This is a genomic window from Catellatospora chokoriensis (assembly GCF_011297315.1).
GTDB classification, from domain to species: Bacteria; Actinomycetota; Actinomycetes; order Mycobacteriales; family Micromonosporaceae; genus Catellatospora; species Catellatospora citrea.
Genome location: NZ_JAAOTI010000016.1, coordinates 173014 through 225178, shown reverse-complemented (window position 1 = coordinate 225178; position 52165 = coordinate 173014). Strand labels below are relative to the sequence as shown.

Sequence of the window (52165 nt, the reverse complement as noted above, 5' to 3'; positions counted from 1 at the left end):
GCTGTCCCCGGACGAGTACGAAGCCGCCTGGTACGCAAAGAACATCGATACACCCGACCCCGTGAACACCACCCTTGAGCAGGCCGTAGCCTGCTAGCCACCTCTCCGGATTATCGGGGGAACCTCACCCAGTGATTCCCCATCCCCGGACGGCCACACGTGACATACGCCTGGTCGACGTCGGCGCATACCGCGTCGCCTGCGACGTCACGGCAGGCATCGACCCGACGATCGTGCTGCTGTCTGGCTGGGGCGATACCCGTGACGTATGGCGGCAGCTTGTAGAGCGCCTGGCGCCGCGGCAGCGGGTCGTGGCATACGACCGGGCAGGAGTCGGCGACAGCCGCCCACGCCCCGACTACCAGCGAAGGCGCACCTATCGAGAGCTTGCCGACGAGCTCATGACGCTCCTAGAGGGCCTGGAGATCACAGCACCTGTGATCTTGGTGGCGCACTCGTTCGGGGCGTTGGTTGCACGCATGTTCACCGCGGCCTATCCGACCAACGTGGCTGGTCTGGTACTGATCGACGGGTCGATCGACGAACTGTGCCTGCACCCCGGCGACTTCCCGCCGACCGACGGCCCGGGTGAGCACGCGACACGACTCGACTACGCCGCGAGCGCCGCGACGCTGGCAGCAGCCGCGCTTCCGAATGTGGCGGCGATGGTGCTCAGCCGCACGCCCGGCCGTTGGACGGGGCGCTACGCCAATCCCATATGGGGCGTCGATGCCCGCTGGACCCGCCATCAGGCCAGCACGGCCGAGGCGTTGGACACGCTGTGGATCCGGGCCCACGACGCAGGCCACTATGTGCACCACGACGCACCGGATCTCGCCGTGTTCGCGATCAGGGCCGTGGTTGATGCTGCCGTCGGGCGGGCACCGATGGCCGACGTCGACCATGAGGCGGCGGTAGTGCTACGGCGCCCGCTCGCCCAGCGTTGAGCGAGTAACTGCGCTACTGCTCACGCTCCTACTCGACCGACGCCACTGCTAACAAGGCTCGCCCGATGCGCGGTCCCGCAACGTGGGGATCAGGTCCCACGGTCTCAACAAGAATACCTGGCCAACCGCGGTGGGGTGACGACGTGGTGATGCCGGGCTGGCCACCACGAAACTGCGGCTGAGCCGCGGGCCGAGCAACATCGTCGGATGGTGCGGCATCCACGCGGTACTTACACGAGCTGTCCGGAGTCTCGGTAAGGCCAGCGTCTGGGAATGGTTCCTCGCCGCTGGGCATCATGCTGGTCGTGGTGCGTTCCCGGGTGAGGTACAACCGGCGGACGTCTCCCAGCCGTCGTCGTCATGGTCGGCGAGTAGCTCGCCGGTGGTCTTGTCGAAGATCAGCGGGTAGGTGTCGTCCTGGCGGTATGAGTCTGGTGAAGGCGGGGTGCCGAAGGCCTCGCCCGCCCGGCCGGCCGGGTCGGTGACGGCGCCCGGTAGTGGATGTCCAGCTCGGACAGACCCGCAGTAGCGTGGCGCGCAGTGCGCGCGAGGGCAGCCTCGAGACGCGGGTCAGGGTGAACGGGTGCGGTTTCATGACGCCGGAACGGCGCAGACCGCAGGCCGGGCAGCAGCGGCACCGCGGGATGGCGGCTCGCTCAGCACAGCTAGCGGCGGCTGGTTCAGGCGGCGACCGGCTGGAGTTGGCAGATGGCGGTGTAGCCGCGGATGGCGTTTGCGACGACCGTCAGCGGATCGGTGGCGTTGATGACCACGTGCGCCAGCCGGCTGGTGGCGGCACGGTCGGTGGCGAACCGCTCGGCTAGCAGTTGACGGCTGGCACCGGCGCGGCCGAAGTCGTTGCCGCGCTCCGGGTGGCGAAGGCGGGCCAGCATGATCTCGAGGTCGACGTCGAGCGCGAAGATCAGATCGAACCGGTCGGTCAACAGCGCCATGTTCGCCGCGGTCCCGCACACGAACACCCGGTCGAGGTCAGCGCTACGCAGCTGCCCGATCAGCATGTCCAGCACGGCGGGGCGCCAGTTCCAGTGGTGGCGGCGCAGCCATCCGATGTCGGGCTGCTCAGGGCGGACTACCGGGCGGCCGGCCGGGTCCTCCCAGCGGCACAGACCGGGGTGGGCGTCGAGGCTGATCGCATGCTCGCCTCGGGCGGTCAGGTGCCTGGCCAGCGCGGACTTGCCGGTGCCGGACACTCCGGTGATCAGGACGACGGTACTCATTGCATGCTCCTGACGGCGCGGTGCAGACGTGTGCGGGCGTCGGCGAGAACGCTCACCGGACCGCCCCGGTGACAGCCGCGCGACCGTGGCCGTGCACACCGGCGGCCAGCCCCGTGAGCTGCTGCTCGACCTGGGGCAGGTGCTGCAGCAGGCGCCGGGTGAACAGGTGCCGGTCGGCCCAGTAGCGGTCAAGGCTCTTCTGGATCCGCGCCGGCCGCGGCGCGAGGTACCGCTCCTCGACCCCGTATGTGCTCAGTAGGGCGTGCAGCAGAGCCAGGCGGGCGCAGTTGCGAACCTCGTCGCCGGTCGCCGGGCCGCCGGCTTCCAGGTAGGCAGCCACCGCAGCGAGAGAGATCTGCTGCCAGTCGTCGCGGTGGGCGACGGTGTGCGGGTCGAATGCCATCCGGCCCAGTTCCCGGCCCCGATCGGCGTGCTGTAGCCGCAGGTCGATGATCGCGGCCAACTGGTCGCCGGCGAACAGGGTGTTCGGGGTGACCAGGTCGCCGTGGGCCGGCCGCAGCCGCAGCGGCGCCAGACCGTCCTGCAGCCGCCCGACGTGGTCGAGGTCAGTGATGCGCTGACGCAGGCGCGCGATGTTGGCGTGGTCGGTGCGGTCGGTGAACACCCGAGCGCTGATCAGGTCGAGCAGATGCTCGCAGCGGGCCTGGGCCTGCGCGGGCAGGGTAGTGCGGCACCGTTCGGCACTGACGGGAAGCCGCTGCGCAGCCAGCCCGTCCAGGACGTGATGCAGGCCCGCGGTGGCCCGGCCCAGCGCCGCAGCCTGCCTGACATTGAGCACTGCGGGGCTGGTCGCCTCGGTCCACAGCCACACCGATACCGCCAGATCCGCCTCGACGTGCATCCGCTCGCCACCCGTGGTCGGGACCAGCCTGGTCGTGGGCACGCCCGCCTGGGCCAAGTACATGGTTGCGTCGAGGATCTGCCGTTCGTAGGTGAGGTCGGCACCCGTGCGGTAGATCTTGACGAAGCGGCTGGTGGCGTCGGCGAGTTCGGCACGCAGGTTGTCGGTCTGGGTGCCTGCCCAGACCCGCCGAATGCGTCCTACCCGCAGGCCGTAGGCGGCTTCCAGGACCGCGCGGATACGCGGGTTGAGCGTGAACGTCATCACCGGCCTCCCGGGCTGCTGGTTCTGGAAGGTCGCGGCGCCCATCGCAGGGGTTCCTGGTCGCGCAGGTCGGGCAGTGTGAACAGGTCGGTGCCGGCGGTGATGTGTTCGACCAGCCACTGCGCGGTCGGCAACGGCCAGACCAGCCCGCGGGCGAACACCGGATCGCGCGGGTCGAGTTCGTCGAGGTGGTAGCCGCCACGGGACGCGTCCGCCAGCTCTGGGCCCGTACGTGCCGACTCGTCCCACTGGTCGATGCGGCCGAGGAAGATCGCATGCGCGGTCCCGGCGACGACCGCTACGTGGATCAGCCGATGCAACCGGGCGTGGCCGCCTGTCTCCTCCCGAACCTCGCGCAGTGCCGTGTCCTCCAAGCCTGCATCGCCGGGCTCGATTCCCCCACCGGGCAGCACCCAGTGAATCGGCTCGCCTGGCTTGGTGCGCCGCACGAGCAAGATCCGTTCTGTGGGAGTGAACAGAGCCGCCCGGACCCGGTTCACCACCGGCATCTGCTCGGCCGGTCCGTAGCGGTCGGCGATCTGTACCAAAAGCTGCTGCGCGGCACCCGGATACCGCAATCCGTCGCGGACGAGGTGGCTGTACCGGGCGGCCAGGTCCGCATCGGCGCGCAGCGTGTCGCGTACGCCCAGCAGCCGATCCCATAGCGGCTGGAACGCGCCGATCACGTGCAGCCGCACCGTCAACCCGGCACGGTGCCTGGTGAACACCAGGCCGCCGTCGGCGCCCAGGTCACCGTCGAAGGCCCAACCGGCGACCGTCGCCAGCCGCATCAGCGTGCTCACGTTCGCCGTCGCATCGAGCCTGGCGGCGATCCCGATCACCGGATCCGCGGGCAGCCCGGCGACCGCAGTCGGGCCGACGTGCTCGACCTGCGTCACCAGGCCGCTCAAGGCGTCACGCACCCCGGCGATATGCGCCGCAGCCAGCACCGCCCAGCCCTGGTCGTGTTCGACGACCCGCCGGTCTGCCATCATGACACCGCCTCGCCGTAGCCCCGGGCCTGCAATGTGTAGAGCTCGCTATAGAGGCCGCCGTCGGCGATCAGCTCGTCATGGCTGCCGGACTGCACGATCCGGCCATCGTGCATGACGACGATGAGGTCGGCGTGACGGATGTTAGCCAGCCGATGAGTGATCAGGATCGTGGTCCGCTGGCCCTGCCGGTCCCGGATCGCCTGGAACAGGGCGTCTTCGGCACGGGGATCCAGCGCAGAAGACGGCTCGTCCATCACGAGCAGGTCGGCGTCGCGGTACAGACCGCGAGCGGAGGTGATCCGCTGCCACTGTCCTCCGGAAAGGTCCTGGCCGTCGGCGAACGTGCGGTCCAGCAGCGTCTCGTATCCGTGCGGCAGGCCGGCGATCACCGGGTGGGCGACAGCGCGCCCGGCGGCTTCGTGGATCCGGTCGGGGTCGGGGTCGGCGTCGATGTCACCCAGTGCGATGTTGGTGACGACCGACAGCGGCCATTTGTAGAAGTCCTGCCGGACCACGGCGATCCGGGCGCGTAGGCCGTCGGGGTCGTGCTCGGCGTAGTCGCGGCCGTTCCAGCGGATGCTGCCGCCGTCGGGCTCACGCAGCCCGGCGATCACGGCGGCGAGCGTCGACTTGCCGCTGCCGTTCTCCCCCACCAGCGCGACCGTCTGCCCGTGGCGGATCGTCAGGCTGACATCGACCACCGCCGGGGTGTCCCGTTCGGGGAACGCAAACGTCACCTTGTCCAGGTGCAACTCGTCCAACGGCGCGGTCTCGTGGCTGCCGCATACCTCGGGCATGTGCTGGCGGGAACGTGCCAGGAAGTTCTGATAGTCGCGGACGTGGACGCCCTCGTCGTAGACCCGGTCGACCTGCCATGCCGCCATGGACAGGTGCCGTTGAGCAGCCTGTACCGCGATCACGCACGTCGCGGCCGCAGCCAAGGGGATGTCACCGTTGAGCAGCAGCACTCCGAGCAGCACGTACACGGCCGTGGAGGCGATGCCGGAGGTCAGCGATCCGATCGTGGTGGTGATCGTGATCCGCCGCGCCAGGTCCAGCTGGATCTTCGTTTCGGCGCCCATGACCTGGTCGTACTGGGCCAGCAGAAAGCCGCGTAGGCCGTAGGAGCGAAGCTCGGCGGCACTGTCCCGTTCGGCCATGAGCCGGTGCAGGACTCCCAGGCGGCGTCGGCGCACGGACCCGGCGATATACGTGCGGTAGCGCTGGTGCCCTGCCGACAGTGCCGCCCACACGTTCGGTACGGTCGCGACCAGCAGTGCGGCCAGCAGCACCGGCTCGATCACCACGACTGCGGCGGTGACCGCGACGATCCCCGACAGTCCGGCCAGCAGGTTGAGGGTGCCCTGCACGAGGCCGATGACGGAGCTACTTCCGCGGCCGGCGCGTTCCATGTCGTCGGCGAACGCGTCGGCGTCGAACGCCTCCAGCCGCACGCTGGTGGTCGCTTCGAACAGGCGTCGCTCGACGTCGCGGTCGACGCGCGGGCTGAGCCCGTTCTGCGCGAACCCGGTCACGATGCTCAGCCCGGCGCGGATCGCCGCGGTAGCGGCCAGCATGATCAGCGCGGGCAGCGCCGCCCACACCCGATCCGGGGTCGGCCCGGCGGCAAACAGCTCGACCAGAACCCGCTGGGTGGCCAGCAGCCCGAGCGCCGACAGGATCCCGGCGCCGACAGTCGCACCGGCCACGGTCAGGGTCCGAGCGCGGTCGGCGCGCCAGGCTATGCCCAGGGCGGTGCGGATCAGCTGCGGGATCTCGGCGAATACGGCCAGCAGCCCGGCGTCGGCGCGGGCGCGCATGCCGGTCTCCCACCACATGGTGCGCATCTCCGGCAGTGCGGCATCACCGGCCGTGCGGGGCCGTGGCGGCTGCAGTACAGCCGCCGGTGCTTGCGATGTCTGTGTCACGGCAGGTCCTTCAGTCCGTAAGGGGTCGGGCTGAGCAGATGGGGTCGGTTTAGTGCTCGAGTCGGCGGTGAAGCCAGCCGAGGGCTGCCAGCCCGGACTGGCGGCGGTGCTGCGCCAGGTACGGCGAGGTCGGGTCGGGTTCGGCGCTGCCGTGGACGAGCAGGTAGCCGGCGTAGGCGGCCAGCATCGCCTCCACACCCTGTACTGGAATCCCGACGGCCGTCGGGTGCTCGGCCAGCAGCTGGTCGACGTCGGCACGGTCGCTGGCACCGATCAGCAGGGCGACGGTGTCGACCCACGACGGACCGCGCATCACCCACGCCCAGTCGGTAACCAGAGTCCAGTGGTAGCGGTTGAGGACCAACAGGTTGTCCGCACGCATGTCGTAGTGGATGAGGCTGGTCGCGTTATCAGTCAGCCCCGGCAGCAGCCCTTCAAGGCCGACCAGGAGCCCCAGCTGCTCGCTCGCCCACGACGGGATGTCGGGCATCGACACCCGGCCTGCGGCGATCGCCGCCCAGTTGGCGTACCTATCGCGGGCGGTCTCGGAGAACGACGTCGTCGCCAGGTCCGCCAGCCGGGCGGGCGGGTCGGCCAGGCTCGCCGCGACCGCGGTCTGGGCGCGCAACGCCGCCCGCAGCTCGTCGGCACTCCAGGGCAACTTCGGGGTGTGGCCGACGACCGCGACAAAGCACAGCACCACATGCCCGGCCAGCTCCGCACTCCACAGGAACTTCGGCGCCGGCACCGCCACTGGCAGCGCCGCGGCGAACCGCGCCTCCGCCCGATACAGCTGCGCCGCCGACGACGTCGCGCTGGTGGCCTTGATGAAGTAGGAGCCTCGGTCAGCAGTCGTCAGGACAGAGGCGAACCCGGCGCTGAAACCGCTGGTACGCGACACCGCACTGGTGACGGGGCTACCCAGCCGGTCGGTGATCGCCGCCCGCAGCTGTTCGGGCAGGTGCTCCCACCCGGGACGCTGCGCTGTGCGCTCGTAGTCGAGCAGACTGTTGCCGTTACCCATGACACTCCAATGCGAAAGTTCTATGCGTGGTTACGGCCGCCCATAGTCGGATCCGGATGAGCGCCTAGGGCTTCGGCGGCTTGGTGCCTGAGCCCGCTGTCCGGGCACGGCGCAGCAGCACCCGGATGCCGGTGCCGGGCCTGGCTAACCGGGCTGGTTGACGGTGGAGGCGGGGTCGGCCAGGTCGGGCAGGGCTAGTAGGGTCCGCGCCGGGATGCCGCCGGTGGTCATCAGGTCGTTGATCGCCAGTGGGCGCACGTCGAGCGCGACGAGGGTCTCTGCGGTGACCGCCAGGCCCTGAAGGGCGCGGCGCGAGGTGCCGGTCGCTTCGCGAGCGGCGAGGATCTCCGCGGCGGGCAGGTCCAGGCTGGCGGCGTAGACCGCGGAGCGGGCGTGGGTGCGCGCCGCCGGCAGGACGTGCACCAGCCGTAGCACGCCCGACTCGGCGCCGAGTTCTTCGCGCAGCAGCCGCCGCGCGACGGTGGCCGGGTCGGTGCGCATCGTGCCGCGCTGCATCGTCGGGTACGTCCAGTAGCAGTGCCGGTCGCTTTCGTGACGGTGCAGCAGCAGCTGCCCGTCGGCGCTGACCGGCACGACGAACACCCGCGCGACACCGGAAAGCAGACGGCGCAACAGCGCCTGCGGCGATGCCGCCGGTGGACTCGACATCATGACGTACCCCCATCTCGATCGATGATCAAAACCTTTGGACCTGGCCGCGTTACTGGACGCTCATGCGCGAGGTCTGCGCGCCGGCACGAACACCGTCGTCGGGCGCGCCCGCATATCGGGCTGGCGGCCGATCCAGCGGTCGTTTCGGTAACGCACGCCCACACCTGCCGGGCCGTGTCGTGCGACGGTGATCGCCGTGATCGCTTCGGCCGCTCGCACCAGCGGCACCCTGCCCGCCAGCGCCCGCACGACCTGCTCCTCCAGCCAGACCGCGTCGACAGGCTGGCGCCGGCAGCCCGGCGCGCACTGGAACACCCGCTGCGGGCCGCCGGTGAGTTCGCGCATCCGGCGGCGGCAGCCGGCGCAGTACAGCAGCGGCGCAAACCCTGCCAGCTGCTGCGAGGTGACCCCCGTCGACATGTCCTCTCCTCGTCTCTCGAACCGGTAGGTGTGGCGTGTACGGCCCAGGCCGCCCCCGGCAACCGCCCGCCCTGTGTCCATAGCAAGGGCTGCCATTCGGCCTGGGCCGCGGCGAAGGCCCCTTATTTCCTCCGCCCGCGCCGCTCACCCCCCAGGGTCCGGCGCGCCTACACCACGTCTTGGCAGGTTGCGTTCGCGTAGCACGTCAGGCGTCCCTTTCATCTGGGTGTCGGGTGGTGCAGGTGATGGCTCAGGCCGGCGGACCCGGTTTCGGGACCAAGCGCTGGCACAGCGCCCTGCCGGGCCGCCGGCCCGAGCCGCGGGGTGTGGCAGAGCGGGAGGCTCGCTGCCGCACCCCGGCACCGGCTGACCGGCCTATGGCGCGGCGCCGATGCTGCCGCGCCCAGGCGGTGGGCACGGCCGATAACGTCACGATGTACGTGTCAGGTCGCGGCCATCGCGGGCCTTCGCGCTCCGAGCAGCCCTCGCCTACGGCCGACCAGCGCCTGCCAATCGGCCACGAAACGGTCGACATCCGACCTTGTGACCTGCGGCATGCAGATCAGATGGGCACAGCGGTCGTCGGCGGGCACGACCCATCGCTGGGTCAGCTCCGGCGGTGGCGGCGGGAAGAAGACGGTGAACGCGTGCGGATGCCGTTGTGCGTCCACACCGATGCGCCGCAGCCGCTCGCAGGCGTAGGCGGCGGTGTCGCGGCAGGCCCGCACCCGCGACCGGTGCGCCTCCGTACCCAGCCCAGCCAGAGACTTGTAGAGCTTCAGCGTGGTGTGCCCGGAACGGCTGCCAGCCAGGGTCACCGACGCCGTGCCCGTATACGAGACCCTGCCCGCGGCCGCCGCCAGCGGCTGGTCTCGGTACACCAGGACCCCGCAGGGCTCCAGCGTCGAGAGGAACTTGTGGCCCGACACCACCGTCGAGGTCACTCCGCGGACGCTGAAGTCCACCCGCGGGACGCCGTCGACCGGGACCAGGGCCAGCGGCAGGCCCGAAAGCGCGGCGTCGACGTGGATGCGGCGGCGGGTGATCGACAGCCGGTCGCACGCGGCGACGATCGCCGGAACATCGTCGACGGCCTCGGTCATCGTCGTGCCCGCCACCGCCACGATCACCGCCGCCCGATCCCGGCGCCTGGCCAGTTCCCCCGCCAGATCCGCCACGTCGATGCCGCCGCCGTCATCGACACCGATGACCACCAGCGGCATCATCAGCTTCTCCGCAAGCTCGCCGAGCATGTAATGTCCGGCGGCCGAGGCGTAGATCACCGCGTCCGGGAAGCGGCGCCGGGCATCAAGCAGCGCGTGCTCGGTGCCCTCGGTCGCCCCGTCGGTCACGTAACCCCACCGGCTGGCCGGAGCGCCCACGATGTCGGCGACCATGTTCACAATCTGCACCTCGAGGTCCTTGGTGTGGTTGCGGCCGTGGCCGCCGTCGTACGGGGACCCGATGTTGTTCAGCAGGCTCCCCGACCACAGATGCGCGAGGTCCTCGTAGGTGATGTCGGTGGCGCCGGGAAAACCGAGGTTCATGCGCCCGTCGTCGGCATACTGCCGACCCAGCTGCTCCCAAACCGGCTTGAGATCACGCGGCTCGACTGTGCTCATGCTTGCCGCCGCCCCTGCCGACTGGCGTTGGCGTGTGCGGCGGCCTTGAGCGCCGTGATGCGGCCGTTGTCGGCCTGGGCCAAGGTGTCCGACAGCTCCCCCGCCCAACGCAGCACCTCACCATGGCCGTCATCGGCGAGCATCCGCTCGCGCGGCACCGAGTACGCCTCGAACAGCCGCGACCCGGACGCCGGCCTCACCGGATGGGTGGACTGCACTGTGAACGCGTTGTACTCCGCCCGGGTGCCGTGATAGCAGACCATCGTCGTCTTGTCGGTCAGCACGATCCGGCTCACCGCAGGAACGTCCAGCGGCGAGCGGGCCGTGCGCTGCACCTTCTCCCACGTCCCGGTAGGGCTATCGGTTCCGGGGGCGGTGTCCAGGCTGATCACCGCCAGGCCCGCGTACACGGCCCCGATGTCGGAGACCATGTGCTTGTCACGGCCGACCGACAGTTCCTCGCGGATGTCGAAGCCCACCCCCGCCGCGCGGGGCGCGAACTGGTGATGCAGCTCGAACAGCAGCCGCGGCAGGACCCGCACATCCGGATGGTCCAACCACAGGTGCCACGCCGCCGCCACCTCGAAGAACTTCCTGCGTCGCCGGTCGTGCTGCAGATACAGGTACCCCAGCGCGTGCGGTGCAAGCTTGTCCTGACTGAACCGCTGCTCCCACGCATTGATCTTGAAGTGAGCGCCCATCATCTGCACCCGCTCAGCCGCCTGGTAGCGCCAGTCGGCATACAGCGTGCTGTCGTCGGGCCCCTTGTCCTGGGCTGCGTCCGCCGCCCCAGCCGGTGCTGCCTGCGCGGGCTGCGCCTGGTCGGTGTGGGTGTGCCTGGCGGTCATGTCACATCACCAGCTTGCCCAGTCGGCGCGCCGGCGAGGTGACCGGATCGGCCACGACCCGGCCGACCGCAGCCAGCGCCGCGGGCCGGACCGCACGCATCACCGCACCCCAACCCAGGCCGGCCAGCAGCACCGCCACCGCTAGCGCGGGCAGCAGCAGCCAGCCCCGCGAACCCGGCGCCAGGCCGAGCAGCGAACCGAGGTTGGCCAGCATCATCGCCATCAGCAGGAACCCGAGCACGCACCCGCTGATCGGCGCGATACGGCGTACCAGCACGCTGTCGTTGGTGCCCTGACCCGTGGCGAAGAACCGGTTCACCGCCGCGCACGCCACGACCAGCAGCGCCAGCAGCATCACCGCACCACCAGTCGACAGCCACGTGAACATCACCGCGAGCGGGTCAGCGCCCGAAACGGCGAACCCGGCGATGACCAGCCCGGCCAGGACGGTCTGGGTCAGCGACGCCGCTACCGGAGTCTCACCGGACCTGCTCGTCGTGGCCAGATATCCGGGCAGGACCTGCTCTCGGGCCATCGCGAACAGATACCGTGTGCCCGCCTGGTGGAAGCTCGACATCGCCGCCCCCACACTGGTCATCAGCAGCATCGTCGTCAGCCAGCCGATCGAGGGCCCAAACACGCTGCTCAGCGTCTGAAGCGGCCCACCCGCGGCATCCGAACCGATCTTCGCCACCCCGCCCGGGCCGGCCTGCATCGCCATCGCCCAGGCGCCCAGTGCGTAGAACACCCCGGCGAACCCGATCGCGGCCAGCATCGCCCGGCGAATGCTCGGCGCACCTCCGCGAGCTTCTTCCGCGTACGCCGGGACCGTCTCCACCCCGACGAACGCGGCCATGGCGAACGCGATCACACCTGCCAGACCCGGCACCAGCAGCGCTGTCGGCGAGAACGCCTCGAAAGTCAGCGGCCCCGGCCGCTGCGACAGCGCCGTGACCACGTAGAACACGATCACCGCGAGTTCCAGCGCCAGCAGGAACCCCAGGATCCACACATTGCCCAGCCCGCCCACCAGGCCGAGCACCGCGACGACTACCAGCGCTGCCAGAGACCAGACCCACCACGGGCCGAACCCGGTCATGCCCGCCATCGTCGAACCCAGCAGCCCGTACAGCGACGTCCCAATCGCCAGGTAGCCCACCAGCGCGCACAGCCCCGCCGCAACCCCCACGACCGGTGCCAGCCCCCGACCCATCAGCGCGTACAGCGGCGCCGCATGGCTCAAATGCCCCGCAGCCCCCACATACCCAATACCGATCACGTACAGCACGCCAGCGACCAGCACGAAGGCAAGCGGGACACCGACGACCCCCGTCGCGGCATACATCGTGGGGATACCACCGACCTGCACCGTCAACGGCGACGATGCCACCACCGCCATGATGAACAAGCCGACCGGGCCGATCCGGCCCTGCGCCAGCGTCACCCGCGCCATCACGCCACCACCGAACGGCTCTCGACCGACGCCGCGACGGCGCAGTCCGGCGACCGGCAGTCACGGCGGCGACGGTGCAGTGCGAACTCGTGCTCGCTCAGCGCCGCCACGCTGAGCGTCGGACGGACCGGACTTCGCCTCCAGTAGGCGCGCAGCCGCGCAGCGGCCAGCAGCGCAAGCTCAGGCGAGGACCGTCGGTCCACGAACTGGTGTGTTCTATCCGCCCAGTCCATCCGAACCGCGTAGACGGTCACCGCCGATGACGGCGGCCGTCGCCGGCGCAGGATGGCCCTGTGCGCCAATCGCAGCATCACGCTCATGCTTGACCCCTCCCCAGTTGACTTCGAGCCCTCCAGGCCGGCCGACGAGAACGGCATCGCCGCTGAAGCGGCCACCGGTTACAGCGTCTGGTCGTCCGGCCAGGGACGTGATGGCACCGCCCCGCTCGTCCGATGCCCGCGACACGGGCTCGGCAGCAGGCGAAGTACCTGCTCCTCGCATCGTGGCCACAACGCCGGACGGCCCATGGACACAGCCGTCGGTAGGCGCGAACATCGTGTGTCTCCCGTCTCGGCTCAGCAGCCACGTGACTGTCACGGCATCGACCAATTGCCGCGATCGGCTGTCAGGCGGTGCCTGCCAGATCAGCGCGGCTAAGCGACGATGATGGTCGCGTTAGAGAGGCCGCGGTAGATCCACGGTGAGCCCCTAGCATGGGGGTCCATCGTGGACCCCCAAGCTGGGCTGGGCGCAGTCCGTCCGCACCGAAGGGCGTGTTTGCCCAGTTCAACGCAGCCGTCAGCCGCGCCGGAGCCTCCGCTACGACCGGGCGCTGGCGGGCGTAGTCTCTGGCCAGCGGCCGGGCTGCGGTCTAACATGATCGCGGCACGGCTGGCACCTGTGCGGCCATGAACGCCAGCCATGAGTCACTCACACGCCGTGCCGGCCACAGGACTGCGTCGACACCGGAGGTGACAAGGTGCCAGCGCGGGACATCGACCCTCGATGGTGGAGCGAGGCCAGCTGGAACGGCGTGCCGCTGGCTGACGTGCTGCGCCAGCGAGATGTCAATTCGCTGTTTCTCTTCCTTCGCTCACGCGGCATCACGCGTGCGTCAATCGCGGCACAGACCGGCCTGGCGGAGAACCGCGTCCGGGCCATATCGCAGGGCCACCAGCAGGTGACCGCTTACGACGTATTGGAACGGATCGCCGAAGGCCTGACCATTCCGCGCGCCATGATGGGGCTCGGTACCGCCGACGACGACGTGGCCAGCACCCGCCCGGCGCCAACGTCCGTGCGTCCCCGGATCGCGATCTGCGGCAGCCGCCACCGGCCAGGTACCAACGAAGCGATCATCGACGTCAGCGTCCAGTCGCTGGCCGAGACCCTACGCGACGGACAGCTCGAGGTCCTGCACGGACCTGTCGGCGTGGGAGTCGAGGTGATGACCTACATCGCCAACAACTACCGCCCCGCGCATCTGCGGCGCACTGTGGGGATCTTCGGCCACGCCAACGTCGTCAGAGACGTCCGCCTGGCCGTGATCGTCGGAGGCGGCCGCGGCACCCATGACGAGATAGACCTCGCCCTGGACGCTGGCACCCGCCTGCTGCCGCTCAACGCCTCCGGCGGAGCAGCACAACGCGCTTACCTGCTCATGCGCGCAGATGTGAGCCTGCGCAGCTGGATCGCCGAGGCCGACTTCGCCGCCCTGGAACACTGCGCCGACATGCACACCATCACCGATGTCACACGCCGACTCATCACCGCCTGCCTGCCCGGGAGCCCTCCGTGACCGACCGACCCTACGTACTTCTCAAAGCCGCCGTGTCCGTCGACGGCTACCTCGATGACTCCAGCGCCCAGCGTCTGCTGCTGTCGAGCCCGGAGGACTTCGCCGCGGTCGACGAGCTACGCGCCGGCGTTGACGCGATCCTCGTAGGCGCGTCGACGCTGCGCGTCGACAACCCGCGCCTGATGGTCCGCTCGGCTCAGCTGCGGCAAAAGCGCCTGGCCGACGGCCTGCCGGAGACACCGGCGAAGGTGACGATCAGCCGGAGCATCGACCTCGACCCGCAGTTGCCCTTCTTCACCACCGGGGACTGCGACAAGATCGTTTACGTTCCGGACGCCGCGGCCGGCACCGCCGGGCAGCGCCTCGGTGCCGTCGCCCACATCGTCGGCGCCGGTGATCCGATCTCGTTGCCGAAGGTCCTGGCTGATCTTCACCGGCGCGGGATCCGCCGGCTCATGATCGAGGGCGGCAGCACGGTCCATACCCAGTTCCTGGCCGATGGCCTCGTCGATGAGATACGCCTGTCGATCGCGCCGTTCTTCGTCGGTGACAGCAGCGCCCCGCGGCTGGTCGGCGATGCGGCGTTCCCCTTCGGCTCCGGAAGGCGGATGCACTTGGCGCAGGTCAGCCACGAGGGCGACTGCGTCATCGTGCGGTACCTGCTAGGCGAGCCCGCAGACAAGCCGTAACTGGCTCGGCTGTCGGGTGCCACGTGTGTAACACAGGCTCGCGAGCAGCTGGCGAGTGGCTTTCGTACCCGCGGACCCTGATCGCGACGGTGCGTCGAGCCTCCATCCGCCGCCGAACCGGCGCAGCCTATGGCCGCGGAAGGACCGGCGGCGCTCGCGATCGCAGCGCAGCCGAGTACGGGCGCCTTGACGGCGCCGTTCTCGCGTGTTCGCTACGCGACTGGCTGAGGCGAACGGTCAGCCGTGATGTCGTCGTGGATCGGCGCCATGGGCGTAGCCGCGGTTGGTCTGGACCAGGCCAGGTTCGGCTGCGCGCAGCACCAACTGGATGGTCTGCCGCAGCAGCCGCGCGGCCTGCTCGGCTTGGCTGGTGCTGATCGGCCAGGCATCGATGTACCAGTTCTCGTCACCGGTCTCGGGCGCCTGCCAGCCCCAGGGGATGAGCTGCTGTTCCTCCTGCCCAGTCAGCGCAGGTGTACGCGGCGAGCACGAACTCGAAATCGGCCTAGGTGATCAACCGTCAACGATATGGTTCCTGGGTGCCCGGTGTGGCGCAGGTCGATGGTGACGCTTCCCTGGGTAGGCTCACCAGCCCACAGTAGGGATCCATGTTGGACCCCCCGCCATCAACTTCCAGACCCCACCGGTGCCGGTGCACTCCTCAGAGGCGGTGAACCATGACAGCGCGCCACCCCGACCCAACCTGGTGGACTCGCGAGACCTTCGAAGGCGTACCCCTCGACCATTTACTGCAGAAGCACGACCTGGGAGCGATCTTTCGATTCCTTCGCAGCCGAGGCTTCAGCCGACATGTCATCGCCGCCATGGCCGGTCTCAGTGAGACACGGATCCGCGCCATCTCGCACGGCACCCAACGCGTCACGGCCTACGAGGTCCTCACACGCGTCGCCGACGGTCTGCACGTGCCACGCGAACTCATGGGCCTCAGCCATCATCGGCAGCCGCCACCATCCGGCCCCACCACCGAGCTCGACCTCGCTCACCAACTACTGCAAGCTGCCAGCACCGGCGTCAGCCAGGACCTGGTAACCGCCTGGAATGACCGCGTCGATCAACTGGGTCGGGCAACCCGAAGCGAGTCGCCAGATGTCCTCGCCGACCAGCTCGTCAGCGGCACCGTGCAGCTCGCACCGCTGATCAACGACCACCGGATTCCTGCACGGCACCGGCTCGACCTACGTCACAACACCGCACGCATCGCCGGCCTCACCGCGCTGACTCTGCTCAAAACCGGCGACCGGCACCGTAGCGAGCACTGGTTCGCCACCGCCCACCAGCTCACCGCCGAATCGACCAGCCCGCAACTACAGTCATGGATCGACGCGCAGCACGCGTATGCCGCGTTCTACCACGCCGACATAGCCTCGGCGCTCACCCTCGCCGAACGCGCACGAGCGCGCGGCACTGGCGTCGGCGCGGCACTGGCTGCGGCACTGCTGGCCAGAGCGCACGCTGCCGTAGGCGACCACCGTGCCGCACTCTCGGCGCTCGATGCCGCCATCGAGCAAACCGACCGCCTCGATCCAACCGAAGCCATCCGATCAGCGTTCGGCTACGACCATGCACAACTCGCATTTCACCGAGGCAACACACTGACCGCGCTCGGGCTGCACACCATGGCCAGGCAAGAACACCAACGCGCTCTCACCCTGTACCCGGCCGACGACTACCTCGACCGCACCCTGATCGAGCTCGACCACGCCGAGAGCCTCATCCACAGCGGCGAGCCCACGCACGCCCTCCACATGGTCACTGCCGTCATCAGGTCTCTCACCACGCAGCGGTCAGCCGGACTGATCACCGACAGGTTCGGCCGGGTCCTGTATCTTGTCCCAGCAGCAGCAAGATCCCACACCGCATACCGTGAAGCCAGCCAGCTGCTGCGCGAACGCACCACCGCAGGAGCGCGCTTATGATCGAGGTCAGGTACACGACGAGCGACGACGCCGAAACGATCGCCTTGCTGCTCAACGAGGTCGACCGGTACTACGGCGCAACCGAACTCGAGCCGCTCGACACCCGCATCGCGCAGATCCACGACTTCGTCTTCACCGGCCATGCCAGGCCGACGGTGCTGCTCGCTCACGTCGATGGGAAACCGGCAGGGTTCGCCAGCTGCTCATTGCTGTGGCCTGCTGCGGTGACCACCCGCTCGATGTACCTCAAGGAGCTGTTCGTCGTCGAAGGCGCGCGGCGGCGCGGAGTAGCCAGAGCGCTGATCGACCATGTCATCGCGGCAGCACGCCGCGCCGGATGCAGCCGAGTCGAATGGACGGCGGACGCTGACAACCCCGCCGCCCTCGAGTTCTACCGGGCCATCGGCGTAGAGATAAACGAGTCGAAGGTGTTCTACCGGCTGCCGTTGAGCTAGCCCGTATCGATTCGTCAACCGCGAACCCGCTCGACTCGCCCGGCACTGCTATTGATCATGTGTTGCCATGACCCTCGGTTAGGGGCCATCGGCCCAGCAGCTACTTCATGCAGTTGAGGTTCGCCCGTCAAGCCCACGACAGTGGCCTCGACGTGTCACCGGACGTCAGCGGCACAAGGCCAACAGCCGAAGCATGACACCCAGATGGCCTGCAGGACGGCCGATGCGGCCGGTCAGCCGGCGCCGGTGAAACCTCTCGGCCGCGTGCCCAGCTCCGCCCGGGAGCAATGCCGTGCGGTGACAGCACCTGAGGATGTTCTGACTGCCTTCGGCCCGCCCTCTGGTGTCCCGAAAGGGCCCAGAGGGCGGGCAAGCACCGCGGGTCCGCGCGGCCCGTCGGCTCGAGGTGGTGCGCCGTGCAGTCGCTTACGCGTCGGGCGAGGTCAACCTCGGTCAGTGCGTCGGGGTCGGCACATGGCAGACCTCGATGCGCAGGCCGGAGGGACAAGCGACGAACACGGCGAAGTACCCGGGCGCGTACTCGAGGTACTCGCGCGGCTCGTGGACGACCGTCCAGCCTCCGGCCACGACCGCCTTGTGGACGTCGAGCACCGTCTGCTGGTCGGCGACGGCGAAAGCAGCGTGCTGAAGACCCGGCCGGCCATGGGTGTGCGGGGTGAGGTCGTCGCCTTCGGGTCGATAGAGCAGAATCTCCGGACTCGGTCCGGTCCACGTGCGCAGCCGCTCGGAGCTGTGGGCCGGGCTGTAGCCCAGAGGCGCCAGAAGGGCGTCGAAGAACGCCCCCGACTTGTTCAGGTCGACGGCGGTCAGGGCGAGGTGGTGCAGGGTCGTGGACATGTCTGCCTCATTCGTTCGGATGGGATCGGCTCATTGTGCTGGTCATGCTGCGGTGTAGCCGTGCGGCTCGACGAGCGCCCGAAGACGGGTCAGCGCCGCGTGCGGGGTGGGCGCCCCGACTCCGACTGACAGGCCGGCGTCGGGTTCGAACAGGGCGTCGGCTACCTCGGCGGCGTTGATGTGCCAGCCGAGGACGTTGGTTGCGCCGCGGAAGTCTGCCGCCACCTGCGCCTGCTTCGCGAAAGTGACCTGAGCTCGCCTCGCGGGAGGGGTGTAGCAGCAGGCGATGCAAGTCGCGTTGTACGCCGCGGCTGCGTCGTTGCGGGCCTGGTCGCTGACCGGCCGCCCGAGACCGGCCAAGATGTGGCAGACCCGCGGGTCGATCCCGGTGATCGCCTGCACCGAGTGCGCGATCAGTCCCCCACCGGGCCGCACGGCGATGTCCAGCGCCTGCCAGACGCCGCCGTCGAGACGCAGTTCAGCGTGCAGGACGCCGTGGACCACGCCGAGCGCAGTGGCGATACGTTCGGCGTGTCCAGGCAGATCAGGTAGAGCGTCGATGATCTTCGGGTGTACCGGCGGTGACACCATGACCCGGTCGACGAAGGGGTGGACCTGGGTCGAGGTCAGCTTCTCATGAACCACGAGACTGATCACCCGACCGGCGCCCATCGTGATCTCGGCGCCGATCTCCAGGCCTTCGGCCCCGCCTGCGTAGCGCATGGCGATGATGTTGGAGGTTGCCGGGACGTTGCCCATTCGCAGCAGGATCCGGTAGTAGGCCAGGTTATCGGCCGGGCTCAGGTCGTCGCGGTAGCGGTAGACCCCCAGCGAGCTGGTTCCCGTCGCGGGTTTGAGGACCGGCCGCGGTCCGTAGGCCGTGATCGCGTTGTCGATCAGTTGCGGGCTGAGGCTGCCGTAGAAGTAGTCGGGCACCGGCACGCCGTCCGCGGTGAGCCGGTCGTAGGTGGTTGCCTTGTCGACGGCGATGCATCGGCTGGCAGCGAGCGGGCGGTACGCGATGTCGTCGTTGAGGATCTGCAGCGACGTGTTCCAGTAGTCATCCAAGCAGGTCGCAGTCGTCAGCGGCAGCCCTTCGCCCGCTGCGGCGACGTGGTCCAGTGCATCATCTTGTAGGGCGCTGCTGCCTGACTCCAGGGCCAGCAGGACCGATACGGGGATCTGCCGGATGACAGCGCCGCCGGACAGCAGGTCGGACAGCGTGGCGGCATCGGTGTTGACAGGTCCGTAGATGCCGTAGACGGGGCTGGTGCCGCCCGGACGCTCGGCGGTCATGTCGCGGGAGGTTCCGGCCATGTGCGTCATACCTCGTTTCTGGTCGAGTGCGCGGTAACGTCGCGGGATGGGTGGCGGCGACGGTCAGCAGCTGGCCGGCATGGTGCGGCAGCGGCTGCGGGAGCTGGCGCAGCCGGAGATAGTCGATGGCATCGTCGAGTCGCGCAGCCCGGGCAAGCAGGTGCTGGGCATCCGCATCCCGCCGTTGCGTCAAGCCGTCCGGCAGAGCTCGAAAGCCGAAGGCGGCAGCGGCGCGGTCGCTGCCGCCGATGTGCTGTGGCACGGCCAGTCGCACGAGGAGGAGCTGGCCGCGTGCATGCTGCTGCGACTTTCGGGCCAGCGGCTGACCAGCGAGGTTGTCGCGTCGTGGGCGCCGCTGCTGGACAACTGGCTCTGCGTCGACGAACTCGGTGGCTGCGTCGGCGAAGCTCTGCTCGACCCGACGCTGACACTGGGCGAGTTGGGGTGGCTGGCTGTGTCTTCGTCGCAGTGGCAGCGGCGGCTTTACGTCGTGGGTCTCATCAAACCTGTACGTGACGGACTTGATCCGCGGCAGGTGCCGCACGTCGCCGAGCTGCTGGCCGACCGCACGGCCATGGTCCGGAAGGCGTGTGTGTGGCTGCTCAGCGACACGGTCAAGCGTCGGCCGAGTGCTGGCCCGCAGTTCCGGCAGCTGCTGCCCGAGCGGGCTCCCGCAGCGCTGACCCGGCTGGTCCGCTAGCAGCGCGGAAGCGTCCGGCCTCATGACGGCACCGCAGCCGTGACCGGGACGGGCGGTTGCGCCGCGGCACTGGGGCGGGTGGGACGGCGGTAGCCCAGCAGGGTCAGCAGCGGACCGGTGGCCGCCGTGGTCACCAACGTCATCACCACGAAGACCGCGAAGACGTCTGAGCCAATGACTCCTGCGGCCAGGCCGGTGTTGAGCACCAGCAGTTCGGTCATGCCCCGGCAGTTCATCGCGACTCCGATCGCCGCGCTCTCACGCCAGGACAGGCCGACTGCGCGGCTCACCGCGGTCCCGGAGATCAGCTTGCTCAGCGCAGCGACGGCGAGCACCGCGGCGCAGAGACTGATGGCCGCGTTGCCTGACAGCAGCCCCAGGTCGGTGCGTAAGCCGACTGCGGTGAAGAACAGCGGCAGCAGCAGCCACTCGGTCAAGCCGCTGGCCATCGTCGTGACCTGCTGCACCGCGATGGCACCGCGCGGCACAGCCAGACCGAAGAGGAACGCACCGAAGATGGCGTGCAAGCCCAGGTGTTCGGTCGCGGCCGCGCTCAGCAGCAGCCCGGCCAGCAACGCGGCGGGACCGAGAATCCCGCCGCCGGCGTAACGGCCGGCGGCGTAGGCCATCAGCGGCCGGGCCAGCCACCAGACCGCCGCGGCGAACACCGCGGCACCCGCCAGACGGGTCATCGTCTGGGCGAGAGAGCCGCGTTCGACCAGGCACATGGTGACTGCCAGCAGGCACCAAAGGGTGGCATCGCCGACCGCGGCCGAACCAGTCGCCAGCGTTCCGACTTTGCTGGTCAGCATTCGGCGTTCGGCGAGGATGTGCGCCAGCACCGGTAGGGCGGTGGCGCTCAACGCCGCGCCGAGAAACAGCGCGTACGGCAGCCCGCCGACCGCCGGCGGTCGGTACGGCTCCAGCAGCAGCACCGCGGTGAGGACTCCACACACGAACGGAACGGCGATCATCGCGTGGCCGATGGCGACGGCCTGGGACACGCTGCCAGCAGCAGAGTGCCCGGCCATCTGCTGGCTGACGACGAACACGAACAAGATCACGCCCAGCTGGGCGAGCAGGTCGACGGCCCGGACACTAGCCGGATGCCTCAGGAAGTCCGCGGCGCCGGGTGCCAGCACCCCCAGCAGCGACGGCCCGAGCATCAGCCCCACCGCGGCCTGGCCGATGACGCATGGCTGGTGCAGCCGCACAGCCAGCGCTCCCCCGGCATGGGCGGCGGCGACCACGATGACGATGGTGGCCAGGACCCGGCCGAGGTCGCCGGCGTGGGCCGCCGCCTGGGCATCGGATGCCGACGCTTCTGCGGCGCCGACGGCGGCCAGCACCGCCGCGGCGACCGCAGCCGGGATGATCACCGCTGCCATGTAGATCCACGTCAGTCGGCTTCTCGGAGGACTCACTGCTGCTCCAGGATGTGGGCTGCGGCATCGATGACCACGGCAGGCTGGGCGGTGCAGAGCCGGACGGTCGACTGGTCGGTGCCGAAGACAACTCCGGGCAGGCCGATGATTCCCGCAGCACGCAGCGTCGCCCCGGCGTCGGCTTCACGTTCAGCGCTGATCAGTAGGTGTGTGCCAGCATCGGCTTCCACACAACGAAGAGCTGTTGATCTGCTGACTGCTGTCTGCAGCCGAAGTCGGTGGCTGTCGACCTGATGTTTCCTGGCGCCAAGTTCAGCCTGGATCGTCGGGCTGGTGAGCACGCCGAGTGCCACCTGCTGGCTGAGCTGGCTGGCCGACATCGACATGTGGGTCTTGACCGCCTCAACGGCTTTGATCAGCGCCGCCGACGGTGAGGCCAGGCATCCGATCCTGATCCCGGGTAGGCGCAGCAGCTTGGACAGGCTGAACACCACGATGTCGCGCTCAGTGGCGGGAGCACCCGGATGGGAGGTGATCAGCGGAGCACTGTGGGAGACGTCCCAGATGGTCCAACCCCCACCAGGCCGCACGTCCTGACGGCCGACAAGGACCCCTGTCGGGTTGTGCGGGCTGCAGATCACACGTACCTGGCCGTGCCCCACGCCGGGAATCGGACCGGGCACGTCATAGTGGTCAACGTGCAGGCCAGCCAGCACGGCGAGCTGGTCGAAACCTGGAAAGCCCGGCCGCGGCGCGATGACCGTGTCGCCCGGATCGGCGGCGCACAGCAGCGCCAGGTGCAGCGCCTCGCTTCCCCCGGCCGTGATCACGACCTGGGCGGCGCTCAGACCAAGCATCCGCCCGACCGCCTCCCGCAGCGGCTGCTCGCCTGCCACTGGTCCGTAGAAGGCAGCTTGCTCGGCGGTGGCGTTCAGCCCGGCAAGGACCAGGCGGGCCGTCTCCAGTGGCGGGGAGTTGTCCCCGCGCAGGTCCAGCGAACCGTCAGGCACGGGGAAGGAATCGTAGGTCCAGGTCACCACGGATCTGCAGCGGTCGCTGACCGCGGGCCCGCTCATGGCTGTTCCGCGCTGCGCCAGCACGCCAGCAGGTCGTCTGCACGGTAGGAGTCCACAGATGCAGCGACGGTGGCCAGCCACATGGCTGCCCGGTCGACGTCCAACCCGGCGGCGTCAGCGAATGCCCGCAACGCCTGCTCCTCCACCGGGGTCAGGTTGAGAGCACCGCAGACCCGCGCCAGCAGCGGCAGCACCGGCCAGCCCGACACGACCGACAACTCACCGCGCAGAGCCAGCAACGCGTCGACGTCGGCCAGGCGGCCCGCGCCCAGCAGGCGGTGCCGGACCAGCATCAGCTCGCTTGAGAGGTTGCCGCCCCCGCGGCCAAGGCCCAGCAGCGAGCAGTCCAGGAAGGTGGCGCCTGCGCCAGCTGCGGCCAGGCTGTTGGCGTACGCCAGGCTCAGCGGATCGTGCGCGTGGAAGCCGATCTGGGCCCCAGTAACCTTCTTGATCCGCTCGATGCGGTCGGCGACCTCTTCAGGTGCCATACCGCCGCATGTGTCGGCGATGTACAGCACGTCCGGGCTGATCTTGTCGCTGATTCGCGCGGCGTGGTCGACGAGTTCGCCGGGTTCGTAGCGTGAGGCCATGGCGATGTTCACGCTGACGGTGAGGCCGACGCGGCTGGCCGCCGCGGCCAGCTGGGCGATGTCGGCGAACCAGTCCGGGTGGTAGACCAGCCGGACCATGTTCAGGCCGGCGTCAGCGTACGGCTGGAGGTCAGGTGGCTGGCTCAGCGCCGTCGGGTGGATCATCGCCGCCAGCAGGGCGCTGCTCGCCCGTGCCTGGGCGACGTGTCCGATGGTCAGGTGCGCGGCCGCACCGGCGTACGGGGCGCCGTGCTCGGCGGGCACTCCCCCGATGTAGCCCAGCTCGACGACATCGACGCCGCAGACTCCGGCGACGGCCGCCACGCGAGAGAACATGTGATCAGGCCAGTCGAAGCCGACTTCAAAGCCGCCGTCGCGCAAGGTGACGTCGATGATGCTGGCCGCCCGTCCGGCCGCCGTCTCGGGCTGGTCGAGGGTGAAGTGGTCACGCATCGTCGCCTGCCAGGGTCCGGGCGACCGCCGCCGCAGCTGCCGCAGGCTCCAGGCCCGCCCGGGCCGGGCAAATCCGGAAGAACCCGGGGGCGCCGAAGCCAGCGCCGCCGGTCACACGGGCTAGCACCCCTGACCTGTCGTGTTCAGCGACAGGGCGGGCTTCGGGCACGCGGCACCACAAGTAGAGCCCACCGGATGAAACGACGTCGATCTCCCACCGGGCCAGCGCAGCTGCCAACGCCAACCTTGAGGCTGACGCCCGTCCACGGACTGCCGTGAGCCAATGCCGGGCGGCAGGGCTTTCGATCAGAGTGTGCACTGCCCGTTGAGCCACTGTGCTGGTACAGGAGGCGTACGTCGACCGGTACAGGGTCAGGTCCCGGACCAGCTGCGGGGCGGCGGCCAGGAACCCCACCCGCAGACCGGCGACCGCCAGCCACTTGGAGCACGAGTCGACCACGACATGCCGGTCCGGGTCGAAGGCGGGAGCGTGAACCGCGAGTCCGGGCTGGTCGCTGAACGTCCGATACACCTCGTCGGACACCACGCCGAGCCCGCACTCGACGGCGATGCCGATCAGCGCGTCCATGGTCGGCTGATCGACCCCGACACCCGTCGGGTTGTGCGGGTAGTTCAGCACCAGCAGCGCGGGTTTCCTGCTCGCCGAGGTGATGACGTCACGGAGTGCCTCCGGGTCGGCGGCCACCGCGACCGGGTCGTAGCCGACCCGGGTGCGCCCGATCGCGTCCAGCCACAGGCCGTAGGGCTCCCATCCGGGCTGAGGCACCAGCACCGACCCGTGCGGCCGCTGGTGCAGCAGGTAGCGGATCGCCAACCACGCGGCTTCCTTGCCGCCGCCAGTGACCAACACGCCGAGGTCGTCTCGCCGGCCCTCGGCGAGGGTGTCCAGGTACGTCGCCCGCAGCCCCGCGTCGCCAGCGGGATCGGCGTATCCGAAGTCGCTGATCCGGGCCACGGCGCTGCCCAGCTCCTCGCGGACTTCGGTGGGCAGGCTGTAGCGCGCCTCACCGACGCTGAGGTCCAGCATCGGTGAGGCGTCGAAGGTGTGTGCGTACGCCGAGCCGGGCGCCGACAGCGCTTGCAGCGTCCGCCCGATCGCCGTGTCGCTCATGACGACGACAGCACCGGAAGCCGGCGGCCGGTGGCGGTGGGCAGGGCGTTGTACGCGCCCATGTGCCGGGCCCGCGGCGAGCCGTCGAGCCAGGCCGGTGCGTCGACGCCGCCGACCTGCGCGTCCAGCCGGGCGCACATCTTCAGGTAGAGCCGGCGCTGGTGGTCGGCGAAGAAGTGCGCCATCAGCTCGCTGTAGATCAGCTTGCCGTCGGTGGTCAGCCGCAGCACCCCGTCGGCGACGGTGGCGTACCCGTTGTCGACGATCTGGTCGATCCGCGGCTGGTAGACCTCCGCCAACCCGAGGCCGTCGAGGTCGGCCATGGTGAACGTGAGCCGCTTCGGGAAGAACACTAGGCCCTTCTCGTAGGCGTGCCCAGGCGACGAGCACACGATCGGCAGCCGTCCAGATGCCGCCTTCTTGGCGTAGTCGCGCTCGTTGGCCTCGTTGTACCAGGCCAGGCCGCGGATGAACGAGTACGCGCCCGCGCCGACCCCGACGCACTCGTCGTTGTAGCCGCCGTAGAGCGTGGAGAACATGTACCTGGTGGGCGGTGCGTCCGGCGATCCGAAGCAGTACATGTTCTGCTCGGCCATACCGTCTCGCTGCAGCTGCGCGCGAGCCTCGTGAAACATGCGCGAGCGTTCATCGAGCACCGCCGGCTGCGGCAGCTCACCGGATCTGATGCGGTCCTGCCACCCCGGCAATGTCATCACGTAGTCGACCGGGTAGATCGACACACTGCCGATACCCGACCTCGCCGCCAGCGACGCGTCCACGCACGCCGCGTCGAAGTCCTGGCCCGGGAACCCGACCATCATGTCCAGGTTCGTGTTCGTGAAGTGCTTGTTGGCACCCTCGATTGCCGCGTAGACCTGGTCCAGCGTCGCGGTGATGTTCACCATCTCGCGGGTGGCGGGATGGAACGACTGCACACCGAAGCTGACCCGCGTGACGCCAAGCTGCGCCAGCAACGCGAACTTGGCATCGTCGACGCTCTTGGCCTCGAACTCGAAGGAGATCTCCGCGTCCGGCTTGAGCGTGAACGCCTCACGGATCACCGCGAACAGGGCGACCAGCTGCTCGTGGTCGAGCACCGACGGCGTGCCGCCGCCGATGTAGACCGCGTCGAGTTCCCAGCTGGCCATCCGTCGTGTGGAGCCCAGCGTCCGCAGTTCGACGTGAAGCGCCTGAAGGTAGGCGCTGATGCGCTCGGCGTTGCCGACCGACTTCACGAACGGGCAGAACGTGCAGATCGTGTCGCAGAACGGGATGTGGACGTACAGGGCGCGCAGCCCCGCTGCCGGGGCGTCGTCAGCCGACAGGAATGAGGACACCATCCCGACGTGGTCGGCGCGGTAGTTCAAATCGAAGAATGGGTAGGAGAAAGACTCAAACCGAAGCATGCCGACTCCCGACTAATGTCGATCAATGGTTGAGTGATTGTGTGATCAAATGGCGGCCTGCCGGAGGCAGTCTCCGGCAGGCCGCCTCCGGCTCACGCGCCGCCCGCGACCCACTTCGTCATGAAAATCACCGCCTTTCTGCACGCGTATGCACGGCGAGAATCGCCGTGGTCTTGGCTTCCTCGGCAACCGTCTTGGGCACTCGCCTTGATCACCTGAGACGTGCCGATTGACACTCATCCTGGACGCATGCAGAAGCCGCGCATAAGCCCAGCGTGGGGGTCCAGGGTGGACCCCCACGCTGGCGGCCCGCGACGGACCGGAACGATGATCTGGGCGGACGCGACCTAGACATCTGCGGACGCGAGGATCTGGGCCCGACATCGGCCAGTAACAGACGGCGCCTGGGTGCCACCGTAAGTAGTCAACCGGGAACTGGTGACGGTGATCCAGCCGTGTGTGTCCCACGCCAACCGACCGCACGTCCGATGTTGCTCCTAGGATCGTTGGATGCGGATCAACCCGGGCGTCGAGCTACGCGAGACAGGCGGACACCCCGAGCTCACGTTCACCAAGCACGTTGACGGCCCGACCGCCACGGAAACCCGATATGGCGACCGCTTGGAACTGGCGCTGGCCCACGCACGGGCTGTCTCTGACGCCGACCTGGTATGCGCAGAGCCCGAATGGGTAACCGAACAGATCGTCGAACGGTTCGCGGCCAAGCCCGTAACCTGCTACCTCGACGACATCCGCCCCGAGCGGATACCGCTGCAAGCAGGGAAAAGCGACGAGCATCGGGAGCCCCGGATCCTGTTCCGGTTGAGCGTCCGTGCGACGGGCGCGGCATCCGCGGCGCGTATGAACATGTCCCCCAGCCCGGAAGGCGTCCTGCTTCACGCCGACGTCGTGGTCAGCGAAGCAGAACTCGCCGGCGTGATGAACGCTGACTGGCTCGGCCAAGCCGTCGATGCCTTCACCAAGAACCTGGCTCGAGCGATCGAGGCAGCCGACAAAGAGATCGAACAACATCGCCGGCAGATGCGAGATGCGGTTCTCAGCGCTCTCACGCTGCGCTTTCGCAGTGTGAAGGCGCTACACGAGGCTGCGGCCTCGATCGGCATCCCCATCGGGCCTCGCACCGCGCCCGAGCGGATACCACTCCAGCCCCGCAAGCTCACCATTCTCTCAGTCGAAGCCGCCGCAGCCCGCGGGCAGCAGCAATGGCGCCTCGACGAGGCGATCGCCGAAGACATCACCACCACCATCATGGCCTTCTCCTCGGCCCTGGAGCGGCTGCCGCTGTCCGCTGCCAAACTTTTACGCGAGGATGAGGAGACGATCCGCGACATTCTGCTGTTCATCCTCAACGCCAACTACCAGGGTGGTGTCACCGCCGAGACCTTCCGCGGCAGAGGCAAGACCGACCTGCTTCTACGGTGGAAGGACCGGGACGCGTTCATCGGCGAGTGCAAGTTCTGGGAAGGCAGCAAACGTTTCACCGAGGCCGTGACGCAGCTGCTTGGATACACGGTCTGGCGCGACACCCGTGCCGCGCTGGTCCTCTTCCTGCGAGACGTAGCCGACACGGGAGCTGCGATCGCCAAAGCCGCGGAATCGATCACCGGACACCCCCGGTTCGTCAGCGCGCTGGCCCTGGACGAGGATCCGCTGCGACGCCAGGACTTCATCATGAGCGCCGCAGGCGACAGCGAGCGGTTCCTTCGGCTGTCGTTGCTACCCGTAGTAATCACGAAACCCCATGCGCGGTGACGTCGGTGTGTGGTGTTCGTGCCCACGCGAGCTGGCCTTGTTCCTTGCCCGACCGGCCCCGGCCGGGCTTTGGCCGCGCACGTGCCCGCCGCCGGGCCAGCGCGCGTCACCGGATCTTGAAATGGGTCATGCCGAGGGGGTGGGTCGCCGCGTCGAACACGTCGACGGTGTGGTTCTCGAACCGCTCACGCGTCTGAGCCTCGAAGGCTTCCAACCGCCGAGCCGACTGGCCGCCTTTGTGGATCGACACCGCGATGCGTCGGGGCGGTCCGCTGTTGACGGCGTCGATGATGTGCTGGTCCTGGTCGCTGAAGCTGGTGCCGAAGACGACGATGTCGCTGGCATCGACGGTGAGCTCGCGCAGGGCGAAGGATAGGTAGTCGCTGCGGCTGATGACGTGCTGCTTGTCCCCGGTGGTGCCTTCGCTGACGAGCAGTGCCCGCCGTTGCGGGTGGGCGAGGTAGCGCGGTTCCAGGTCGAGCAGGTTATGGCCGTACTGCCGCGCCCATTTGCCGGTTTTGCCGGTGCGGTCGTCGTACCACAGGTGCAGGCCGCCGTGCAGGTACAACAACTGGGTCCGACTGCCCGGGTCCATCATGTTGGTCAGGTTGAAGGTCAGCTCCCCGCCGTGGCCGGCGTCGCGCCCGAAGCAATCCGTGAAGCGGTCCTGCCTCTGGCTGACCTGCAGGCTCCAGTAGGCGAGCAGGTCATAGTTGGTGGTGAACACCCTGTCGTAACGCAACAGCTCGGCGGCGATGTCCATGAAAGTCTGGCCGGGGATCTCGTCGTATCGCACGTGGGTGCGGTGGACGGCGTCGAACAGCGCGTTGCGGATGCCGGCGTACTCGGCATCGATGGAGCTCTGCTGAGCTTGAATCGCGCCCAGTGCGGCGTTGACCCGTCGTGCGCTGTCCAGGCGCTCGAGGACCAGCTCGAAGTTGGCAGTCTCGAACTCCGCGAACAGCTTCTGCGCCGCAGCCGTCAGGTCGGCCTTCTCGTAGAGGCTGGCGTACGAGTAGTCCGAGCAGATGTTGATCGAGGCCCCGTTGCCGAGCAGCAGGGTGCCCCAGCCGCCCTCGAGTTCATCGAAGTGCTTCAGAGCGGTGGCCATAATTTCTCCCCCAAGGTCGTTGCCATTGTGGTTACGTCAACGCGCGAGGCACGGCGCAGGTCACCGTGACGTGAGCTCAGCGGTGGCAGGTTGGCGGCGCGGACCTGCCCCACGCTCGCGGATGCGCAGGTCCTGCCCATTCTTGCCGGCAGGACTGCCCCTGCCGATCAAAAGGGGCAGCGGGCCTGCACGTGTGGGCCCGACAGCGGCAGCGGCCGCGACACCGGTAACCCCGACGGCCAGGCGCACCACCCGGAGGGCGAGAGCAGATCGTGTGGGCATTGAGCCGCTGACTAGGTAAAGCTGGCCTGCCACATTCCACCCGCTGACGAACAACGGTGGACCCGCGGCGGGCACCCCTTAGGCTTGGGAGTCCTGAGGCGTCACCGCTGCGAGTCTGGCACCAGTGTCAGCGACTGATCCCGTCCACGGGGACGTGCCGGTCACAGCCGGTCAACCCGCCAATCGCGAAGGCCCTCCATCGAGGTCCATCTCTGGCCAGCAACCAAGGTGCTGCTACGACGCGGCGTCGGTGAGCCCGCTCCGGGGGTAGACGTTTACCAGCGCGGTCCCCACCCAGGATCGCCCTGACAAGTCCGCGGATTCAGCTTCAGCCGGGCTCGCCTCGCGTCACCACGATCAGAGTGGGCCCGGCAGCCAACTGACCTCCCCGCTCGGTTTGATGAACGCGAGACGGATCTGCAGTTCACGCAGACTGTTCGCGGTCCGCTCGTGCAGCAGTCGGTAGGTGCGCATGTCGGGCAGGCCGATAGCGATCTCGTACGTCGGGTGCGCGTCTCGGGTTAGCAGCGCCTTGAGTAGGGCGTGGGAATACCACTGCCGGGCCTGCCCAGCAGGACGGGTTGGTTTCACCTCGTACGCGCGACTCGGATCGGAATAGGACGTGCTCGGATATCCTTTTACCTCGACCGCGAGGATGCGCCCGTCCCTGCTGGCGACGACATCAATGCCTTGCTCCCGCGACGCCGTGTCGGCCGTGCGTTCGATACGCCACCCTTCGCGCATGAGGTAAGCCACCAGCAGGGATTGCGTCACAGCCTCGGTCTGATCCTCGGCGATCGGCATGGCGGCATCAGCGGGAGCGACCGCGCGGCCGATCGTGACCGGCGACCCGAGGTTTCGTCGTTGCACATGACCGCGCACGAACACGACGAGTTCGGCGGTCAGGCTCACCCCCTGCGGCGCTACGACCCAACCCGCCGCCTGCCATGCCTGAGCCTGCACCCGCGTCGGGTTGGTCGTGTTGCCCCACCAGGTGCGGTCCTGGCGCGCGTTCGGGGGCAGCGGCCCCACTATCTGCTCCAGGGCGGTGAAGGACATCCTGACCTCATGCGTGTCGGCAGGCTGGCCGTTGAGGTGTGCCGTCAGTGCCTCGTACTTGCTCATCGCCAGTCGTCCTCGGGTGCTGCCGTGGTTCGCGTCCGGCGCGTAGGGGGTTCACAGCGCAAGCGCTCGGAGTCTAGCGATCGGCCCCGATGCGTACGGGCGCGAGGGTGCGGAGTCCGAAACGGCCCTCCAGGTGGTTGGCGCGGCCACGGCGACCAACCACCCCACTTCTACGTAGTCAGCGGACAGTGGCCCCACGCGACCCTTCACCCCGACGCCCCACCTGGCGCCCACTACGCACAAGAGATCGCTCGTCGCCTGGCCGGCGCCATGGCCAGTCGTCCCACCAGCGCACGTGCACTCGCGCATCGCGCAGGCATCAGCGACCCCATCATCGGCCGCATCCTCAACGGCGACGGGTCAACCGACACCGGCACGATCGCCCGCCTCGAGGTCGCGCTCAACACCCAGCTAATCCCCGAGGGCCTCTATCGCGAGCTTCGACTCTCAGCCGAGGATTGGGGGCAGGCGTCACATTCTGAAGAGATCTCGTCGTCAGGGACGTTCTTGCATCCCCGGCGAACCGAACGCCTGCACTCGCGGCCTTGTTTCTCAACACGGCGGCGCTGTTGTCCCGTCCGATAGACCCCCGCCCAGTGGGCGCTTCCACCGGGGTCGACGTCGGAGGACTCGATCCGGTAGTAGTCCTTGATGCGGCCGGCGGCTTCCGCTTTAGACAGGTAGGACCGTCCTTCCTGCATGTCGGTGACCCTCACCATGCTCTTCTTACCGTCCGCCCAACGCACGAGGTAGGACGCGGCGTGATGTGATGCATACGCTGAGGACTCGTGCCAGCCTGGCTGCTGACGGCTTCGTTGATGACGCCCAGCAGCGATGGTGGCAGGCCTCGGTGATTGGGGTGGCTCACGATTAACAGCGCATGAACTGCCCGCCGCCGAGGACGATGTGGCGTGGCGCCGCGCCCAGCCAGACCTGCGGCTGCAGACCAAGGAGCCGTGACAGATGACGACCCGGGGTGCGGTGGGTTGGCCGGCCCGGAGTCCGTTGTAGACTGACTGCCCGGCAGTTCGGAGATCATGATGACCAGCGACCGCCGCCGTGAGGCCGGACGCCGCGCCCACCAGGGCGCCCCCGCTCCGCAGATGGAGATCCTTCCGCCGCTCAGGGAATGGGCTCATGCGAATGACTGCCGGTTGTGGGAACAGACCGCAGCCCAGCACGGCCCTCTGATCGCGATCACCATCAGCTCAGGCGACGACTGGTGGGAGCTGGACGACCTGGCCCGTGACGTTGCCGGAGCGCTGCAGGACCGGCCGCCTGCGGAGCGTGGCCTGTGGGTGCGTCACGGCAGGTTCACCGTGATCCCGCGGGAGCACCTGGACGGCATCGTGGCGGCGCTGGCTGGTGTCGGCTCCCTGTCGCGTCTGACGGTCCGCGCGGTGCCCGACGCGGCGAACTGCACGCACGCGAGCTGTCGCCGCCGCCGTGGTCAGCCGCCGCTGCCAGCTCAGGCGATTACTCGCCCATCCTCCGTGCGCCCGGCGTCATCGCTGGTTCCGACGTTGAGCCTGGCTGAGGTAATGGACCAGCACCGACTGCTCAACATCAACGGAATGGGCGTCTCCGACGCGCGGAACAAAACCATGCGGCAGCGTCACGAGGAGATCGCCACTGGGCGCGACGAGCTGGCCTCTCGCGAGGACAGGGTGATGGAGACCGCGGCCTGGCTGGCCGACAACATCGGGCCGGTCCAAACGCCCAACTACAGCAGCTACAGGCTGAAGCACCTGCTGGAGAGGTCACCAGGCGGCTGGTACGTCACCAATGGCGAGTTCTTCGCCGCCGCGCTGATCGTCGGCTACCCGCACAGGAACGACGGCCCGGACATGTTGTTCGGGATGAGCGCCCTGGACATCAGGCGGCTTGATGGAGAAGCCCGGTAGCGGCAACATGATCAATGCTGGAGCCCGCCTGCAGACGGCGCGACCGTCGCAGGGCGTATGGCTCGTGTGGTCCGTCGCCATCGACAGCCTGGCGCATGGCCCGGAGGACATCGCCGACTTCGAGACCGACGCCTTGGCAGGGTTCGTGCTGGCCCGCGCCTCGGCCGGGCTGGCCGACGCGGCGATCCGCGGCGATGTCGGGCATCTGGAGCAGGTGCGGACCTGGTTCGGGCGGCCGCTGTAGGAGATGGAGCCTGCCCACGCAGACGCGAACTTCGGCCGGGTGCTGCGCGAAACGGCGAAGGACACCCGTAGCCCGACCGGCGGCGGCGGTGACAAGGGCTCGCCACTTACAGCCTAACCGGCGGCCTGCTCGGCTCGGGCTCGTAGATCTTCTTCGGTCCACTCCCAGCGAACGGCCAGGACCCGCGCACCGCGGTAGGTCGGCACCACAAACGGGGGTACGCCGTAGCAGCGAGCGAGGGCAGCGGCGTGCTCGCCGATGTCGAGCCCGGGGCGCGTGGTGATCAGCGTAAGGGATCGGGGAATGCCACGGGCCATGTGCCGATCGTGGCACCGTTGCCGCTTCCACGAAAGCACTCAGCATGAGGCTGTGGATAACCATCGCCCGCGGTCTCGGGCCTCGGTGTCAGGTTCCGCGAGCCTGCCAGAATCACTCACATGCGGCTACACAGCGACGAACCACCCGACGACGAATCCACCGGCGCCGAGCACGCGTTGTTCTTCTCCCAGATTTGGGCCGAAGCTGTGCTGCGCCACGCGGCCCGCAGCAACCAGATCGGACGGGATCACCATGAGCGGCTACGCGCCGAGGATCACGACTTGTCCTGGACCGACCCCGAGTTGCCGCGGGTGTTTCGCGACTGGTGGGCCGAACAACATGAGCTGGTGTGGGCCTCGTACCAACTCGAACGGTGGCAGGCGCGATTGGCAACCGAACGTGGCGAGGCGTCCATCGAGCAGGACGATCAGCTCAAGTTGCTGCGCAACGCTCTCGAACACCTTGATGAAGCCCGGTTCGAGGGCAGTGCGGCTTATCCGGCCAAGCCCTCAGACTCCCTGGCGAAGCTACCCACCGGCTCGTTGCATGTTGCTCTCGGCGGCGGCACCGCCTTCACCATCGACATCGAGAGGCTTGTCGACCGTGCCCGCAGCGCCTTGACCCGCATCGAGCGGGAACACACCGCGGAACTCGACCGACGTGAACAGGCCGCCGCCGAGTGGTATCTGGAATCGCAGTGGCGCGGCTGACAGCGCCTGAAACTCACGGTCCCGATCCCCGCAGTTACACCTACCGCCTTTGCGACGACGGCGCCGCCGGCCGGTTGCAGATCCTGGAGTTCAGGGTGCGGGTCGGGGCGGTGGTTCGCATGGTCGATGGCGCGGTGGTCCAGGCAACGCCCATCAACAACGCTGGGGTTTGGCTGATACAACCCCTGGCTGACCTTGTTCGCGAGTGCGCCGCCGCCACCAACGACCGATTCCACGGAGCACCGGTGCGCTAGAGACTGACGGGAAGGAGCGCCCAGCGATGGCGGGTGCGGGCACCAGTTACGAGCGCGTCGTGGACGAGCACATGTTCCGCGCCGGAGTGGGGGAGAGCGGGTGGGCCGGCACGTTCCGCGTCCAGTTGTTCACCACGCCGGGCGCGCGTCCGGTGGTGGTGGCGACGCAGTACCCCGGGATCGAGGGCCAGAGCCTGACCAACGCCGCCGAGCACTACGCCGCCCTGGTGTGGGAGCGGCTGTGCCCGGATGAGCCGGAGCCGCCGATCTGGATCGAGTGTCAGTGGCTGGATGACCTCATGTTGTCCCCGGTGCGCACGGAGTTCGCCCACGTAAGTCGCTACCAGCTGACCGATCCGACCTGGGAGACGGTGACGCCGGAGGAGATCGACGCCCTCGTGGGTCATCCGGTCGATCTGAGACGGGGGGATGGGTACGTGGCGCCGCCGGAGCCCGTTCTGCCGGTCGGTGTCCACCAGGCATTCCCTGTCACCGATCTACCCCTGACGCGTCCGTTCCGGGCCGACTGCATGCTGGGTCGTCCGCGCCGTACATGGCTGGACCGGGCCTTCCGGCGGGAGGCGACGGGCACGTGGAGCCCGCGCTCCTGCTGCTACTACCACCGCGTCGACTGGGGGCTGGTCAACGAGATCGGTGTCCCGCTGGTGGAGGCCGCGCGCGCCGAAGGGCTGCGCGGGGACGACCTAACCGACGCCGTCTTCAACCGGGCCGAGGAAGCCGGCGCGAGCCGCACGGTCCTCTACGCCCTGCACAAGCTGCTGTGTGAGCCCATTGTCATCGGCCAGGGCGACGACGGCGCCTGGCACTACACCAACGGCCAGCACCGGTCCCAAGCGATGAAGGACGCCGGCGTGGCCCAGACCATCGTGGTGATCTACGCAGACGACGATGAGGCCGGTAACAACACCCTTACGAACACCCTCACTCAGCGCACGAGCCGAGACGGCTAAAGATCACCTATTCGGTGGCCGGTAACACGAGCGTTACGAAACTCCGTGGACCAGATCCGCCATCGCCTGTCCTGCTCACCCGGCAACCTGCCGGTGCTCCAGGACAACGGAGGACCGCCGGTAGACCCGGCGGCCCATCTCCGTGACGGCGACCGGGCCGGGTGCGATGTCGTGCGGGGTCGACAGCGTACAGGTCGGCGCTCAACACGCACAGGCCCGCGGCGCGGCCCGGGGCAAGGATGCCCTTCCCACCGCCGCAGGCCAGCTCGTCGTACAGGTCGAGCAGCTGTGCGGTGATACTAGGCTCGGTGATGCTGGTGACACCGTCGGCGGCCAGCGCGGCGGCGGCAGCGGTGATGGCGTGGCGCAGCTGCACCGTGGTGTAGTGCGGCACGACCGCCTGCAGCAGCGCGGTCGCGCCTTCGCGCAGCAAGCAGGCCGGCTCGCACTGGGGGTCGCGTTCGATGACGCCGCAGGCGGGCGCGGTCACGCTCGCCGTGATCCCGGCCATCCTCAGCGCGGCCGAAGTGCAGGTCACCGCATGGAGCGTGAAATCTGTCAGGATCACCGGCCGGTCCCCGGTGAGCGGGTCCAGGTCGTGGCGGGTCGGCGGGCGCTCCAGGCGCAGCTCCGACCAGTTGCGGCCCCGGATCCACGCGCCTGCCGGAGTCGACGCTGCGGCGCCGGCCAACCATGCCCATCTAACCGATGTGGCCGCTCCAGCCTTTACTCAAGTCCCCCGCACTTGGTCTCGCGTTGGGTGCTGTTGGGCGGTGTTGGGTGGTCGCCGCCAGGCCAACACACCAATCGGCGCCTCAGGTTGACCTTTAAAGGGCATGACACGAAGCAAGGTCGACCACCCCCGCCACGGTCTCCCGGCAAGCACGGGAAAGCCCCTCACGTTGCGAGCACTCCGCCGCGGAGCCGACCGTGAAGTTTGATGCAGATCGGTTGATTTCCCGAACGCCGTTGCTATGGGCCAGTTTCCTGCGCGATTGGAACCGTTCCCTGCGCGCTGCAGACCACCCAGCTACCACCCGCTACAACTACCTGCTCGCCGCCACCCAGCTGTGCGGCTTCCTGGGCACGTTCGACACGGTCCGCGGCGATGGCCGCCGAGATCCGCTCGCAGTCACGAAGGCAGACATCGAACGGTTCCAGGTCTGGATGATCGAGACGCGGTCGGCGTCGACGGCGCTGAACAAGCACAAGAGCCTGCAGCAGTTCTTCAGCTGGCTCGTGGCCGAGGAGGAGCTGGACGTCTCTCCGTTGGCACGTGTGCGCCAACCCCGCAAGAGGAAGAAGCTCATTCCGATCATCAACGTTGATGAGACCCGGAAGGTCCTCGATACCTGCGACAGGCGCACCTTCGTCGGCGTTCGCGATGAAGCGATCATCCGGATGTTCGCCAACACCGGTGCGCGTCTGTCGGAGGTGGCCGACCTCCAGGTCGACGACCTCGACATGTCGCTGGACACAGCCCTGTACCACGGCAAGGGCGGCAAAGACCGCAAGGTGCGGTTCGGGCCGAAGACCGGCCGTGCCCTTGGCCGATACATCAGGATGCGGTCCCAGCACCGCGCCGCTCAACTGCCCTGTCTGTGGCTGGCAGAGAAGGGCGCAGCGCACCTGAGCGACAACGGAATTCAGATGATGCTCAGGCGGCGGGGACAAATGGCCGGCGTCGAACGCCTACACGCCCACCGCTGGCGGCATACCTACGCCCACGAGTGGAAACGCGCTGGCGGCGATACCGGCGACCTGATGGTGGTGCTCGGCTGGTCGTCAGACGAGATGCCGCGACACTACGGCGCCAGCGCGGCAGCCGAGCGCGCCCAGGAGACCCAGGCACGGCTGAGGATCGGTGAAGATGTCTGACACCGCCGATTCACTCGAGGCCAGGACCGGCCTTACCGCCGCCCAGCGTCGTCGACGCGCCCGGGTCGCAGTGCACACCTCCTGGGCCAACACCGCAGACCGGTCGGCGCGGACCGCCCCAGCCAGGCAGGCATTCCAAGCCAGGTTCGAACGCCAAGTCGACCCGAACGGGGTACTGCCTGCCGAGGAGCGCGCCGATCGGGTCAGGCACGCGATCAAGGCCTACATGCTGCAACTGGCCGAACGCTCCCGCCGCTCACGGAATGCGAAATGACACAGCAAAGGGTGCGCCCCACGCGGAGCGCACCCTTGACTGGGATGGCCGGTCAGACTCGCTCGCCGATGCCGAGCCGCTGCTGGGTCTCCAGCGCACGCTCGGCAGCGGCGCTGCGCCCGTAGTGCCGGGGCATCGCGTCGGAGGTCCAGCCGAGCACGAGCATCAGGTCGCCGGTGTCGGCACCAGCGCGTTTCCACTCGTGGGCGTAGCTGTGACGCCAGCGGTGGGCGTGCAGGCGCTCGATGCCTGCCTTCTCCCCCAGCCGTCGCAGCATGATCTTGATGCCGTTCGGGGCGAGCCGGCGGCCGCCGCGGTCGGCCAGCCACAGGAACGGCAGCTCGTTGCCTCGGTGGGTCGCCCGAGCGCGCAGGTACCGGCTCAGTGCTCGGGCGGTCTTAGGGCCGAACCGCACCCGCCGGTCTTTGGCGCCTTTACCTCGGAAACGCACGGACTCGGTGGCCAGGTCGATGTCGTCGAAGGTCAGGTCGCCGACCTCGGACAGGCGGGCGCCGGTGTTGCACAGCAGCCGGATGATCGCGTGGTCGCGCAGGTTCGCGAAGGTCTTTCCTTTGCACAGGTCGAGGACCTTCTTGGTGTCGGCGTCGCTGAGCACCGGGATGAGCTTCTCCGGGGTCTTGGGCTTGCCAACGCGATCCATCGGCGAGCGGTCCATTTCCTCCTCGTCGATGACCAGCCACTTGAAGAACTGCTGCAGAGCCTTGTGCTTGTTCAGCGCCGTCGACGCCGACCGAGTCTCGACCACCCACGCCTGGAACGCCTCGACCTGGCCCTTGGTGACCAGCGTCGGGTCGTCGGCCGCGGCGTCGGAGTCGAAGTCCGGCGAGTGCTCCTTCAGATAGCGCGCGAGCTGGGCGGCAGCCAGCACATAGTTGTAGCGGGTGGTGTCGGGGTGGTTGCGCGAACGCATGGTCCGGTCCCAGTCCTGAAGGAAGCCGGCCCAGGTCCGAGGGAGGCCTTCGAAGACCTTCGCGATATTGAGGGTCGTCACTTTGCACCTTGCCTAGTCAAGGGGTCCACCAACGGTGTACTCGACTTCGGCCGACGTTCCCTGTACACAAGAAGAGGGCTCCCACAGGCTTTGACCTGCGGAAACCCTCGACGCTGTCGGGCTGGCCGGATTCGAACCGACGACCCCTTGACCCCCAGTCAAGTGCGCTACCAAGCTGCGCTACAGCCCGTTGCCGAGATGATCTCTCACCGCGGCAGCCCGTACAGCGTAGCGCACTCTGAACCAGGGCACACACACGGCCCCCGCGTCCGGTTTAGGGCGGTTCTATTGGGTGATTGGGACCGCTTTGTCCAGATCATCCTAGGAACCTGGCTCACCGATGTGAACGACTGGGCGCCGACGCCGGCCGTTGTGGCCGAAGCGCCCTTGCCCCGAGTACAATGGCCACCAGGCCGCGCAAACCATGATCAACGCCGTTCGGCGCCCCTCAGCGCCGTTCGGCACCTGTTCATGGAGCGGCTCTGCTCCCATTTTTGCTCCCCGCTCCCCCGACACGCCGTCAACTCGGTCGGCCACGGGCGGGTAGTCGGTCGGTGGCCGGGCGCACGGGTCTGGACGTGAGAGTGCCGGACCGTCCCGCAGTCCGGCACACCCCATACGCGGTGCAGGTAGGAACTCAGACGTGCGTGGCCCCGCGGCGGGTCAGCTGTAACTCCAAAGCCGCGGATTAAGAGGCGTCGACCAGCGTCCGGACGCCAGCGGGGCCCGGATGGCTGATCGTGCTCACCGTGGGTGAGTCGTAGCTGAAGTCGATCTGCGCAAAGTGCCGTCGGTAGTCCTTGGGCAACTCGTTGTCGGCGATGATCATTTGCACCTTGCCGGGGTTGGCATCGGCTTGAGCGACGAGCCTGCGGTAGAGCGCAGCGGACAGTTGTTCTGCCGTGTTGAGCGCCAGGCGTGGGCTGTCTATAAGCAGGAATGCGGGGTACGCGGTGTCGCGGAGCCTCAGTGCGACGGCGAGGAGTGAGGTCCAGTAGGCGATCTGGGTTGCCGTCCTGATGCCCCCGCCCGGTGGGCTGAACCTGGCGAACGGTGTCCCGTTGAGGACTGGCAAGTAGTTGGTGGGATGGATGGTGGCCGTCTGCACGCCGGGGATACCCACCTGTATTACCGTGTCCTGGAATTCCTGGTCGAGTTCGGCAAGGACCTCTCGGCGGCGTTCGTCGAGCGCTTGCTCTGCGCGAGCGATGGCGGCTTTGACGTTCTCGCGCTCTGCCCGCAGGGCGTCCTCGGCGGCCTGGAGGTCGTTGACGCGGTCCCACTGGCGCAGGACCGCTTCGAGGTGCTGTTGGTCGGCGCGGGCTGCGGCGAGCTTTGCCGAGGCGTCGCTGAAGGCTTGCAGGCGTGGGGTGATGCGGTGGCGGGTGCGTTCCTCGATCTGGGCGGTCAGGTACCGAACGTGGCTGTCACGGTCGGCGATCGCTTGGGCGGTGGCAACGGCTTGGTCCGCGACGGCCTGAAACTGTGTGTCGACTTCAGCGAGTTGCTCTTGGAGTTGGCGTGCCTCGTAGGGGTACGCGTCTGCGCCAGAGGGTTCGACGGGGTCGTGTTGCAGGCACACCCGGCACGCGTCGTCGGGAACTTGGCGTTCGGTGAGGTGTTGCATGCAGCGTGGGCAGACGGCGAACTCGAAATCGGCCAGACGGTGGCCGGCGTCTCGCATGCGATGCAGTCGGTCAAGATCTCCTTGTAGTCTACGTCGCTCCTTCGCGTAGTCGGCCTGGCTGCGGGTGAGCGCAGTCATGGTTTCGCGGGCCTCAGCCAGTGCCCTTTCCGCGTCGGTGAGCATGTCGCGTAGGACCTGGGTGTGGCGGTCGGCGACCGGGTCGAGTTCTTCGCGCAGGACTGCGAGTTCCTGTACGGCGTCGAGTTGAGCGTCGAGCGCGGCTGCCTCGGAGCGTTCGGCGTCTATGCGGGTGGTGGTGTTGCTGTCGCGAAGGAAGGCTCGGACCGCTGCGTTTTCTTTCTCCGCTGCTGTGACCTGCCCGGCGAGCAGGTTCTGCTTTGATCGCAGCTCGAGGATGTTGTTGTCGATGAGCCCGAAGAGCAGTTCGAAGATGACTTTGCGTTTGGGTTCGCGGTAGGTGTCTTGTGAGCCCGCAATGTCACGGTTGATCTCTGCTTGGGGGATGTATAGGAAGGAGAAGATGTCAGCGAAAGTGATGCGGCTGCCTTCTCTGTTGCCGCTACGGGCGGCGGCGCGCATGTCGTCGGGCAAGCCGAGAGCGGACATGAGCAGGGTGTTGAGGCGGGGTGTGGTGGCGTCGGTGTAGTGGTCAGGTCGGCGGTCCTGCGTGATGAGGTCGTAGACCCGGACCGTCTTCTGCTTGTTGGGGTCGACGCTGCGGGACAGGCGCAGTCGTTCGTCCCCGATGCTGGCGTAGAGCGTGATGTCCTGGACGTGCTGCTCGGCGACGGTCGCGAGCAGCCCGTTGCCACCGAAGGCGTATTTGACCATTTCGAGGAGGGTGGTCTTGCCGACGCCGGTCGGGCCGGCGAGCACGGTGAGGTCCAATGGGAAGTCGTAGTGGACGTCGCCTTCGGTGGTCGTGAGCGTGACCGCAGTGAGCCTGAAGATCGTGGTCATCGGATTACCTGCCTGTGGGGGCGGTCGAGGAGACCGGCCAGCGCTTGGTAGATGAGGTCTTTCAGCGCGTTTCCTGTCATGCCGGCTGTCTTTTCGGCGATGACTTGGCAGCGTTGGCCGACGTCAGACCAGGGGGTGGCTGCGGTGAGTTCTTCGGCGAGGCGGTGGCCGGCGGCTGTGGTCTTGAGGGCGACGCTGCCGCGTCTCCTTGCGGCGTAGCGCAGCAGGCCTCGGGCGACGAGAGCTCCGATGACGGGGTAGTAGCGGTCATCCCACGGCCCGTACTTGTAGCGGATCATGGGGGCTTCGACGTCGGTGGGTTCGGCCAGGTCTTCACTGGTGAGGCGGAGGCGGGGGTCGGACTCGTCCAAGTCGTGGAGGACCGTAGGAGCGAGCGCAGGGTACCGGAGTAGGAAGTCGAGCTTGGCCAGCTTGGTGAGCCCGTCGAGCTTGCTCTGATGACCTTGCGTGTGGCACACCGCATCGATGAGGAGGAGCACCCGGGCTTGGTGGTAGGCGAGGTCCTCACGCAGAAACGCAAGGTCTTGCGCGTAGTCGTCCGGGTTCATGCCGCTATTCCCCGCTCGGCGCGCAGTCGGGCCATTTCGGCGTCGATGTCGAAGCGGGTGCTGAACCATACCTGGCACCGGTTGGCCAGTTCGCAGATCCCGCCCAGGCGCAGGTCGGAGTCGAGAAGATCGGTCCAGGAATCGGGCCCCATGGCGTCGATCTGCGACTGCAGTTCGCGCCACAGGTCAGTGCCCCAGGCATGGTCCGGTGTTGCCACGGTTTGGGTGGCGTTATCGCTGATGCGCAGGAGAGCGCGGCGCAACTTGTTCTGCTCGGCACGCGCTTCGGGATCCACCGCGACTCGGATGCGCCAGAGTTCCTCGTGGTCTTTACGGAGTTGTTCGGCGCGTTCGATCGAATTGTCGGTGCAGTCACCAACTGCCATCTTGACGCCCATCCGGTTGAGCAGCGTTACCCGTGGCAGTGGCCGGTAGGCGTTCGGTGCGGCGACGGCCACCTCGATCGCGATGTGGATGTCAGCGATAGTCACGATACGGCCAGCCAACTCTCGGTCCATCTGTACTGCGCCGGGCAACGGCGAGCCGAGGCGGTGGGCTAGGACGTTGGGTAGGCCTGCCTGCGGACGGGGCCCCGCTGCTCGCATTCTGGTTCGGAAGAGCCCGAGGACGGCCTCCCAGACTTCGTCGGCGATGTCATCAGGCAAACCCATCCGGACAAGTACCGGTCTGACGTACATGGAGGGAGCGGCGTAGGGCAGGACGCTTCGCTGCGGCTGCCCGTGGGACAGACTCAGCATCGACAGGAAACGCACCGCCTGGTCGTGCTGCGCAGCTGTTGGCGTAGGCGGGACGGCCTTCGCGCTGTCGCCCCAGTCCTCTGGTAGGCCATCGGCGTGGGCAAGGAGTCCTTGGGTGAACTCGCCGACCGCTTCCAGATGCTTGTCGTCGATCACCAGCGGCAGGTCGCCCTGCCTTTGCTTGCGCAGCGCTTGTGTCGCGGCTTCAAGCTTCTGTGGGGGCTTGCCGGAGCCGAGCCCGGCGGTAGTGACCAGGCGGCAGGTCACCTTTTCCTGCAGCGCGCACCACCTGGCGAACAGGTGGGCCAGTCCCCCGGCTGTGAGAAGGCTGTTCACGGTGGTGTAGGCGCCGAAGGAGGGATCGCGGTGCTTGCCGGACACAATCTCGGCGTGTTCTCCGTCAACGGCGGCCCAGTCTTCGTGGTACTCGCAGACGACCCGCCGGGACTCGTCCTCGCCGAGTGGCCCGGCATCGTCCATGGAGTCCAGCAGCAGACGTAGCCCGTCAGCGGCGGCCATCGCCGCCTGCCAGTCGTAGCGGTCCAAGGTCTGGGCACCGGAGTCGTCCGGCGGTTCGAGCGTGAGCAGGAGCTCAGCAGCCGATATGTCATCTGCAGGCGAGCTCGGGGGCATCACTGCAGGATAGTCAGCCTCGCACACTTCGTGGGATCGCCTTATCCGGGCCTTGCACACTGGTCGAACGGCTCGGTTCGTGCCCGGACGCAGCCCCGGGAGTGTTGGACAGCGGCTGTCAACGGCCATCGTGCCCCTTGACACCGGAGATCAACATCCGGCGTTCCACCCAGCTGGTGAACTCGGCAGGCGGACGCAGCGTTTCCCTCCTACGCCGGGTGGTCCTTTCGATATCGTCGCCGGGTGACTGACGAGCCCAACGGTACCGATCTTGCATACATCGCGAGCCTCACGCGGGTGAGGGCCGCCGCTGGGGTGATCTTCCTAGACCAGGAGGGTCGGGTGATGGTGGTCTACCCGACCTACAAGCCGTCGTGCGAGTTGCCCGGCGGTGCCCTTGAGCGCGACGAGTCGCCGCTGTCGGCGTGCGAGCGGGAGCTCAAGGAGGAGCTGGGCTTCGTGCCTCGGCTAGGTGGGATGCTGTGCGTGGACTGGGTGCCGCCGAACCCTCCGTGGGACGGCGGGCTGATGTTCCTGTTCGACGGCGGCGTCCTGTCGCCGGCGCAGATCGCCGACATACGGCTGCGGCCGGATGAGCTTGATCGTTTCGAGTTCGTGCCCGTGGACGAGCTGGAGTCGGTTCTGGTGCCTCGTCTGGCACGACGGGTGCTGGCGTGCTTGCCGATGCGGGGACGTGGCGCCGTCTACCTTGAGGACGGAGTGTCGCTGAATAGGTAGGCGCGGTCGGCGGGCGCGATCGCCGTGGCACCGGCGCGCGCCGATGTGATCATCGCGTCCGCGACAGCGACGGTGGCGACTCCTTCGGCCAGGCTGACCACGTTGGTGGGCTGGCCTCGTTTACCACCGTGGCGATGCGCGAGAGGTCACGTGGCCGGAGCCCCGGGTGCACAGGAAGCGACAGCACCTCGCGCGCAACTGCTTCGCTGTGCGGCAGCAGGTCCTTCGTGAGGTCGGCCGGGCTGCGGTGCAGCGGGACGGGATAGTGAACGCCGGTGTCGATCTGCGTACTTCGTAGACGTGCTGCGAGGTGGTCGCGGCCGCGATCACGAACGACGTACGGGTGGAACACGTGCTCGGCACCCGGTGCGGCGCTCGCCGTGACCAACCCGCGCACGTTGGCCCCCAACCATGTCGCGTTCGCCTGCCTGGCGGCGGTGTAGCGAGCGAGTCTACGCAGCTGGGCCCGCCCGACGGCTGCGGCGACGTCTGTCATGCGGGCGTTGAGGCCGACGAGCTCGTACTGGTAGCGGCTGCTCATGCCCTGGTTGCGGAGCATTCTCAGCTTGGCGGCTAGCGCGACGTCTGAGGTGGCGATCATGCCGCCTTCGATGCTGTGCATGTTTCTTGTCGGGTAGAAGCTGAAGCAGGCGAGTTCGCCGAAGGCTCCGACCGGGGTGCCGTTCAGGCTGGCGCCACGGCCTGGGCTGCGTCCCCCACGACAGCCAGGCCGTGCCGGGCCACGAGAACCTGAACCGCTGGCATGTCGGCCGGGTGCCCGAACAGGTGTACTGGCATCACGGCTGCGGTACGACTGCTGACCAGCGACTCTACGTGTGCGGGATCTATACAGAAGGTGCTCGGGTCGATGTCGGCGAAGACTGGCTTGGCACCGGTGAGCGCTACGGCGTGGGCGGTCGCACCGACCGTGAAGGCGGGGACGATGACCTCCTGACCTTAGCCGATTCCTACGCGAGCAGCGCCAGGTGCAGCGCGGCGGTGCCCGAGCTAACCGCGACGCAATCGCGTCCAGCGACGTGCCGACGAACTCGCCCTCGAACGCTGCGACTTCGCTGCCCTGTACGACGTGGCCGGCGCGCAGCGCACGGACGGCGGCGGCGGCGATCTCCGCGTCGCCGAGCTGTGGCGCGGATAGGGCGATGCTCGACATTCGATGTCCCCTTTCAGGGCCTGGTGGTGTCGGGCAGTTCCTCGCGGGAGATGTGTGCTCCCAGCGCACGCAGCCGGGCGACGAGGTCAGCGTGTCCTCGTTCGATCATGCGACCGTTCTCGATAACCGTCTCGCCGTGGGCGACCAGGCCAGCGAGGATGAGCGAGACGCCGGTGCGCAGGTCGTGGGCGGTCACGGTGTCGCCCCGAAGCTCGGTGGCGCCAATGACCGTGGCCCGCTCTCCCTCGATGACGATCGACGCGCCGAGTTTGGTCAGCTCCGACGCCAGGGCGTAGCGCGCGTCGTGGATCCGCTCGCGAATGTAGCTGGTGCCGCTGGCTTGCGTGGCCAGGGCCATCAGCGGCGGCTGAAGGTCGGTGGCGAAGCCGGGATGGGTGTCGGTGATGATGTTGATGGGGTGTAGGTCGCCCAGGCGCGACGCGGTGGTGACGGCGCCCTCGGGGCGAAGTGTCACGCCCATCTGCTCCAGCTTGTGCCGGGCAACGCCGAAGGCGTCGAGCACGTCACCGCCGACGAGCTGGACGGTGCCGCCGGTAATGCCAGCCGCCATACACAGCACCCCTGCGTCGATACGGTCTGGCATGACCGTGTAGTCGGTAGCGTGCAGTTGGTCCACACCTTCGACAGTGATCCGTCCGGTGCCGGCGCCATCGATGTGCGCTCCCATGGCGGTCAGGAACCTGGCGACGTCGACGACCTCGGGTTCCAGCGCCGCGTTCTCGATCACGGTCCGGCCGGGCGTAGTGGCGGCCGCGATCATCAGGTTCTCGGTGCCGGTGTGCGAAGGCGTGTCGAGGTAGAGGTCAGCGGCGGCCGTCGCGCCGAGGGTGATGTGGATCGTTCCGGCTTTCTCCTCGATGCGGGCACCGAGGCGGACCAAGCCGCGGTAGTGCCAGTCCAGGCCCCTGGTGCCTAGGTTGCAGCCGCCGGCCCCTTCGTAAATGACCTCGCCGCAGCGGTAGAGGAGAGAGGACAGGAACAGCACGCTTCCCCGGAAGCGTCGGGTGAGATCGCCCGGAAGCAGCGGGCTGGTGACGGTGCTCGCGTCGATGATTAGCAGCCGGTCGGCGGGGTGGTGCTCGACGTGGGCGCCGACTGCTCGTGCGAGTTCGACTGCGTTGGCGACGTCGGTGATGGTGGGGACATTTCGGAGCACGGTTTGGCCGCTGCTGGCCAGCAGCGCGGCGCCGATCATGGGTAATGCTGCGTTCTTGGCGCCTTGGATGACGGCGGTTCCTCGCAGGGGCCCGTTGGCCTGTACGCGGTATCGGATCGGTGGCATCGCGACTCCTTGCAGGTCAGGATTGGTTGACGGCGGTCAGCCCGTGGTCGCCGCTGGCGTAGGTGGCTGGACAGCCGGGGCAGGTCAAGGTGTCGGTGAGGCGCGTTCCGCAGGCGCAGACCCAGCCGACCTGTCTGGCTGGGTTGCCTGCGACGAGCCCGTGGTCGGGGACGTCGCGGTGTACCGCGGAGCCGATGGCGACCATGGCGTAGCGGCCGACGGTGACTCCGGGCGCGATCGTGCAGTTCGCGCCGATGGTGGCGCCCTGCGCCACGGTGACGGGCACGCGACGCCAATCGTCGGCGCCCTTGAGGAACCCGTCCGGTCTGCTGGCCCGTGGCGCGGGATCCTCAAGTAGGTAGACACCTGGTGCCAGGAGTACGTCGTCACCCACCTGGGCACCGAACACGCCGCACCCGTTCTGGATCTTGACACGGTCGCCGACGACACTGCCCACCCCGAGGTAGACACCCTTGCCGATCACACAGTTTTCGCCGACGACGACGCCGTCAGCGAGCTGCGCCTGGTGCCAGATCCTCGTGCCGCTGCCGACCGACGCCGTTGCGGCGATCGCCGCAGAGGCTTCGATGAACGTGCTCATCGTGTTGTCCTCTCCGTGAGGAGCGCTTCGACATCGGCGATCGAGGCGAGCGACACGAGCGCGGCATCGGGCAGCGGCCGGCCGGTGGCTTCTTCGATCAGGACAGCGAGCAGGACGCGGTCGAGGGAGTCGATGTTGAGGTCGGCCAACCGGTGAGTCGAGTCGACGGCGGTGACGTCGTGGCGGCAGACCTGTGTGAGCAGCCGCCGGGCAGTGGTGCCGGCTTCGATGCTCATCGCAGCCTGCCGACGGCGTCGAGCAGCAGCGGGACCGCTTCGGCCATGGGTGCGCGCTGCCAGATTCGGCGCATGGCGGCAGCTCGGGTGCTGTTGCCGGTCGCGATTTCGCTCAGGGCGGCGTGAAGGACGTGGGCAAGTGTCTGGTCTGTGCCTGCGGGCAGCACCCCGCCGGGTTGGCAGAGCATGTCCACCAGGCCGCGCGCGGAGTCCTGCAGGAGGTCGTTGAGGGCCGGGGTGGCGATCTGCCGGGTCGGCCGGTAGGGGTGTCCGGCGTGGCTCTGCGGTGCCGTCACGCAGTCGGCGACGATGTTGGCTGCCAGCGGTGCCAGTAGCACGCCGCAGCGGTAGGTCGCCGATGCCATGTGGATCATCGGATGGCCGGTGGTGCCTAACAGCGGCAGGTGGTCGAGGGTGACCGGACGGTGGCCTACCCGGGTCGTGATGAGGGTCGCCTGGCGTAATGCGGTGTGCAGTTCTGCGGCGGCGTCGTGAATCAGCGTCGCTACCTCGTCGAGGTCCGGATCCCGGTTGTAGTCCGGTTCGGTGGACAGCCGATTGGTGGCGCCGAGGTACACCGTGCCGTCTGGTCGCGGCACCATGTGGCTGCCGCATGCGAAGCCGCGGTTGGGGGTGCGGACCGCCGCTGGGAGCCGGAACGGCGCGTGTACCAGCATGGACACGCCGCGTCCCGACAGCACGGGCGGCACCGCGGCCTGGTCTGCCAGCGGCTCGTTCAGCAGGCGGCTGGACATCGCTCCGGCCGCGAGCACCAGGTGAGCGGAAAGCGCGGTGGTGGCACCATCTGTCGTGACGAGCATGTGCTCGCCCAGCTCTTCGATCTTGGTCGCGGTGCCCTCGATCCATCGACAGCGTGGATGGCCGACGACGCTGGCCTCCAGCGCGGCCATTAGCCGGGCCGGGTCGAGGCTGGCTTCGCCCGGCAGCCACACCGCCTGGAACGCTCGGATCTGTGGGCTCAGTCCGGGCACCTCGGTCGGGGTGCCGTACTCGGCCTGCCATCCGTGACGCTTGGCAGTCGACTCGATCGCCGCGAGCTGTGCGGCGTCGTCCTCTCCATAGCCGTTGGCGATCACCCATACGCCGGGCGTCAGCTCGATGTGCACGCCGCTGGCTTCGGCGATGTCGGCCAGCCAGGTGGCGTAGAGCTGCCTGGCGGCGATGCGGTGGGCGACCTCGGTTTCTACACGGTCGAGGAGGTGGTCGGCTTCGACCTCGCTGAAGACCGTCAGCATCGCACCAGCCGCGGTGGACGCCTGCCCGCGGGCGCCGTCGGCGTGCGGTCCAACGATCGTCACCGTCAGATCACGCCGCAGCAGTTCGAACGCGGTCGACAGGCCGAGCAGGCCCGATCCGACCACCGTGACATCGGCATTCGCAGTGAACATGAACTACTCCTCCTCAGCGGGTGGGACGTCGGGCGATCAGTAGGTGGACCTCGAAGCGCAGCCCGCAGAACTGCGCGGTGCCCTGGCCGCGGAGCTGGTATAGGCGGGCCAGGAGGCGGTCACGATGGGCGGCGTAGCGCCGCAGCGGCATGTCCAGCTCGACTACCAGGGCGGTACGGCACTCGTAGCCGCGAGCCGCCAGCGCGTTCGCCGAGCGGCTGATGCCCGTCAACGAAGAATGCGCGAGCACGAGGTGGCCGCCTGGCGCGATCAGCTCGTCTGCCCGAGCGACGAGGACGTCGTAGAGCGCGCGGCCGTCGGCTCCCCCGACCAGCGCCGACGCGAGGCCGTCACGGCTGGAGTAGGAGGCCCCGTCGGGGTAGTGCGGCGGATTGGCGAGCACGACATCCCATGCCTGCGTGACTGTCAGCGATCGCAGATCCGCTTCGACCGGCTCCACGGCTTCGACGGGTAGGCCGTTGGCCGCCACGTTGGCCATCGTCGCTGCGACGCTGGCAGCGCTGACGTCTAGAGCGGTGACCTGTGCGCCTTCGGCGACGGCGGCGACCGTGTACAGACCTGAGCCGCAACCGATGTCCAACACCCGTTTGCCTGCCAGGACCAGGCTCATGTCGCCATTCAGGCCGGCGATCAAGGCCAGCCCCACGTCCGTGGGGAAGAGCACCGTTCCGTCGCTGTCATCGTCGATGCGAAGCTGACGGCCACGGAAGGTGAAGCGCAGCGTGGCTTGGCCAACCTCCGCCAGGGCGTGGCGCTGCCCCGGCAGCAACGACAGCCGAGGAGTATCAAGACCCCGCACCTCACCGGGTTCGGATGTCATCATCTGCGGTCTTTCCTTTCGATGTTGAAGCGCCCGCGGGCCGGCTCGGCAACCGTCGAGGCCGGCGTGGAACGAGTACTTGGCGCACTCACGACGAGCTGCCGAATGCGCGAAACGGGGTGGCGCCACTACCGAACTCGCCATCCGGGCCGATCAGCATCAGCGGCTGCCGCCGCGGAAGTTGTCGATCGTGGCCGAACAACGCCGCATGCGCGGTGTTGCGCTGGCTGCACGGCTCCAACTCGCCGCAGGCCAGGCACCGCCCGCCGACGTCCGAGCGCAGGTGCGCCGCAATTACGCGGTGCGCTGCTTTCGCGCCGCGCAGCGCGGTCCCGTCCACCGTCGCCCGCACCTTTGCGGTCGCCATCAGAACTCCTCCGCCGTGGTAGGCGCCTGTTCAGTGGGCCAGCTCGCGCGGATCTCGGCGAGGGTCGCGTGCCCGCCGCTGGTCAGCCGGACTGTCAGGGCGCACGTGCGCGGGACGATGTCCATCAGGTGGTCACCGAGCAGCAGGTGGACCGTCGTACGTACGGCCTCCACCGACACATCGGGCAGCAACGACGCGAGCTGGCTGACGGTCCAGTCACGCTCCGGATCGGCGAGCAACGCGTCGTAGATGCGCTGGCGCGGCACGCTGGCGACCATCAGCACGATGGCGTTCAGGGCTCTCATCGGGCGACGCCTCCGGCCGGCCTCAGGACACGCTGTGCCCAAACCGCCTGCGGACACGGGAACCATGCGAATGCGCGTCTGAACTCGTGACACCCGCGGCACATCCCGCCAGGTACCGCACGGTGCGCCAGCAACACCGCCCGCGCATCCGCTGCCGCGTCTGCGACGGCCTTGTCCACCTCGATGACCACGGACGTCGCCGTGGCCGCCGCCAACACGATGTCGGTGTCGGGACCATTCCCTGCCACGACGCTCCGGCGGTGCCGAACTTCACTTCGCTGCCCAGCATCAGCACTGGGTACCATGGAGATCACCTCACTTCCCAGTGGTGGTGGAAGGGCACCGGAGCGGGCTAAGGGTTCCAATCTCAGGACCCGCCCCGGTGCCCGGCACTAAGCCGCCAGACCCGCCGTCGTGACAGCTCACCGCCTCTTTCTGACCCCCCGTCACAAGCAGGGACCAGCTCATGCAGCGCCTCACAGCGCAAGTACTACCGTCGCGACGATGCCTCCTGTCCCGACGAAGCGCCGGCTCGGCGAACTCTCGTCAAGGCGCGCCAGTAGTCGCTGCTTGCGTTGACGATTCCCAGCGCGGTCTGCAACCCGGCGCCAGCCAGCCGGCAGCCGTCACACGACGCGTCACATCCTGTACCGGTTACCTGCTGACGTGTGTGGTGGGCCTGCAACATCTCCACCGCCAGCGCCCACGTCGCGCCGTCTGGCGCAACCGTCACGCCGTAGATCTCGCTGGCCCGCAGGGCCATCGCGATCGCATCGATCACCGTCGCCACGCCGGGTAGGACCTGGCCGGCGCCGGTCGGTGGCAGCAGCCACTCTCCCTCCAGCTGACGGTCACCATGGCGATGGAGAAGCGCGGCTGGCGAGGGCCAGAAGGCGAGGCCGTGGGCTGAATCGCCACACACCTCGGAGTCGACATCGAGGGCGGTGAAGATCACCACACGGTCGCCAAAGTGCGCAATCGGCACGGTGTTCACGCCAAGCCGCACCAGGGCATCGAGAACACCGCACAACCACTCGAGCGGCATCTCGACTACCGCGCCAGCGATCGCCTGCGACGACTCCTGGAAGGACACGTCCACTTGCGCATCCCGATCCAGCTCCACCAGCATGTACTCACCTCCCGTGTCGAACCGTCCACGATCAGTGAACCGGTGGCCGGGGCGGGACGGTAGATTCAGCAAGAGCGATAAACGTTGAACGTGTTGAACGCTGACAGGCGGTGACACCATGGGCCGCGCAGGCCGCACCCGAAACGACAAGCTCGTGGCGCTCATCGATGCCAGCGGCTGGTCGTATGACGCCTGCGCCGCCGCGATCCGCGCGGTCGCCACTGAGGTCGGAGAGAACCTCGCATCCTGCAATCGCTCACACATCGCCAAATGGATCATCGGGGTGCAACCCAGCGGCCGCACGCCCCACATCATCGCCGAGGCGTTCTCACGTCGACTCGGACACATCGTCAGCCCACCCGATCTAGGCTTCGAGGTATCCCACGACACCATCGCCCAGATTCATGGTCCAGACTGGTGGCGACGGGACCCGATAACCGACCTCGTCACCGTTGGGAAGGCCGACTTGGAGCGACGAGACTTCGCCGTGACGGCACTCTATTCGCTGGCAGCGCTGGCCGTACCGCTGCAGGCGTGGCAGGAGATCGCCGAGCGAGGCCGTCGCGCCCGCAGGGAAGGCGGCGCCATTGGTGAGGGCGAACTCGAGTCGGTACGCGAGATGATCGGTGTACTCAGCCGCGCCGACGAACGCTTCGGCGGTGGCAGCGGTCGCTCCGCAGCCATCATCTACCTCACTACCGATGTCGCCGCCTACCTGCGCGGATCGTTCACCACCGACGCAACCCGAGCACAGATGTTCAGCGCCGCCGCCGAGCTGGCCTATCTCGTCGGGTGGAAGGCCTTCGACGCCGGCGAGCACGGTCTCGCCCAGACCTACTATCTACGCGCGCTGCGGCTGGCCAATGACGCCGGCGACGGACCGCTCGGCGGGTTCATCCTGCGAGCCATGGCTCACCAGGCCGTCGACCTCGGTCATGGCCAGGCCAGCCTCCAGTTGGCCGAATCGTCCTTGGAGTGGTCACGCGTCAACGGCACACCGGGCGCGACCGCGCTGTTCACCGTCGTCAAGGCACGCGGACACGCCGCCCAGCGCCAGCGCCGCGACGCGGTCACCACCATGATCGAGGCTGAACGGCTGCTCGCCCACGTCGACTGGGACAACGAACCCATCTGGATTCACCGCTTGGGTTTCGGTGAGCCCTCACTGGCCAACCAGACCGCCCTCAGTCTGCGCGACCTCGGCGACCTCAACGAAGCCGAGCGCCAGTTCCGCCGCTCGGTCGCCACGCGCAACGGCGGCGCCCACCGCCGCATCCACGCGCTCACCCTGGCCAACCTCGCCGACATCGAGTTCACCCGCGGTGAGATCGCAGGCGCCTGCATGCACTGGAACAAGGCACTCGACGACATGTCCGGTCTGAGGTCCGCACGCGCCACCGAGGCCGTACGCAACGCGCGGCGAAGGCTGGCCACCCTCGGCCAGCGCATGCCCGCCGACGCCAGGCAGGTCGACCGCAGGTCCGCCGACTACCTCAACGACAGCCGAAGCCAGTAGGAGGAGTCATCGACCGCGAAGTGATCAGCCACCCGGACCTGCCCAAGCCGCTGGGA

Annotated in this window: 50 protein-coding genes, 1 tRNA gene and 1 pseudogene (1 of these 52 cut by a window edge); 16 read left to right on the top strand and 36 right to left on the bottom strand. The window is 68.1% G+C overall.

Going from position 1 to position 52165, the window contains the following annotated elements:
* Nucleotides 1–131 precede the first annotated feature (131 nt).
* Nucleotides 132–947: an alpha/beta fold hydrolase gene (locus HAV39_RS24420; RefSeq protein ID WP_191841479.1), complete on the top strand. Its 816-nt coding sequence runs from the start codon at nucleotides 132–134 to the stop codon at nucleotides 945–947.
* A 680-nt stretch (nucleotides 948–1627) separates the two neighbouring features.
* Here HAV39_RS24420 and HAV39_RS24415 read toward each other — a convergent pair.
* The 11 genes from HAV39_RS24415 to HAV39_RS24365 all read right to left on the bottom strand — a co-directional run bounded on the left by HAV39_RS24415 (nucleotide 1628) and on the right by HAV39_RS24365 (nucleotide 12593).
* Nucleotides 1628–2185, bottom strand: coding sequence for an AAA family ATPase (locus tag HAV39_RS24415; protein ID WP_191841478.1), 558 nt, complete (start codon nucleotides 2183–2185; stop codon nucleotides 1628–1630).
* Nucleotides 2186–2237: 52 nt separating this feature from the next.
* Nucleotides 2238–3311, bottom strand: a complete 1074-nt coding sequence (locus HAV39_RS24410; RefSeq protein WP_191841477.1) for a phosphotransferase enzyme family protein — start codon at nucleotides 3309–3311, stop codon at nucleotides 2238–2240.
* A complete protein-coding gene (locus HAV39_RS24405) occupies nucleotides 3311–4306 on the bottom strand; it encodes a GrpB family protein (protein WP_191841476.1) in 996 nt (331 codons plus the stop codon). Before HAV39_RS24405 ends, HAV39_RS24410 begins: the two co-directional genes overlap by 1 nt.
* Complete coding sequence (locus tag HAV39_RS24400) at nucleotides 4303–6144, bottom strand: ABC transporter ATP-binding protein (protein WP_191841493.1); 1842 nt, start codon at nucleotides 6142–6144, stop codon at nucleotides 4303–4305. Before HAV39_RS24400 ends, HAV39_RS24405 begins: the two co-directional genes overlap by 4 nt.
* A 139-nt stretch (nucleotides 6145–6283) precedes the next feature.
* Complete coding sequence (locus HAV39_RS24395; RefSeq protein WP_191841475.1) at nucleotides 6284–7258, bottom strand: phosphotransferase; 975 nt, start codon at nucleotides 7256–7258, stop codon at nucleotides 6284–6286.
* A 144-nt stretch (nucleotides 7259–7402) separates the two neighbouring features.
* Entirely contained in the window at nucleotides 7403–7927 is a 525-nt protein-coding gene (locus HAV39_RS24390) for an NUDIX hydrolase (RefSeq protein WP_191841474.1), read from the bottom strand.
* 63 nt (nucleotides 7928–7990) lie between these two features.
* Complete coding sequence (locus tag HAV39_RS24385; RefSeq protein ID WP_191841473.1) at nucleotides 7991–8350, bottom strand: hypothetical protein; 360 nt, start codon at nucleotides 8348–8350, stop codon at nucleotides 7991–7993.
* Between the two features lie 443 nt (nucleotides 8351–8793).
* Nucleotides 8794–9972 (bottom strand): pyridoxal-dependent decarboxylase, encoded by a 1179-nt coding sequence (locus HAV39_RS24380; RefSeq protein ID WP_191841472.1) that lies wholly within the window; start codon nucleotides 9970–9972, stop codon nucleotides 8794–8796.
* On the bottom strand, nucleotides 9969–10820 hold the full coding sequence (locus tag HAV39_RS24375) for a hypothetical protein (protein WP_191841471.1): 852 nt from the start codon (nucleotides 10818–10820) through the stop codon (nucleotides 9969–9971). The genes HAV39_RS24380 and HAV39_RS24375 overlap by 4 nt, the downstream gene beginning before the upstream one ends.
* A gap of 1 nt (nucleotide 10821) precedes the next feature.
* Nucleotides 10822–12273 carry an APC family permease gene (locus HAV39_RS24370; RefSeq protein WP_191841470.1) on the bottom strand — a complete coding sequence of 484 codons (1452 nt, stop codon included), beginning with the start codon at nucleotides 12271–12273 and terminating at the stop codon, nucleotides 10822–10824.
* Complete coding sequence (locus HAV39_RS24365) at nucleotides 12273–12593, bottom strand: hypothetical protein (protein ID WP_191841469.1); 321 nt, start codon at nucleotides 12591–12593, stop codon at nucleotides 12273–12275. Before HAV39_RS24365 ends, HAV39_RS24370 begins: the two co-directional genes overlap by 1 nt.
* A gap of 659 nt (nucleotides 12594–13252) precedes the next feature.
* On the opposite strand from HAV39_RS24365, the gene HAV39_RS24360 reads away from it, so the two are divergent.
* Nucleotides 13253–14071, top strand: coding sequence for a hypothetical protein (locus HAV39_RS24360; protein WP_191841468.1), 819 nt, complete (start codon nucleotides 13253–13255; stop codon nucleotides 14069–14071).
* Nucleotides 14068–14760 carry a RibD family protein gene (locus HAV39_RS24355; protein WP_191841467.1) on the top strand — a complete coding sequence of 231 codons (693 nt, stop codon included), beginning with the start codon at nucleotides 14068–14070 and terminating at the stop codon, nucleotides 14758–14760. Before HAV39_RS24360 ends, HAV39_RS24355 begins: the two co-directional genes overlap by 4 nt.
* A 237-nt stretch (nucleotides 14761–14997) precedes the next feature.
* On the opposite strand, the gene HAV39_RS43645 is transcribed toward HAV39_RS24355, so the two are convergent.
* Nucleotides 14998–15261, bottom strand: a complete 264-nt coding sequence (locus HAV39_RS43645; RefSeq protein ID WP_373311895.1) for a TY-Chap domain-containing protein — start codon at nucleotides 15259–15261, stop codon at nucleotides 14998–15000.
* Nucleotides 15262–15437: 176 nt separating this feature from the next.
* Between HAV39_RS43645 and HAV39_RS24350 the strand changes: the two genes are divergently transcribed.
* The gene (locus HAV39_RS24350) at nucleotides 15438–16697 is read left to right on the top strand and encodes an NsdA family TPR-like regulatory protein (RefSeq protein ID WP_191841466.1); all 1260 of its coding nucleotides are present in this window, start codon (nucleotides 15438–15440) and stop codon (nucleotides 16695–16697) included.
* The gene (locus tag HAV39_RS24345; RefSeq protein ID WP_191841465.1) at nucleotides 16694–17152 is read left to right on the top strand and encodes a GNAT family N-acetyltransferase; all 459 of its coding nucleotides are present in this window, start codon (nucleotides 16694–16696) and stop codon (nucleotides 17150–17152) included. The genes HAV39_RS24350 and HAV39_RS24345 overlap by 4 nt, the downstream gene beginning before the upstream one ends.
* 453 nt (nucleotides 17153–17605) lie before the next feature.
* Here HAV39_RS24345 and HAV39_RS24340 read toward each other — a convergent pair whose 3' ends face one another.
* On the bottom strand, nucleotides 17606–18010 hold the full coding sequence (locus tag HAV39_RS24340; RefSeq protein WP_191841464.1) for a VOC family protein: 405 nt from the start codon (nucleotides 18008–18010) through the stop codon (nucleotides 17606–17608).
* 42 nt (nucleotides 18011–18052) lie between these two features.
* Nucleotides 18053–19306: an ATP-grasp domain-containing protein gene (locus tag HAV39_RS24335; protein ID WP_191841463.1), complete on the bottom strand. Its 1254-nt coding sequence runs from the start codon at nucleotides 19304–19306 to the stop codon at nucleotides 18053–18055.
* A 67-nt stretch (nucleotides 19307–19373) separates the two neighbouring features.
* Between HAV39_RS24335 and HAV39_RS24330 the strand changes: the two genes are divergently transcribed.
* Nucleotides 19374–20027, top strand: coding sequence for a DNA alkylation repair protein (locus tag HAV39_RS24330; protein ID WP_191841462.1), 654 nt, complete (start codon nucleotides 19374–19376; stop codon nucleotides 20025–20027).
* Nucleotides 20028–20047: 20 nt separating this feature from the next.
* Here the strand turns inward: HAV39_RS24330 and HAV39_RS24325 are convergent, their stop codons facing one another.
* Genes HAV39_RS24325 through HAV39_RS24305 form a run of 5 tightly spaced genes read right to left on the bottom strand, consistent with a single transcriptional unit; the run spans nucleotide 20048 to nucleotide 26003 of the window.
* Complete coding sequence (locus HAV39_RS24325; RefSeq protein WP_191841461.1) at nucleotides 20048–21415, bottom strand: cation:proton antiporter domain-containing protein; 1368 nt, start codon at nucleotides 21413–21415, stop codon at nucleotides 20048–20050.
* A 32-nt stretch (nucleotides 21416–21447) separates the two neighbouring features.
* Nucleotides 21448–22449 (bottom strand): pyridoxal phosphate-dependent aminotransferase, encoded by a 1002-nt coding sequence (locus tag HAV39_RS24320; protein WP_191841460.1) that lies wholly within the window; start codon nucleotides 22447–22449, stop codon nucleotides 21448–21450.
* 35 nt (nucleotides 22450–22484) lie between these two features.
* The gene (locus HAV39_RS24315; RefSeq protein ID WP_191841459.1) at nucleotides 22485–23531 is read right to left on the bottom strand and encodes a beta/alpha barrel domain-containing protein; all 1047 of its coding nucleotides are present in this window, start codon (nucleotides 23529–23531) and stop codon (nucleotides 22485–22487) included.
* Nucleotides 23524–24663, bottom strand: a complete 1140-nt coding sequence (locus HAV39_RS24310) for a pyridoxal phosphate-dependent aminotransferase (protein WP_191841458.1) — start codon at nucleotides 24661–24663, stop codon at nucleotides 23524–23526. The genes HAV39_RS24315 and HAV39_RS24310 overlap by 8 nt, the downstream gene beginning before the upstream one ends.
* Complete coding sequence (locus tag HAV39_RS24305; RefSeq protein WP_191841457.1) at nucleotides 24660–26003, bottom strand: coproporphyrinogen-III oxidase family protein; 1344 nt, start codon at nucleotides 26001–26003, stop codon at nucleotides 24660–24662. Before HAV39_RS24305 ends, HAV39_RS24310 begins: the two co-directional genes overlap by 4 nt.
* Before the next feature lie 576 nt (nucleotides 26004–26579).
* Between HAV39_RS24305 and HAV39_RS24300 the strand changes: the two genes are divergently transcribed.
* On the top strand, nucleotides 26580–27842 hold the full coding sequence (locus HAV39_RS24300; protein WP_191841456.1) for a hypothetical protein: 1263 nt from the start codon (nucleotides 26580–26582) through the stop codon (nucleotides 27840–27842).
* Between the two features lie 106 nt (nucleotides 27843–27948).
* Here HAV39_RS24300 and HAV39_RS24295 read toward each other — a convergent pair whose 3' ends face one another.
* A complete protein-coding gene (locus HAV39_RS24295; protein ID WP_191841455.1) occupies nucleotides 27949–28953 on the bottom strand; it encodes a DUF4917 family protein in 1005 nt (334 codons plus the stop codon).
* 639 nt (nucleotides 28954–29592) lie between these two features.
* Complete coding sequence (locus tag HAV39_RS24290) at nucleotides 29593–30360, bottom strand: DUF7662 domain-containing protein (RefSeq protein WP_191841454.1); 768 nt, start codon at nucleotides 30358–30360, stop codon at nucleotides 29593–29595.
* Between the two features lie 1040 nt (nucleotides 30361–31400).
* Between HAV39_RS24290 and HAV39_RS42310 the strand changes: the two genes are divergently transcribed.
* The 4 genes from HAV39_RS42310 (at nucleotide 31401) to HAV39_RS24270 (ending at nucleotide 34761) form a co-directional block, all read left to right on the top strand.
* On the top strand, nucleotides 31401–32264 hold the full coding sequence (locus tag HAV39_RS42310; protein WP_203736689.1) for a hypothetical protein: 864 nt from the start codon (nucleotides 31401–31403) through the stop codon (nucleotides 32262–32264).
* Nucleotides 32248–32508 (top strand): hypothetical protein, encoded by a 261-nt coding sequence (locus HAV39_RS24280; protein ID WP_191841494.1) that lies wholly within the window; start codon nucleotides 32248–32250, stop codon nucleotides 32506–32508. Before HAV39_RS42310 ends, HAV39_RS24280 begins: the two co-directional genes overlap by 17 nt.
* A gap of 437 nt (nucleotides 32509–32945) precedes the next feature.
* A complete protein-coding gene (locus HAV39_RS24275) occupies nucleotides 32946–33536 on the top strand; it encodes a hypothetical protein (RefSeq protein ID WP_191841453.1) in 591 nt (196 codons plus the stop codon).
* Between the two features lie 313 nt (nucleotides 33537–33849).
* The gene (locus HAV39_RS24270; protein WP_191841452.1) at nucleotides 33850–34761 is read left to right on the top strand and encodes a hypothetical protein; all 912 of its coding nucleotides are present in this window, start codon (nucleotides 33850–33852) and stop codon (nucleotides 34759–34761) included.
* Between the two features lie 7 nt (nucleotides 34762–34768).
* Here HAV39_RS24270 and HAV39_RS24265 read toward each other — a convergent pair whose 3' ends face one another.
* Nucleotides 34769–35452 (bottom strand): amidohydrolase family protein, encoded by a 684-nt coding sequence (locus HAV39_RS24265; protein WP_191841451.1) that lies wholly within the window; start codon nucleotides 35450–35452, stop codon nucleotides 34769–34771.
* Nucleotides 35453–35691: 239 nt separating this feature from the next.
* Here HAV39_RS24265 and HAV39_RS24260 point away from each other — a divergent pair, with 239 nt between their 5' ends.
* A complete protein-coding gene (locus tag HAV39_RS24260; protein ID WP_191841450.1) occupies nucleotides 35692–36639 on the top strand; it encodes a tyrosine-type recombinase/integrase in 948 nt (315 codons plus the stop codon).
* The gene (locus HAV39_RS24255; protein ID WP_203736688.1) at nucleotides 36632–36913 is read left to right on the top strand and encodes a hypothetical protein; all 282 of its coding nucleotides are present in this window, start codon (nucleotides 36632–36634) and stop codon (nucleotides 36911–36913) included. Before HAV39_RS24260 ends, HAV39_RS24255 begins: the two co-directional genes overlap by 8 nt.
* A 52-nt stretch (nucleotides 36914–36965) precedes the next feature.
* Here HAV39_RS24255 and HAV39_RS24250 read toward each other — a convergent pair whose 3' ends face one another.
* The 5 genes from HAV39_RS24250 to HAV39_RS24230 form a co-directional block, all read right to left on the bottom strand.
* Entirely contained in the window at nucleotides 36966–37925 is a 960-nt protein-coding gene (locus tag HAV39_RS24250) for a tyrosine-type recombinase/integrase (RefSeq protein WP_191841449.1), read from the bottom strand.
* A gap of 116 nt (nucleotides 37926–38041) precedes the next feature.
* Nucleotides 38042–38115 (bottom strand) — tRNA-Pro (locus HAV39_RS24245).
* A gap of 498 nt (nucleotides 38116–38613) precedes the next feature.
* Nucleotides 38614–40533, bottom strand: a complete 1920-nt coding sequence (locus tag HAV39_RS24240; RefSeq protein WP_191841448.1) for an AAA family ATPase — start codon at nucleotides 40531–40533, stop codon at nucleotides 38614–38616.
* Nucleotides 40530–41102 carry a hypothetical protein gene (locus HAV39_RS42820; protein ID WP_191841447.1) on the bottom strand — a complete coding sequence of 191 codons (573 nt, stop codon included), beginning with the start codon at nucleotides 41100–41102 and terminating at the stop codon, nucleotides 40530–40532. The genes HAV39_RS24240 and HAV39_RS42820 overlap by 4 nt, the downstream gene beginning before the upstream one ends.
* On the bottom strand, nucleotides 41099–42493 hold the full coding sequence (locus HAV39_RS24230; RefSeq protein WP_191841446.1) for a hypothetical protein: 1395 nt from the start codon (nucleotides 42491–42493) through the stop codon (nucleotides 41099–41101). Before HAV39_RS24230 ends, HAV39_RS42820 begins: the two co-directional genes overlap by 4 nt.
* 243 nt (nucleotides 42494–42736) lie before the next feature.
* Here HAV39_RS24230 and HAV39_RS24225 point away from each other — a divergent pair, with 243 nt between their 5' ends.
* On the top strand, nucleotides 42737–43231 hold the full coding sequence (locus tag HAV39_RS24225; RefSeq protein ID WP_203736759.1) for an NUDIX domain-containing protein: 495 nt from the start codon (nucleotides 42737–42739) through the stop codon (nucleotides 43229–43231).
* Between the two features lie 49 nt (nucleotides 43232–43280).
* On the opposite strand, the pseudogene HAV39_RS24220 reads toward HAV39_RS24225, so the two are convergent.
* From HAV39_RS24220 to HAV39_RS24180, 9 genes and pseudogenes are all read right to left on the bottom strand, one after another.
* Nucleotides 43281–44402, bottom strand: a pseudogene (locus tag HAV39_RS24220) (DegT/DnrJ/EryC1/StrS family aminotransferase).
* 13 nt (nucleotides 44403–44415) lie between these two features.
* On the bottom strand, nucleotides 44416–45705 hold the full coding sequence (gene murA, locus HAV39_RS24215) for a UDP-N-acetylglucosamine 1-carboxyvinyltransferase (RefSeq protein ID WP_191841445.1): 1290 nt from the start codon (nucleotides 45703–45705) through the stop codon (nucleotides 44416–44418).
* 16 nt (nucleotides 45706–45721) lie between these two features.
* Nucleotides 45722–46306 carry an acyltransferase gene (locus HAV39_RS24210; RefSeq protein WP_191841444.1) on the bottom strand — a complete coding sequence of 195 codons (585 nt, stop codon included), beginning with the start codon at nucleotides 46304–46306 and terminating at the stop codon, nucleotides 45722–45724.
* The gene (locus HAV39_RS24205; RefSeq protein ID WP_191841443.1) at nucleotides 46303–46542 is read right to left on the bottom strand and encodes an acyl carrier protein; all 240 of its coding nucleotides are present in this window, start codon (nucleotides 46540–46542) and stop codon (nucleotides 46303–46305) included. Before HAV39_RS24205 ends, HAV39_RS24210 begins: the two co-directional genes overlap by 4 nt.
* Nucleotides 46539–47951: an NAD(P)/FAD-dependent oxidoreductase gene (locus tag HAV39_RS24200; RefSeq protein ID WP_191841442.1), complete on the bottom strand. Its 1413-nt coding sequence runs from the start codon at nucleotides 47949–47951 to the stop codon at nucleotides 46539–46541. Before HAV39_RS24200 ends, HAV39_RS24205 begins: the two co-directional genes overlap by 4 nt.
* Before the next feature lie 13 nt (nucleotides 47952–47964).
* On the bottom strand, nucleotides 47965–48795 hold the full coding sequence (locus HAV39_RS24195; protein WP_239121062.1) for a methyltransferase: 831 nt from the start codon (nucleotides 48793–48795) through the stop codon (nucleotides 47965–47967).
* An 85-nt stretch (nucleotides 48796–48880) separates the two neighbouring features.
* Complete coding sequence (locus tag HAV39_RS24190; RefSeq protein WP_191841441.1) at nucleotides 48881–49159, bottom strand: hypothetical protein; 279 nt, start codon at nucleotides 49157–49159, stop codon at nucleotides 48881–48883.
* On the bottom strand, nucleotides 49159–49464 hold the full coding sequence (locus HAV39_RS24185; RefSeq protein WP_191841440.1) for a hypothetical protein: 306 nt from the start codon (nucleotides 49462–49464) through the stop codon (nucleotides 49159–49161). The genes HAV39_RS24190 and HAV39_RS24185 overlap by 1 nt, the downstream gene beginning before the upstream one ends.
* Nucleotides 49465–49954: 490 nt before the next feature.
* Nucleotides 49955–50593, bottom strand: a complete 639-nt coding sequence (locus HAV39_RS24180; RefSeq protein ID WP_191841439.1) for a hypothetical protein — start codon at nucleotides 50591–50593, stop codon at nucleotides 49955–49957.
* A 118-nt stretch (nucleotides 50594–50711) separates the two neighbouring features.
* On the opposite strand from HAV39_RS24180, the gene HAV39_RS24175 reads away from it, so the two are divergent.
* Both HAV39_RS24175 and HAV39_RS24170 read left to right on the top strand, forming a co-directional pair.
* Complete coding sequence (locus tag HAV39_RS24175; RefSeq protein WP_191841438.1) at nucleotides 50712–52109, top strand: NsdA family TPR-like regulatory protein; 1398 nt, start codon at nucleotides 50712–50714, stop codon at nucleotides 52107–52109.
* Nucleotides 52110–52129: 20 nt separating this feature from the next.
* Nucleotides 52130–52165 carry the start of a RidA family protein gene (locus HAV39_RS24170; RefSeq protein WP_203736760.1) on the top strand. The gene runs 327 nt beyond the window's last position, so 36 of the gene's 363 nt are visible here — the first part of the coding sequence; it begins with the start codon at nucleotides 52130–52132; its stop codon lies off the right edge, out of view.

Coding starts and splice junctions, on each gene's coding strand:
- HAV39_RS24330 (WP_191841462.1), top strand. CDS start 19,374: ATGGGTGGCGGCGACGGTCAGCAGCTGGCCGGCATGGTGCGGCAGCGG.
- HAV39_RS24345 (WP_191841465.1), top strand. CDS start 16,694: ATGATCGAGGTCAGGTACACGACGAGCGACGACGCCGAAACGATCGCC.
- HAV39_RS24290 (WP_191841454.1), bottom strand. CDS start 30,360: ATGAGCAAGTACGAGGCACTGACGGCACACCTCAACGGCCAGCCTGCC.
- HAV39_RS24395 (WP_191841475.1), bottom strand. CDS start 7,258: ATGGGTAACGGCAACAGTCTGCTCGACTACGAGCGCACAGCGCAGCGT.
- HAV39_RS24275 (WP_191841453.1), top strand. CDS start 32,946: ATGCGGCTACACAGCGACGAACCACCCGACGACGAATCCACCGGCGCC.
- HAV39_RS24210 (WP_191841444.1), bottom strand. CDS start 46,306: ATGAGCACGTTCATCGAAGCCTCTGCGGCGATCGCCGCAACGGCGTCG.
- HAV39_RS24300 (WP_191841456.1), top strand. CDS start 26,580: ATGCGGATCAACCCGGGCGTCGAGCTACGCGAGACAGGCGGACACCCC.
- HAV39_RS24410 (WP_191841477.1), bottom strand. CDS start 3,311: ATGACGTTCACGCTCAACCCGCGTATCCGCGCGGTCCTGGAAGCCGCC.
- HAV39_RS24315 (WP_191841459.1), bottom strand. CDS start 23,531: ATGCGTGACCACTTCACCCTCGACCAGCCCGAGACGGCGGCCGGACGG.
- HAV39_RS24205 (WP_191841443.1), bottom strand. CDS start 46,542: ATGAGCATCGAAGCCGGCACCACTGCCCGGCGGCTGCTCACACAGGTC.
- murA (WP_191841445.1), bottom strand. CDS start 45,705: ATGCCACCGATCCGATACCGCGTACAGGCCAACGGGCCCCTGCGAGGA.
- HAV39_RS24405 (WP_191841476.1), bottom strand. CDS start 4,306: ATGATGGCAGACCGGCGGGTCGTCGAACACGACCAGGGCTGGGCGGTG.
- HAV39_RS24385 (WP_191841473.1), bottom strand. CDS start 8,350: ATGTCGACGGGGGTCACCTCGCAGCAGCTGGCAGGGTTTGCGCCGCTG.
- HAV39_RS24180 (WP_191841439.1), bottom strand. CDS start 50,593: ATGCTGGTGGAGCTGGATCGGGATGCGCAAGTGGACGTGTCCTTCCAG.
- HAV39_RS24415 (WP_191841478.1), bottom strand. CDS start 2,185: ATGAGTACCGTCGTCCTGATCACCGGAGTGTCCGGCACCGGCAAGTCC.
- HAV39_RS24200 (WP_191841442.1), bottom strand. CDS start 47,951: ATGTTCACTGCGAATGCCGATGTCACGGTGGTCGGATCGGGCCTGCTC.
- HAV39_RS24280 (WP_191841494.1), top strand. CDS start 32,248: ATGGAGAAGCCCGGTAGCGGCAACATGATCAATGCTGGAGCCCGCCTG.
- HAV39_RS24175 (WP_191841438.1), top strand. CDS start 50,712: ATGGGCCGCGCAGGCCGCACCCGAAACGACAAGCTCGTGGCGCTCATC.
- HAV39_RS24370 (WP_191841470.1), bottom strand. CDS start 12,273: ATGGCGCGGGTGACGCTGGCGCAGGGCCGGATCGGCCCGGTCGGCTTG.
- HAV39_RS24310 (WP_191841458.1), bottom strand. CDS start 24,663: ATGAGCGACACGGCGATCGGGCGGACGCTGCAAGCGCTGTCGGCGCCC.
- HAV39_RS24340 (WP_191841464.1), bottom strand. CDS start 18,010: ATGTCCACGACCCTGCACCACCTCGCCCTGACCGCCGTCGACCTGAAC.
- HAV39_RS24390 (WP_191841474.1), bottom strand. CDS start 7,927: ATGTCGAGTCCACCGGCGGCATCGCCGCAGGCGCTGTTGCGCCGTCTG.
- HAV39_RS24365 (WP_191841469.1), bottom strand. CDS start 12,593: ATGAGCGTGATGCTGCGATTGGCGCACAGGGCCATCCTGCGCCGGCGA.
- HAV39_RS24375 (WP_191841471.1), bottom strand. CDS start 10,820: ATGACCGCCAGGCACACCCACACCGACCAGGCGCAGCCCGCGCAGGCA.
- HAV39_RS24190 (WP_191841441.1), bottom strand. CDS start 49,159: ATGGCGACCGCAAAGGTGCGGGCGACGGTGGACGGGACCGCGCTGCGC.
- HAV39_RS24185 (WP_191841440.1), bottom strand. CDS start 49,464: ATGAGAGCCCTGAACGCCATCGTGCTGATGGTCGCCAGCGTGCCGCGC.
- HAV39_RS24195 (WP_239121062.1), bottom strand. CDS start 48,795: ATGATGACATCCGAACCCGGTGAGGTGCGGGGTCTTGATACTCCTCGG.
- HAV39_RS42310 (WP_203736689.1), top strand. CDS start 31,401: ATGACCAGCGACCGCCGCCGTGAGGCCGGACGCCGCGCCCACCAGGGC.
- HAV39_RS24335 (WP_191841463.1), bottom strand. CDS start 19,306: ATGACCGCCGAGCGTCCGGGCGGCACCAGCCCCGTCTACGGCATCTAC.
- HAV39_RS24240 (WP_191841448.1), bottom strand. CDS start 40,533: ATGACCACGATCTTCAGGCTCACTGCGGTCACGCTCACGACCACCGAA.
- HAV39_RS24305 (WP_191841457.1), bottom strand. CDS start 26,003: ATGGTGTCCTCATTCCTGTCGGCTGACGACGCCCCGGCAGCGGGGCTG.
- HAV39_RS24400 (WP_191841493.1), bottom strand. CDS start 6,144: ATGTGGTGGGAGACCGGCATGCGCGCCCGCGCCGACGCCGGGCTGCTG.
- HAV39_RS24380 (WP_191841472.1), bottom strand. CDS start 9,972: ATGAGCACAGTCGAGCCGCGTGATCTCAAGCCGGTTTGGGAGCAGCTG.
- HAV39_RS24325 (WP_191841461.1), bottom strand. CDS start 21,415: ATGGCAGCGGTGATCATCCCGGCTGCGGTCGCCGCGGCGGTGCTGGCC.
- HAV39_RS24230 (WP_191841446.1), bottom strand. CDS start 42,493: ATGCCCCCGAGCTCGCCTGCAGATGACATATCGGCTGCTGAGCTCCTG.
- HAV39_RS24255 (WP_203736688.1), top strand. CDS start 36,632: ATGTCTGACACCGCCGATTCACTCGAGGCCAGGACCGGCCTTACCGCC.
- HAV39_RS42820 (WP_191841447.1), bottom strand. CDS start 41,102: ATGAACCCGGACGACTACGCGCAAGACCTTGCGTTTCTGCGTGAGGAC.
- HAV39_RS24350 (WP_191841466.1), top strand. CDS start 15,438: ATGACAGCGCGCCACCCCGACCCAACCTGGTGGACTCGCGAGACCTTC.
- HAV39_RS24295 (WP_191841455.1), bottom strand. CDS start 28,953: ATGGCCACCGCTCTGAAGCACTTCGATGAACTCGAGGGCGGCTGGGGC.